This window comes from Allobosea sp. 10L422, from assembly GCF_056395345.1.
Genome location: NZ_JBFTJI010000003.1, coordinates 1 through 54,839 on the forward strand (window position 1 = coordinate 1; position 54,839 = coordinate 54,839).

General features: G+C 64.7%; 55 protein-coding genes and 1 tRNA gene (1 of these 56 running past the window's edge). 28 read left to right on the plus strand and 28 right to left on the minus strand.

The features are described from left to right. The 3 genes from AC1DEZ_RS08225 to AC1DEZ_RS08235 form a co-directional block, all read right to left on the minus strand. The coding region (locus AC1DEZ_RS08225) for a hypothetical protein (RefSeq protein ID WP_476779362.1) at window positions 1-254 on the minus strand (254 nt) is incomplete at its 3' end. Window positions 255-312: 58 nt separating this feature from the next. Beyond that, window positions 313-954 (minus strand): NrsF family protein, encoded by a 642-nt coding sequence (locus AC1DEZ_RS08230; RefSeq protein ID WP_476779363.1) that lies wholly within the window; start codon window positions 952-954, stop codon window positions 313-315. Window positions 955-1,029: 75 nt separating this feature from the next. Further along, window positions 1,030-1,614, minus strand: coding sequence for a sigma-70 family RNA polymerase sigma factor (locus AC1DEZ_RS08235; RefSeq protein ID WP_476779364.1), 585 nt, complete (start codon window positions 1,612-1,614; stop codon window positions 1,030-1,032). A gap of 157 nt (window positions 1,615-1,771) precedes the next feature. On the opposite strand from AC1DEZ_RS08235, the gene AC1DEZ_RS08240 reads away from it, so the two are divergent. The 6 genes from AC1DEZ_RS08240 to AC1DEZ_RS08265 all read left to right on the plus strand — a co-directional run bounded on the left by AC1DEZ_RS08240 (window position 1,772) and on the right by AC1DEZ_RS08265 (window position 8,055). Continuing rightward, the gene (locus AC1DEZ_RS08240; RefSeq protein WP_476779365.1) at window positions 1,772-2,662 is read left to right on the plus strand and encodes a CE1 family esterase; all 891 of its coding nucleotides are present in this window, start codon (window positions 1,772-1,774) and stop codon (window positions 2,660-2,662) included. A 71-nt stretch (window positions 2,663-2,733) separates the two neighbouring features. Further along, a complete protein-coding gene (locus tag AC1DEZ_RS08245) occupies window positions 2,734-4,380 on the plus strand; it encodes a thiamine pyrophosphate-binding protein (protein ID WP_476779366.1) in 1,647 nt (548 codons plus the stop codon). Then, entirely contained in the window at window positions 4,380-5,576 is a 1,197-nt protein-coding gene (locus tag AC1DEZ_RS08250) for an OpgC family protein (protein ID WP_476779367.1), read from the plus strand. Before AC1DEZ_RS08245 ends, AC1DEZ_RS08250 begins: the two co-directional genes overlap by 1 nt. A 71-nt stretch (window positions 5,577-5,647) precedes the next feature. Beyond that, window positions 5,648-7,045 carry a tetratricopeptide repeat protein gene (locus AC1DEZ_RS08255; RefSeq protein WP_476779368.1) on the plus strand — a complete coding sequence of 466 codons (1,398 nt, stop codon included), beginning with the start codon at window positions 5,648-5,650 and terminating at the stop codon, window positions 7,043-7,045. 21 nt (window positions 7,046-7,066) lie between these two features. Then, window positions 7,067-7,558, plus strand: a complete 492-nt coding sequence (locus tag AC1DEZ_RS08260; RefSeq protein WP_476779369.1) for a hypothetical protein — start codon at window positions 7,067-7,069, stop codon at window positions 7,556-7,558. Then, window positions 7,558-8,055, plus strand: a complete 498-nt coding sequence (locus AC1DEZ_RS08265; RefSeq protein WP_476779660.1) for a YHS domain-containing (seleno)protein — start codon at window positions 7,558-7,560, stop codon at window positions 8,053-8,055. Before AC1DEZ_RS08260 ends, AC1DEZ_RS08265 begins: the two co-directional genes overlap by 1 nt. Window positions 8,056-8,150: 95 nt before the next feature. Here the strand turns inward: AC1DEZ_RS08265 and AC1DEZ_RS08270 are convergent, their stop codons facing one another. Next, a complete protein-coding gene (locus AC1DEZ_RS08270) occupies window positions 8,151-8,339 on the minus strand; it encodes a hypothetical protein (protein ID WP_476779370.1) in 189 nt (62 codons plus the stop codon). Window positions 8,340-8,592: 253 nt separating this feature from the next. On the opposite strand from AC1DEZ_RS08270, the gene AC1DEZ_RS08275 reads away from it, so the two are divergent. From AC1DEZ_RS08275 to AC1DEZ_RS08310, 8 genes are all read left to right on the plus strand, one after another. After that, window positions 8,593-11,130 (plus strand): arylsulfatase, encoded by a 2,538-nt coding sequence (locus AC1DEZ_RS08275; protein ID WP_476779371.1) that lies wholly within the window; start codon window positions 8,593-8,595, stop codon window positions 11,128-11,130. A gap of 720 nt (window positions 11,131-11,850) precedes the next feature. Beyond that, window positions 11,851-13,146 (plus strand): tyrosine-type recombinase/integrase, encoded by a 1,296-nt coding sequence (locus AC1DEZ_RS08280; protein WP_476779372.1) that lies wholly within the window; start codon window positions 11,851-11,853, stop codon window positions 13,144-13,146. A 767-nt stretch (window positions 13,147-13,913) separates the two neighbouring features. Beyond that, window positions 13,914-14,126: a helix-turn-helix transcriptional regulator gene (locus AC1DEZ_RS08285; protein WP_476779373.1), complete on the plus strand. Its 213-nt coding sequence runs from the start codon at window positions 13,914-13,916 to the stop codon at window positions 14,124-14,126. A gap of 85 nt (window positions 14,127-14,211) precedes the next feature. After that, on the plus strand, window positions 14,212-14,778 hold the full coding sequence (locus tag AC1DEZ_RS08290) for a bifunctional DNA primase/polymerase (RefSeq protein ID WP_476779374.1): 567 nt from the start codon (window positions 14,212-14,214) through the stop codon (window positions 14,776-14,778). A gap of 29 nt (window positions 14,779-14,807) precedes the next feature. Further along, the gene (locus AC1DEZ_RS08295; RefSeq protein WP_476779375.1) at window positions 14,808-16,739 is read left to right on the plus strand and encodes a DUF3987 domain-containing protein; all 1,932 of its coding nucleotides are present in this window, start codon (window positions 14,808-14,810) and stop codon (window positions 16,737-16,739) included. Between the two features lie 214 nt (window positions 16,740-16,953). Continuing rightward, a complete protein-coding gene (locus tag AC1DEZ_RS08300; RefSeq protein WP_476779376.1) occupies window positions 16,954-17,637 on the plus strand; it encodes a hypothetical protein in 684 nt (227 codons plus the stop codon). Continuing rightward, window positions 17,634-17,963: a hypothetical protein gene (locus tag AC1DEZ_RS08305; RefSeq protein ID WP_476779377.1), complete on the plus strand. Its 330-nt coding sequence runs from the start codon at window positions 17,634-17,636 to the stop codon at window positions 17,961-17,963. The genes AC1DEZ_RS08300 and AC1DEZ_RS08305 overlap by 4 nt, the downstream gene beginning before the upstream one ends. Before the next feature lie 168 nt (window positions 17,964-18,131). Beyond that, window positions 18,132-18,614: a hypothetical protein gene (locus AC1DEZ_RS08310; RefSeq protein WP_476779378.1), complete on the plus strand. Its 483-nt coding sequence runs from the start codon at window positions 18,132-18,134 to the stop codon at window positions 18,612-18,614. Between the two features lie 6 nt (window positions 18,615-18,620). Here AC1DEZ_RS08310 and AC1DEZ_RS08315 read toward each other — a convergent pair whose 3' ends face one another. The 8 genes from AC1DEZ_RS08315 to AC1DEZ_RS08350 form a co-directional block, all read right to left on the minus strand. Further along, the gene (locus tag AC1DEZ_RS08315) at window positions 18,621-19,013 is read right to left on the minus strand and encodes a hypothetical protein (RefSeq protein ID WP_476779379.1); all 393 of its coding nucleotides are present in this window, start codon (window positions 19,011-19,013) and stop codon (window positions 18,621-18,623) included. A 244-nt stretch (window positions 19,014-19,257) separates the two neighbouring features. Then, window positions 19,258-20,421 (minus strand): Fic family protein, encoded by a 1,164-nt coding sequence (locus AC1DEZ_RS08320; protein WP_476779380.1) that lies wholly within the window; start codon window positions 20,419-20,421, stop codon window positions 19,258-19,260. A 349-nt stretch (window positions 20,422-20,770) separates the two neighbouring features. Next, window positions 20,771-21,526 (minus strand): SOS response-associated peptidase, encoded by a 756-nt coding sequence (locus tag AC1DEZ_RS08325; protein WP_476779381.1) that lies wholly within the window; start codon window positions 21,524-21,526, stop codon window positions 20,771-20,773. Between the two features lie 10 nt (window positions 21,527-21,536). Then, complete coding sequence (locus AC1DEZ_RS08330) at window positions 21,537-21,902, minus strand: hypothetical protein (RefSeq protein ID WP_476779382.1); 366 nt, start codon at window positions 21,900-21,902, stop codon at window positions 21,537-21,539. Window positions 21,903-22,218: 316 nt separating this feature from the next. Beyond that, window positions 22,219-22,446 (minus strand): hypothetical protein, encoded by a 228-nt coding sequence (locus AC1DEZ_RS08335; protein ID WP_476779383.1) that lies wholly within the window; start codon window positions 22,444-22,446, stop codon window positions 22,219-22,221. Between the two features lie 462 nt (window positions 22,447-22,908). Continuing rightward, a complete protein-coding gene (locus tag AC1DEZ_RS08340; protein ID WP_476779384.1) occupies window positions 22,909-23,043 on the minus strand; it encodes a hypothetical protein in 135 nt (44 codons plus the stop codon). A gap of 61 nt (window positions 23,044-23,104) precedes the next feature. Next, window positions 23,105-24,145 carry a non-homologous end-joining DNA ligase gene (gene ligD, locus AC1DEZ_RS08345; RefSeq protein WP_476779385.1) on the minus strand — a complete coding sequence of 347 codons (1,041 nt, stop codon included), beginning with the start codon at window positions 24,143-24,145 and terminating at the stop codon, window positions 23,105-23,107. A gap of 57 nt (window positions 24,146-24,202) precedes the next feature. Next, entirely contained in the window at window positions 24,203-24,424 is a 222-nt protein-coding gene (locus tag AC1DEZ_RS08350) for a hypothetical protein (protein ID WP_476779386.1), read from the minus strand. 145 nt (window positions 24,425-24,569) lie between these two features. Here AC1DEZ_RS08350 and AC1DEZ_RS08355 point away from each other — a divergent pair, with 145 nt between their 5' ends. Further along, window positions 24,570-24,803 (plus strand): hypothetical protein, encoded by a 234-nt coding sequence (locus tag AC1DEZ_RS08355; protein WP_476779387.1) that lies wholly within the window; start codon window positions 24,570-24,572, stop codon window positions 24,801-24,803. 142 nt (window positions 24,804-24,945) lie between these two features. Here the strand turns inward: AC1DEZ_RS08355 and AC1DEZ_RS08360 are convergent, their stop codons facing one another. Further along, on the minus strand, window positions 24,946-25,236 hold the full coding sequence (locus AC1DEZ_RS08360) for a hypothetical protein (RefSeq protein ID WP_476779388.1): 291 nt from the start codon (window positions 25,234-25,236) through the stop codon (window positions 24,946-24,948). Continuing rightward, complete coding sequence (locus tag AC1DEZ_RS08365; protein WP_476779389.1) at window positions 25,233-29,006, minus strand: hypothetical protein; 3,774 nt, start codon at window positions 29,004-29,006, stop codon at window positions 25,233-25,235. Before AC1DEZ_RS08365 ends, AC1DEZ_RS08360 begins: the two co-directional genes overlap by 4 nt. Before the next feature lie 279 nt (window positions 29,007-29,285). Here AC1DEZ_RS08365 and AC1DEZ_RS08370 point away from each other — a divergent pair, with 279 nt between their 5' ends. Both AC1DEZ_RS08370 and AC1DEZ_RS08375 read left to right on the plus strand, forming a co-directional pair. Next, window positions 29,286-29,972, plus strand: coding sequence for a hypothetical protein (locus AC1DEZ_RS08370; protein WP_476779390.1), 687 nt, complete (start codon window positions 29,286-29,288; stop codon window positions 29,970-29,972). 448 nt (window positions 29,973-30,420) lie between these two features. Further along, a complete protein-coding gene (locus AC1DEZ_RS08375) occupies window positions 30,421-30,777 on the plus strand; it encodes a hypothetical protein (protein ID WP_476779391.1) in 357 nt (118 codons plus the stop codon). Between the two features lie 165 nt (window positions 30,778-30,942). On the opposite strand, the gene AC1DEZ_RS08380 is transcribed toward AC1DEZ_RS08375, so the two are convergent. From AC1DEZ_RS08380 to AC1DEZ_RS08390, 3 genes are all read right to left on the minus strand, one after another. Continuing rightward, window positions 30,943-31,019 (minus strand) — tRNA-Arg (locus AC1DEZ_RS08380). Window positions 31,020-31,156: 137 nt separating this feature from the next. Next, window positions 31,157-31,531 carry a phosphoribosyl-ATP diphosphatase gene (hisE, locus tag AC1DEZ_RS08385; RefSeq protein ID WP_476779392.1) on the minus strand — a complete coding sequence of 125 codons (375 nt, stop codon included), beginning with the start codon at window positions 31,529-31,531 and terminating at the stop codon, window positions 31,157-31,159. Between the two features lie 131 nt (window positions 31,532-31,662). Then, window positions 31,663-31,869: a hypothetical protein gene (locus tag AC1DEZ_RS08390; protein ID WP_441511850.1), complete on the minus strand. Its 207-nt coding sequence runs from the start codon at window positions 31,867-31,869 to the stop codon at window positions 31,663-31,665. 305 nt (window positions 31,870-32,174) lie between these two features. On the opposite strand from AC1DEZ_RS08390, the gene ykgO reads away from it, so the two are divergent. Together ykgO and AC1DEZ_RS08400 are read left to right on the plus strand one after the other, a co-directional pair. Continuing rightward, window positions 32,175-32,300, plus strand: a complete 126-nt coding sequence (gene ykgO / locus AC1DEZ_RS08395; RefSeq protein ID WP_038363015.1) for a type B 50S ribosomal protein L36 — start codon at window positions 32,175-32,177, stop codon at window positions 32,298-32,300. Window positions 32,301-32,487: 187 nt separating this feature from the next. Beyond that, a complete protein-coding gene (locus AC1DEZ_RS08400) occupies window positions 32,488-33,138 on the plus strand; it encodes a tetratricopeptide repeat protein (RefSeq protein WP_476779393.1) in 651 nt (216 codons plus the stop codon). Between the two features lie 32 nt (window positions 33,139-33,170). Here AC1DEZ_RS08400 and pyk read toward each other — a convergent pair whose 3' ends face one another. The 3 genes from pyk to AC1DEZ_RS08415 all read right to left on the minus strand — a co-directional run bounded on the left by pyk (window position 33,171) and on the right by AC1DEZ_RS08415 (window position 36,485). Next, window positions 33,171-34,610: a pyruvate kinase gene (gene pyk, locus AC1DEZ_RS08405; protein ID WP_441511848.1), complete on the minus strand. Its 1,440-nt coding sequence runs from the start codon at window positions 34,608-34,610 to the stop codon at window positions 33,171-33,173. A 124-nt stretch (window positions 34,611-34,734) separates the two neighbouring features. Beyond that, on the minus strand, window positions 34,735-35,160 hold the full coding sequence (locus tag AC1DEZ_RS08410) for a DUF1036 domain-containing protein (RefSeq protein ID WP_476779661.1): 426 nt from the start codon (window positions 35,158-35,160) through the stop codon (window positions 34,735-34,737). Window positions 35,161-35,180: 20 nt separating this feature from the next. Continuing rightward, on the minus strand, window positions 35,181-36,485 hold the full coding sequence (locus AC1DEZ_RS08415) for a glycerate kinase type-2 family protein (protein WP_476779394.1): 1,305 nt from the start codon (window positions 36,483-36,485) through the stop codon (window positions 35,181-35,183). A gap of 238 nt (window positions 36,486-36,723) precedes the next feature. Between AC1DEZ_RS08415 and AC1DEZ_RS08420 the strand changes: the two genes are divergently transcribed. Continuing rightward, window positions 36,724-36,966: a DUF2312 domain-containing protein gene (locus AC1DEZ_RS08420; protein WP_038363023.1), complete on the plus strand. Its 243-nt coding sequence runs from the start codon at window positions 36,724-36,726 to the stop codon at window positions 36,964-36,966. Between the two features lie 34 nt (window positions 36,967-37,000). Here AC1DEZ_RS08420 and AC1DEZ_RS08425 read toward each other — a convergent pair whose 3' ends face one another. Then, the gene (locus AC1DEZ_RS08425) at window positions 37,001-37,720 is read right to left on the minus strand and encodes a ribonuclease activity regulator RraA (protein WP_476779395.1); all 720 of its coding nucleotides are present in this window, start codon (window positions 37,718-37,720) and stop codon (window positions 37,001-37,003) included. A 202-nt stretch (window positions 37,721-37,922) separates the two neighbouring features. Between AC1DEZ_RS08425 and AC1DEZ_RS08430 the strand changes: the two genes are divergently transcribed. The 3 genes from AC1DEZ_RS08430 (at window position 37,923) to AC1DEZ_RS08440 (ending at window position 41,603) form a co-directional block, all read left to right on the plus strand. Then, window positions 37,923-38,606 carry a FadR/GntR family transcriptional regulator gene (locus AC1DEZ_RS08430; protein ID WP_476779396.1) on the plus strand — a complete coding sequence of 228 codons (684 nt, stop codon included), beginning with the start codon at window positions 37,923-37,925 and terminating at the stop codon, window positions 38,604-38,606. Between the two features lie 260 nt (window positions 38,607-38,866). Continuing rightward, the gene (locus AC1DEZ_RS08435; RefSeq protein ID WP_476779662.1) at window positions 38,867-39,832 is read left to right on the plus strand and encodes an ABC transporter substrate-binding protein; all 966 of its coding nucleotides are present in this window, start codon (window positions 38,867-38,869) and stop codon (window positions 39,830-39,832) included. Window positions 39,833-39,866: 34 nt separating this feature from the next. After that, window positions 39,867-41,603, plus strand: coding sequence for a cache domain-containing protein (locus AC1DEZ_RS08440; protein WP_476779397.1), 1,737 nt, complete (start codon window positions 39,867-39,869; stop codon window positions 41,601-41,603). 6 nt (window positions 41,604-41,609) lie between these two features. Here the strand turns inward: AC1DEZ_RS08440 and AC1DEZ_RS08445 are convergent, their stop codons facing one another. Then, window positions 41,610-42,314 (minus strand): Crp/Fnr family transcriptional regulator, encoded by a 705-nt coding sequence (locus AC1DEZ_RS08445; protein WP_441511843.1) that lies wholly within the window; start codon window positions 42,312-42,314, stop codon window positions 41,610-41,612. Between the two features lie 156 nt (window positions 42,315-42,470). Here AC1DEZ_RS08445 and AC1DEZ_RS08450 point away from each other — a divergent pair, with 156 nt between their 5' ends. From AC1DEZ_RS08450 to AC1DEZ_RS08465, 4 genes are all read left to right on the plus strand, one after another. Then, the gene (locus AC1DEZ_RS08450) at window positions 42,471-42,719 is read left to right on the plus strand and encodes a hypothetical protein (RefSeq protein WP_476779398.1); all 249 of its coding nucleotides are present in this window, start codon (window positions 42,471-42,473) and stop codon (window positions 42,717-42,719) included. A gap of 250 nt (window positions 42,720-42,969) precedes the next feature. Further along, complete coding sequence (locus AC1DEZ_RS08455; RefSeq protein ID WP_476779399.1) at window positions 42,970-44,724, plus strand: adenylate/guanylate cyclase domain-containing protein; 1,755 nt, start codon at window positions 42,970-42,972, stop codon at window positions 44,722-44,724. Window positions 44,725-44,774: 50 nt separating this feature from the next. Further along, window positions 44,775-45,779, plus strand: a complete 1,005-nt coding sequence (locus AC1DEZ_RS08460; RefSeq protein WP_476779400.1) for a phosphatase PAP2 family protein — start codon at window positions 44,775-44,777, stop codon at window positions 45,777-45,779. A 10-nt stretch (window positions 45,780-45,789) separates the two neighbouring features. Further along, window positions 45,790-46,785, plus strand: coding sequence for a G1 family glutamic endopeptidase (locus AC1DEZ_RS08465; protein WP_476779401.1), 996 nt, complete (start codon window positions 45,790-45,792; stop codon window positions 46,783-46,785). Window positions 46,786-46,823: 38 nt separating this feature from the next. Here the strand turns inward: AC1DEZ_RS08465 and AC1DEZ_RS08470 are convergent, their stop codons facing one another. Beyond that, complete coding sequence (locus AC1DEZ_RS08470) at window positions 46,824-47,777, minus strand: carbohydrate kinase family protein (RefSeq protein ID WP_476779402.1); 954 nt, start codon at window positions 47,775-47,777, stop codon at window positions 46,824-46,826. A 397-nt stretch (window positions 47,778-48,174) separates the two neighbouring features. Between AC1DEZ_RS08470 and AC1DEZ_RS08475 the strand changes: the two genes are divergently transcribed. Beyond that, window positions 48,175-49,011 carry an alpha/beta fold hydrolase gene (locus AC1DEZ_RS08475; RefSeq protein ID WP_476779403.1) on the plus strand — a complete coding sequence of 279 codons (837 nt, stop codon included), beginning with the start codon at window positions 48,175-48,177 and terminating at the stop codon, window positions 49,009-49,011. 65 nt (window positions 49,012-49,076) lie between these two features. On the opposite strand, the gene AC1DEZ_RS08480 is transcribed toward AC1DEZ_RS08475, so the two are convergent. The 5 genes from AC1DEZ_RS08480 to AC1DEZ_RS08500 all read right to left on the minus strand — a co-directional run. Further along, window positions 49,077-50,855, minus strand: coding sequence for an ABC transporter ATP-binding protein/permease (locus tag AC1DEZ_RS08480; RefSeq protein ID WP_476779404.1), 1,779 nt, complete (start codon window positions 50,853-50,855; stop codon window positions 49,077-49,079). Window positions 50,856-51,359: 504 nt separating this feature from the next. Next, window positions 51,360-52,049 carry an ankyrin repeat domain-containing protein gene (locus AC1DEZ_RS08485; protein WP_476779405.1) on the minus strand — a complete coding sequence of 230 codons (690 nt, stop codon included), beginning with the start codon at window positions 52,047-52,049 and terminating at the stop codon, window positions 51,360-51,362. 74 nt (window positions 52,050-52,123) lie between these two features. Beyond that, window positions 52,124-52,615 (minus strand): GlcG/HbpS family heme-binding protein, encoded by a 492-nt coding sequence (locus AC1DEZ_RS08490; RefSeq protein ID WP_476779406.1) that lies wholly within the window; start codon window positions 52,613-52,615, stop codon window positions 52,124-52,126. A gap of 155 nt (window positions 52,616-52,770) precedes the next feature. Beyond that, window positions 52,771-53,376 carry a response regulator transcription factor gene (locus AC1DEZ_RS08495; protein ID WP_476779407.1) on the minus strand — a complete coding sequence of 202 codons (606 nt, stop codon included), beginning with the start codon at window positions 53,374-53,376 and terminating at the stop codon, window positions 52,771-52,773. Next, window positions 53,373-54,839, minus strand: partial view of a sensor histidine kinase gene (locus AC1DEZ_RS08500; protein ID WP_476779408.1) — the 3' portion only. It continues 87 nt past the right edge of the window; the window shows 1,467 of its 1,554 coding nt (coding positions 88-1,554); the start codon falls outside the window, past its right edge; its stop codon occupies window positions 53,373-53,375. Before AC1DEZ_RS08500 ends, AC1DEZ_RS08495 begins: the two co-directional genes overlap by 4 nt.

Here is a 54,839-nt window from a genome sequence, read left to right on the forward strand (position 1 = left end):
CTCTTTCTGTCTTCAATTTTCAAACAGCAGGGCTTCAACAAAACCGACAGAACCTCACCCGGCGAACCGGCCTCAGCCCCAGCGTCCTTAGGAAGCGCAGAAGAGGCGCCGCTCAGCGGCGGCGCCGTCTCGATGGGTGGCTTATAGGCGGAACTCGTTTTGCCTGTCAACACGTCTCGATCACGATTCTCGGATTTCTGCTTCTGCGCACATGACGGGCGCTCGCCGCAGCCCGGCCGCTGCAGGGTTTTCACCCGGCCCGGGCTGCCGGCACCCGAGATCGACCCTCCGGATAGAGCGGTGAATGGCGGCTCACCAACGCAGCAATCTGGGGAAAGTCAGCGCTCCGAGACCCGTCACCGCCGCGATCGCGATCGTATACCACGTCGCCAGGAACGGGGCGGCGTCGTCCGGGCAATGCAGACTATAGGCGATGGTGGCGAGACCGGCCGAAGCCAGGCCGGCGCAGGCTCCGGTCAGCGCGCCATCCACAGGCGCTCCACGGCGCGCCAATCCGAACAGCACGATGAGCGGCACGAGCGCATAGAGCGGAACTGCGATGAGGCAGGCGCGCCAGTAGCGCCCGAAGATCAGCGCGCTCCATTGCTCGGCGGGCGCCTGCGCCAATGTGCACAGGGCGAAGGCAATCGTGAGCAGAATCGGCAGGGCGATCAGCGGCAGATCCCGGCCTGGCCTCAGGCCGGGGCGAAGGCTGCGCTGAAACAGCGCGAGCGCAATGCTCGCGACGCTGGCGCCGAGTAACACCTTGGCGATCACGGGACCCGTGAGCCAAGCGCGGGCGAAATCCGGCCGCAAGCCGAGCGTGAGCACGACAAGCAGGGCCGTGGCCGCCAGCGCCGCCACCCCTCCGAGCCAGACGGCGCGGCGCAGCCAGGCCGTATCCACCGGCCGGTGGCTCGCGGTCATCAGTGAAATCAGGTCGTCGGTCTGCATGTCATTCCGTTCCGCTCGGACAGAAGTTCGCCCCGGGCCACCGAAAGGTTACGTGCTTGCGGCATTGCGAGGAGATCACCCCGGCCTCTCCCCCCGCCGCGAGAGAAACCTGGCCATCGCCTGCAGGCCGCGATGGATCGCGACCTTGGCGGCGGTCTCGGTCATGCACGCCGCGCGCGCTGCCTCGGCCACCGTCGCGCCCTGGAGCTTGACCCGGTCGATCAGGCCGCGCGTGCGCTCCGGCAGCGCCGCCATGGCGCGATCGAGATCGAGCCGCGCTTCCGAGGCGGCGCTGTCGGGCGGGCCGGCAAGCTGATGAGCCTCGTCGTCGAGTGGCAGGTTGCCCGCATGGCGCCCCGTTCGGCGCAGATGGTCGACGAGCTTGTATCGGGCGATGGCATGCGCCCAGGCCGTCACCGGGCTCGCCGGATCATAGGTGTGCTGCGAGAGATGGAGTGCCAGCAAGGTCTCCTGCAGCACGTCCTCGGCCTCGCTGGCCTCCGCGCGCCCGGCACGGGCCAACATCTGGTGCAGATAGCTGCGCAGCCGCGCGCTGATCGTATCGAGGAAGAGGCGGTAGGCGGCAGTGTCGCCGGCAAGGGCGGCGAGGAAAACGGGCCGGAGCTGTTTTTCGAGTTCGTCGAGCGACAAGGCTGCCACGTCTTCCCGGGAGGCCGCGAGGTCCGACCGGCTTATTCCGTCGCATGCGGATGAACGCCTCACAAGGCCGTGACCGGCCGATGAAGTGGCTCAGGCGGCCCGATACGCTCGCATCTCGGTCGGAGCGCGGACGTCCGGCATGCGCGGGAAATCCGAGATGACGCCTTCAATTCGTCTGGCCTTGCCCATCGTCTTCACGCTTCTGGCCGGCTCGTCCCCCGGGCCGCAGCCGCTTGATGGCCAGCGCGGCGGGGATGCCTGCCCGGCGGCCGACGGCTGCCAGGTGGCGAGCGGCCATTACCGTATCGTCCTGCCGCCCGGCAGCGAGACGCCGCCCACCGGTGCCATCATGTATTTCCATGGCTATCAGGGCTCGGCGGAGGAGACGATCGCCGATCCCGGCCTCGTCGCGGTCGCGCAGCGGCTCGGCGTCGCGCTGATTGCACCGGACGGCGCAGGCCGCTCCTGGTCGTATCCCGGCTCGCCCGCGCATAACCGCGACGAATTCGCCTTCGTCAGGCAGGTTCTCGACGATGCGGTGCCGCGCTTCGGCATCGATCCCCATCGCATCATGGCGAGCGGCTTCTCGCAAGGCGGCTCGATGGTCTGGTACCTCGCCTGCTGGATGCCCACGCGCTTTTCAGCCTTCGCCCCGATCGCCGGCGCCTTCTGGGAACCGCTCCCCGCGAGCTGCGAAAGCCCGCGACCGGCATTGATCCATATCCACGGCACGAGCGATGCCACCGTGCCTATGGCCGGGCGCGCGCTGCGGCAGGGCTACAGGCAGGGCGATCTCTTCAAGAGCCTCGCCATCCTCGCGCCGGCCGGCTGTACGGCAGCATGGCCTGATGCCGCCCGTGCCGGTGCCACCGGAAGCGCCCTCGCCTGCCTGCTTGCGAGCGGCTGCGGCGGCTCGGCACGGCTCGAACTCTGCCTGCATGGCGGCGGCCATATCGCCGATGCGGCCTGGGTCGAGCGGGCCTGGCGCCTGACGATGCCAGCGGGGCGAGCGCCCCTCGCCTCCGGCTCCAGGCTCACGTCTCCGTGATCATGTAACCAAGACGCTCCTCTGCGCGATCTCTCTTGCAGCGCCGCCAAGGCGCCGAGCCGGAGACGACCATGCGCCCTGTAGGGATATCGACCGCGCCGGGGGGAATTGTCCCGAGCGAATTCGTAACGGGCGCCGATCTCCTGGCCGGCCGGCTGGCCGCGGCCGGCGCGACCCACGCCTTCGGCATTCCCGGCGGCGAGGTGCTGGCTCTGGTCGACGCGCTCGAACGCGCCGGCATCCATTTCATGCTCGCCCGGCACGAGAACGCTGCCGGCTTCATGGCCGAGGCGCTCTGGCATGCGACCGGCGCCCTACCCGTTTTGGTGGCGACGCTTGGGCCCGGCGTCGCCAATGCGGTCAACGTCGTCGCCAACGCGCAGCAGGACCGGGTCCCCCTGATCTTCGTGACCGGCTGCGTCGATCAGGCGCTCGCTGAGAGCTATACCCATCAGGTTTTCGACCATCAGGCCGTGCTGCGTCCACTGGTCAAGGCAAGCTTCCGCGCCGCGCCCGGAACCGAGGATCTGGTTGCGGCAAAGGCCGTCGCCCTCGCCCGGCGCGGCCGGCCGGGACCGGTCCACATCGATCTGCCGATCGCGGTGGCGGAGGCCCGCACGCCGCTACGCAGTGCGCCGGCCATACCACCTGTCACGCCCGTGATCCCCGCCGATCTCCGGCCCGCGCTAGAGCTGATCGCTGGAGCGCAACGACCGTTGGTCATCGCCGGTCTCGACCTCGTCATCCAGAACGGCGCAGCCGCGCTCGACCGCTTCCTGACCCGCACCGGAGCGCCGCTGCTCACCACCTACAAAGCCAAGGGGCTGGTGCCGGAGGATGACGCGCGCGTCATCGGCGGCATCGGCCTCTCGCCCAAGGCCGATGCGATCGTCCGCCCCTTGATTGAAGCCGCCGATCTGATCGTGCTCGCCGGCTACGATCCGATCGAAATGCGCCAGGGCTGGCGCCAGCCYTGGCCAACCGACAAGCAGGTCGTCGATATCGTGGCCGAGCCCGTTCAGCACGGCATGCATCACTCCAGTCTGCTACTCGAAGGCGATGTCGGCGCGATCCTGACGCGGCTGACCGAGGGGCTCGAAGCGAAGACCGCCTGGCCGGGCGGCGAGCCGGCCACCATCCGACAGGCCTTCCGGACCGCCTTTGCCGCACCCGCCGACTGGTGTCCGCACGCCGTCTTCGAAACGCTGCGCCGCATCGCACCGGACGGAACGGTTGCGACCGCCGATTCCGGCGCGCACCGTATCCTTCTCAGCCAGATCTGGAGCTGCGACGGGCCGCGCCGCCTGCTGCAGTCGAGCGGGCTCTGTACAATGGGCTGCGCCCTGCCGCTGGCGACGGGCGCCGGACTCGGCACCGGTCGCCCGACCCTCTGCTTCGTCGGCGACGCCGGCCTCGAAATGGTCCTGGGCGAGTTGGCGACGCTGCGCGATCTCGGCCTGTCCGTGGTCGTCGTCGCACTTGTCGACCAGGCGCTCGGGCTGATCGCGCTGAAGCAGCGCCAGCTCGGCCTGCCGCGGGCCGGGGTCGATATCGGCGCAACCGATTTCGCCGCCGTCGCGCGGGCAATGGGCGGTCACGGCGCAACGATCGAAGATCGCGAAACCCTCGCGCGCGAAGCCGAAGCCGCGTTCCGGCGCGAGGGCTTCACGCTGCTCGCCTGCCGGATCGATGCCGAGAGCTATGAGGGGGCCTTCTGATGTCCGCGCTGGCTCCCATGGCAAAGAAGCGACCGCGCGACGAGCGGCTCGATTTCTTCCGCGGCCTGACGATGTTGATCATCTTCGTCGCGCATCTGCCGGCGAACAGCTGGAACGCCTGGATTCCCGCGCGATTCGGCTTCTCCTCGGGCGCCGAGCTCTTCGTCTTCTGCTCCGGCGTCGCCAGCGCACTCGCTTTCGGCAGCGTCTTCAAACGGCGCGGTCTGTGGCTGGGCACCGCGCGCATCGCCTTCCGGATCTGGCAGGTCTATTGGGCGCAGATCGGCCTGATCCTGTTTCTGATCGCGCTTGCGGCGGCCCTGGATCGCATTTTCGGCCTGGCCGTGCTGGCGCAGCAATTTCCCCAATTGCTCGGCGATCCCGCGCGTGCGCTTCTTGGCCTCGCGACGCTGACCTGGCAGCCGGATTATCTCGACATCCTGCCGATGTATCTCGTCATCCTGGCGCTCGTGCCGATGATGATGCTCGCACACCGCCTCCACGCCACCCTGCCGTTCCTGCTCACCGCAGCGCTCTATGCGGCGGTCTGGTCCACAGGCTTCAACCTTCCCGGCAATCCCTGGAGCGGCGCCGGCTGGTTCCTCAATCCCTTCGCCTGGCAGCTCATCTTCTTCATCGGCTTCTTCATCGCCATGAAATGGCTGCCCTTGCCGCCGCTCGGCGATCGACGGCTGATGATCGCGGCGGCGCTCTTCATCCTGCTTTCGGTGCCGCTTTCCTTCTGGGGCATCCTCGAGCATTGGCCGCTGGCGCAGGCAGCCCGCGACCTCCTCATCCCCGCCAGCGAAAAGACCGACCTGCACATTCTGCGCGTGATGCATTTCCTGGCGCTCGCCTATCTCCTGCTCAGCCTCGTCGAGCCCTGGCGCGAGCGGCTCGACAGCGGCATGGGCCGTCTCCTCATCCTGATCGGCCGGCAGTCGCTGGCCTGCTTCCTGGCGAGCGTCGTCCTGGCGCGGCTCCTCGGCGTCGTCGCCGATACGGCCGGCCGCAGCGAACCCCTGGTGGCGCTGCTCAATCTCGCCGGCTTCGCGCTCATTCTCGCCACCGCGCTCACGGTCGGCTGGTTCAAAAGCGCGCCCTGGGCCGGCCCGGCAGCGAGCTTCGCTCCGGCGCCAACGAGCACCTCTGCCGCCGGCGCCGCGCCGACAACACGGGTCCGTGAAGCGAGTTGAACGCCGTTTGATCGGCGCGCTGCGAACTCCCTGAAGAACGCCCCTCGCGGGGCGCCGCAATGGAGCAGCCCATGTCCTACACCACGCATCACGACCTCTCCGGCGACCCCATCAGCGTCGCCAGCGACGCCGCTCGTGCCGCCTGGAACGATACCCTCGAAGCGCTCATGGCCCATGCCGCCTCGACGCCCGAGCATCTCGCCCGGACCCTGGCGGCCGACCCCGATTTCGCACTCGCCCACGCCGCCAAAGGGTTGATGCTGCTCTCGCTGGCCCGCGCCGAGCTGGTGCCTCCGGCACGTGACTGCCTCGCAAGAGCGCAGGCGGCGACACGCCTGCGCCCGGCGACGCGGCGCGAGATGATGGTCGTCGAGGCGCTGGCGCTCTGGCTCGGTGACGCCCCGCGCCAGGCCGCAGAGCTGTTGGAGTCGATCCTCCATGCCCACCCGCTCGATGTGCTGGCACTCAAGCTCTCGCACGGGCTGCGCTTCATGCTGGGCGATCAGGCGCAGATGCTCGCGAGCCTGCGCCTGGTCGCGCCGGGCTTCAGCGAAACCCATCCGCTCGCAGGCTTCGTCCATGGCTGCCACGCCTTCGCGCTTGAGGAGCAAGGCTTCTACGCCGAGGCCGAGCGCGCCGGCCGCCGCGCCGTCGCCTTGAGCCCCCGCGATGCCTGGGGCCGCCACGCCGTAGCCCATGTCCTGGAGATGACCGGGCGTGTCGACGAGGGCATCGCCTGGCTCGGTGACGGACACAGCGTCGCTCATGCCAATAATCTGCGCTTCCATATCTTCTGGCATCTCGCCCTGTTCCGGCTGGAGCGCGGCGAAAGCGGCGAGGTGTTGCGGCTATATGACGAGCAGATCCGGGCCGAGCCGACAGACGATTACCGCGACATCGCCAACGGCGCCTCGCTGCTGGCACGGCTCGAATATGCCGGCATCGATGTCGGAGATCGCTGGGAGGAGCTGGCGGCGAAGGCCGAAGGACGTGTCCATGACGGGCGCCTCGTCTTCGCCGATCTGCATTATGCGCTTTCGCTGCTCGGCGCCGGCCGCGCCGACGGAGCCGAGGCGATCGCCCGCAGTCTGATCGAGGATGCAAAAGCCCATCCCAGCGGCGAACGGCGCGATGCGGCGCGCAACGGCGCCCTTGCCGCCTTCGGGCTGATCGCCTTCCATGAGGGTGATTATGAAGAGGCCGCTCGCCTGCTCGCCAGCGCCCGGCGCGGGCTCACCGCCATCGGCGGCAGCCATGCCCAGCGTGACCTGTTCGAGCAGGCCTATGCCGAGAGCCTGATCCGCGCCGGCCAGCATGACCGTGCCGCCGATGTCCTCGACGAAAGGCTGGCGCGACGGGGCGGCGCGAACCGCTTCGCCACGCGGCGGCTGGCGCAGCTGCGCAGCCGTGGCGTCGGACGCCTGGCCGTGCTCGCCGTCGCCTCCACACCCCTCGCAATCGCCCATTGAACACAAGAAAGGACGACAGCCATGACAACCGCAGCCATGACCCACGGCTTCGCATTGCCCTCGACCCGCACCGTGATCAACCTCGCCCTCGGCGGATTCGCCGGCCTCGGTTTCTGGGAATTGTTCTCGGCCGTGCCCACCGCCTGGCTCGCCGAATTTCCGCTGGAGCCGCCGGAGCTGGTGAAGTCACTGTTCTACCACCAGCTCGGCCTGACGATCTCGACCCCGACCGCCAAGCTGCTGCACTTCACGACCGGATTCCTGTTCTATCCGCTGGGCTACTGGGTGCTGACACGCCGGGTGAAGAGCTTCGGCATGCCGGCAGACGGCTGGATCTGGGGCGTGATCACCTATTTTATCGCGCTCGCCTTCTTCGCGCCGCTGGCCGGGCAGCATTTCCTGCTGAACGACGTGCCGCGCCTCTCCTTCATGAGCCTCGTCGGCCACGCGATCTACGGTTACCTTGCGGCCTATGTCTTCGAGGCGCTCGAGGCTCGGGAGAGCAGGGCGTGATGGAAGAATTCCTGTTGAGCAGGCGCGGCCTGCTCATCCTTGCCACAGGCTCGGTTGGCCTGCCGACCCGAGCGCTGGCTGCCGAACCAGATCGAACCAAGACAACGCCCGTCAACACATTGGGGTCGGACGAGGCCTTCGCGATCCGCGGCTACGATCCGGTGGCCTATTTTCGCGAGGGCGCGCCTCGACTGGGCCTCGCCGAGCATGCCCTGATCCGGGACGAGGCAGTCTGGCGCTTCGCCAGCGCCGAGAACAAGGCGCTGTTCAAAGACGATCCGCAGCGCTATCTGCCGGCCTATGGCGGCTTCTGCGCCTATGGCACGTCGCGCGGCTATCTCGTCAAAATCGAGCCGGAGGCCTGGTCGATCGTCGGCGGCCGACTCTTCCTGAACTACGACCTCGACACGCGTAGCACCTGGCTCTCCGACACCGAGGCTTACATCACGCGCGCCGACAGGTTGTGGCCGGGGCTTTCGGACCGCGACATCCGCTGAGTTGCGCAGGGCTGCAGAACGCAGCCCCCGCCGGGTGCAATACGAGGTATCCGGCGGGGCATTTTTTTGACGCCTTGCGCCGACAAGAATTCAGCTCAGGCGCTCCGCGCCGTCTGATCGAAGAGGATCTTCTTGCCTTCCTCCGTCACCGCGGGCCGCGACGAAAGGGACCCGCCCTTCGCATAGGCGGCGATCGTCGCCTCGGCGAAGGGCGGGGCCGAGCGGTATAGCTTGCCGTTTGCCCGGATCGCGACCGCGCCGGGGAGCAGGATTATGTTCGGCACGCCCAAGAAAGAGGCGGAGACGGGCTCGTCCGGGTATTCTCGACAAAGGCGCCGGGGATGCCGAAACCAAAGATGGGCCCGGTACGGACCAGTGCGGTTTTCGAAGAGAAAGACAGCGACCGCCGTTTGTCTTTCAATTCGGTTTCCCCTGGGATAACTTAGCGTATTGGCCGGCGGCGTTACGCGTCCGTGAAGAGTTCGCAAGCAGTCAATTCAAATTTTCTCGAACCAGCTGCGTTTCAGGAGGCGATCGATGACTTGTCTCTCGAATTGGCATGGCGGATCCGTCTCGCGTGGGTTGCTCACATCGCTCTTGTTGCTACCATTGAGTGTATTGAGCGCCCATGGACAGCAGGCCACGGGGGTGCCGGGTTCGCCCAGCGCCACGACGACGATCGACGGAAAGCAACTCCCGCCCCCCGACCCGAAGTTCGGCGGCGTGATCAAGGACGACGCGCTGCAGTCGAAGCCATGGTGGGCGCCGCGCGTGGTCCCGCCCAAGAACGCGCCAAACGTGCTTCTGATCATCACGGACGACGCCGGCTTCGGCGTGCCGAGCACCTTCGGCGGCGTCATCCCGACCCCGACCATGGACCGGATCGCGAATGAGGGCCTGCGCTACAACCGCGTCTTCTCCACTGCGTTGTGCTCGCCGACCCGTGCTGCGCTTATCACCGGGCGCAATCATCATTCGGTCGGTTTCGGCGTGATCTCCGAGCAGTCAACCGGCTTCCCCGGCTACAACAGCATCATCGGCAGAGACAAAACGACGGTGGGCCGGACCCTGCTCGACAACGGCTACGCCACGTCGTGGTTCGGCAAGGATCACAACACGCCCGCCTTCGCGGCAAGCCAGGCCGGTCCGTTCGACCAATGGCCGACCGGGATGGGCTTCGAATATTTTTACGGTTTCGTTGGCGGCGACGCGAACCAGTGGGCGCCAAATCTCTTCCGCAACACGACGCAGATCTACCCCTTCCAGGGGAAGCCGCCCGGTACTTGGAACCTTGTCACCGCGATGGCCGACGACGCCATCGACTGGATGACGCGATTGCACCAGACCGATCCGTCGAAGCCCCTCTTCATCAAATACGCGCCTGGCGCCACGCATGCGCCGCACCATCCAACCAAGGAGTGGGTGGACAAGATCAGCGCGATGCACCTGTTCGATGACGGCTACGAGAAGCTGCGCGAGCGCATCCTGGAGAACCAGAAACGGCTTGGCGTGGTCCCGAAGGACACGAAGCTGGCGCCTTGGCCGGCAGAGATGCTGAAGCCCTGGAACCAGTTGAGCGCCGACGAGAAGAAGCTCTTCATCCGCCAGGTCGAGGTTTTCGCCGCCTACGCTGCCTATAGCGACCATGAGATTGGCCGCGTGATCCAGCACTTCCAGGATCTTGGCCGGCTCGATAATACGCTGGTCATCTACATCAACGGCGACAACGGCACCAGCGCCGAGGGCGGACCGCTCGGCACGCCAAATGAAGTGGCGTTTTTCAACGGCCTCAATGAATTGCCCGTCGATGTGCAGATGAAGTTTTACGACGTCTGGGGCACCGAGCAGACGTACAACCACATGTCGGCCGGCTGGTCGTGGGCATTTGACACGCCGTTCGACTGGTTCAAGCAGAATGCCTCCAGGCTGGGGGGCATCAACCAGAACATGGTGGTGTCATGGCCGGCGCGCATCAAGGACAAGGGCGCACTGCGCCAACAGTTTGTCCACGTAATCGACGTCGTGCCGACGATCCTCGAGGCCGCCGGCATCCGTGCGCCCGCAATGGTCGATGGCATCAAGCAGGCACCGATCGAGGGGACAAGCTTCGCCTACACCTTCGACGCGGCAAGCGCGAAGGCCGCCTCGCGCCACAAGACCCAGTATTTCGAGATGTTCGGGCAATGGGCGCTGTATGACGAGGGTTGGATGCTTTCCACCAAGGTCAACCGCGCGCCGTGGCAGGCTTTCGGCCCGGCGAACCCGGATCCGCTCAACAATCAGGTCTTCCAGCTGTACAATCTGAACAAGGATTTCAGCCAAACCGACGACATCGCGGCGCAGAACGCGCAGAAGGTGAAGGAGATGCGGCAAAAATTCCTCGCGGAGGCCAGGAAGTACCAGGTCTTCCCGCTTGATGCGTCGGTCGCAGCCCGCATCGTCGCGCCGCGACCGAATATCAGCGCCGGCCGCACCGAGTTCGTCTACACGCGGCCGATGACGGGACTGCCGCAGGGCGACTCTCCGTCGCTCCTCAACACCTCCTACACGATCACCGCCGACATCGACGTGCCGCAGGGCGGCGCCGAAGGGATGATCCTGACCTCGGGAGGCCGTTTCGGCGGCTATGGCTTCTACCTGCTGCAGGGCAAGCCGGTTTTCCTGTGGAACATGGTCGACCTGGAGCGGATCAAATGGGAAGGGCCGGACGCGTTGTCGCCCGGCCGGCACACGGTCGAGTTCGACTTCAAATACGACGGCATCGGTGACGGTACGCTCGCGTTCAACAATTTCAGCGGTCTCGGCCAGCCCGGCACCGGCACGCTCAAGGTCGACGGCAAGGAGGTCGCAGCGAAGCGAATGCCGAAGACGCTGCCGATGATCCTGCAGTGGGACGAAAGCTTCGACATCGGCTCCGACACGCTCACCGGCGTCAACGATGCCGACTACAAGCCCCCGTTCCCGCTGACGGCCAACCTCAACAAGCTGACGATCAAGGTGGACCGCCCGCAACTTACACCCGCGGACATCAAGAAGCTCCAGGCTGGGATGCAGGAGAAGGCCACGGCCGATTGATCTCACGGCGGCCGGGCACCCGGGGTGTGCCCTCAAAGCAAAGCCCGCGTCCCAGGGTCGCTCGGGCGAAAGGAGCCTTGACCGCTATCGCGATAGGCGAAGGTCGACGACCCGCACTCGTTAATGTCGAAACGGGACCGACTGCGCATCAAGAGGGGAGGTCTGCTTTCGCGAAGACCCGGTTTCTGCTTCGCCCGGCAGGATGCGGCAAGTGACACGGCGGACGTCCACCAAGGCGGTCGTTTTGGTTTGGCAAGAACTCAGGGGCGCGCTGCGCCATTGGGCTAGTCCGCTATCGCGGCAAGGGAGTCGACGAGAGGCCAAGCGCACAACCCGCCAGCGTCGTTCAGCACCATCGGTGCCCTTAATCATGAAGTAGCGGTTGGGCCCGCGGCGCCGTTCTGCGTTGGCAAGAAGACCAGCCGCGACTAACCTGCCTAGCTAATGGGCGCACTATCTCTGACTGAGAGCCGGATTATATGCGACCAGTCGCACCAATGGCGACTTACAAGAAAAATGGCGCGCCCGAAAGGATTCGAACCTCTGACCCTCAGATTCGTAGTTTCAGGGCGTTAGTTTCCGCGGATAGTCTCAGAGCGCCGCCAGCTTACCAAGCCATTGTGAGCCCTACGTTTACGCCCTATCATGTTTCCGCTAGCGCTCTGTAGCATGGCGAGTGCGTGGCGACCCGGTGGCGACCCTCCCGCGAAGGAGCGCAATATGACATCTGTCAAACTGACAAAACGCGTGGTTGACGCCGCCGAACCACGGGTGGCTCGTTACGTCGTTTTCGACAGCGAGATTCGAGGCTTTGGCCTGCGCGTTTTCCCTTCGGGAAGCAAATCCTGGATCTTCGAGTATCGAGCAGGAGAAGGCGGCCGCCGCGCTGCAAAGAAGCGTATGACGATCGGGGCGGCTCACGAGTTCACGCCTGACGAAGCCCGAAAGATCGCCGACAAGCTGCGGGCACGCGCGAAGGTGGGTGAAGACCCCGCCAAGGCCAAGAGCGACCACCGGACTGCGCTAACGGTCGCAGAAGTGTCGGCGATATTCCTGCGCGACCACGTTGCGGCCAAGCGCAAAGGCCGGACTGAAGCGCATTACGCGGATATCTTGAACCGTATTGTCGTGCCTGCGATCGGCAGTTTGAAGGCGAAGGATGTGACACGGGCGGATATCGCTCGGCTTCACCTTTCTTGGAAGCGCACGAAGTTCCAGGCCAATCGTATGCTGGCGGTGGTCGGCTCGATGTTCAGTTTTGCCTCGAGCACCGGGCTGGTACCTCAAGGGACAAATCCAGTTCAGGGTGTCGAGAAATATCCGGAGCATCGGCGGGAGCGCTTCCTATCGTCGGTCGAGCTCGCTCGCCTAGGCGATGCTATTCGAGAGGCAGAGACTACAGGCATCCCCTGGCAGGTGGATCCGGAGAAGCTGGGGAAGCATCTTCCAAAGGGCCAGCGTGCGACCGTTATTGGCGAGCACGCCGCAGCGGCAATCCGACTCCTCCTTTTCACCGGTGCCCGGCTGCGGGAAGTCCTTCACCTTCAATGGCAGCATGTTGATGCTGAGCGCGGGCTCTTGCTGCTGCCCGATTCCAAAACCGGCCAGAAGGCTGTCGTTTTGAACGCTCCCGCAATGGCTGTGCTGACAAATCTCAAGCCCGTCGGACGATATGTCATCGCCGGGGAGAGCGCGGGGGCTGAAGATGAAAAGCCGCGATCGGATTTGAAGCGTCCATGGACGGCAGTATCTAAGCGGGCAGGGCTGACCGGCGTCCGCATCCACGACATCCGCCACACCTTCGCATCATTCGGAGCGGGCGGAGGGCTTGGCCTCCCGATAATTGGGAAACTGCTAGGTCACGTTGAAGCCCGGACAACACAGCGCTACGCCCATCTGGACAATGACCCTTTGCGGCGTGCGGCCAATTCCATTGGCGCTTCTGTCGCGAGTGCGCTCGGCGAGAGCGACCTTGGCGCGGAAATCGTAGCGTTTCCTCGACGGGCTGTGCCGTGAGCGGCTCCCGCGACATCGCTCGACGAGCTTGGTGGACGCGCAATCAAGGCCTTGCTTGGATAATGCATCGCACCGAAGTCGCCGTTGGGAAAGATGGCCCATTCGCTGCCGAGCACGAAAGTAATGCGCTTCCTCCTATCAGCCCAGCAGCCTTGGCGGCGCTCACTGAAGCACTTGATCGCCCATACCCGCGATATGGACGGTTCGTCGTTGACCCGGTTGACGCGGTGGCAGCACTCGACGCGGAAATCGCATGCGGACATGTCCGCGAAAGCCCGCACGGCGAACTTCGCAGCGCCGACATTCGGGCGCTCTGGCCCAATGCGGGTCCAGGCAATGCGCATAAACGTCATCTGGAACAAGAGCACGTTGACAGGCTGGCTAGGGCAATTCGACAGACACCAAAGCCACAGGGGCTGAACCCGCGAATTGATCTGCTTCAGGCTCTAGCCATTGGCATTGGGTCCGAAGACCGTGAGATGATTGTGAGACGCCTCTTCACCGAGGGGCGCGACATAGCCATCGGATCGATCGCGCTTAGCTGCTGTAATTGCTCAATGGACAGCCGACCGAATTGCCGCGCCTCCGATCTGTGCATTTCTGCGGGCGAGGCGGACCGACAGAGAGCTAACGTTGACACCTGGTTCAAAAGGGGTCGCCCGCGGATGCGGTGAGCCTGCCAATTAAACCCCGCAATTTCCGGCGGTCTCCCGGTGTCTCCTTTGAATGCGCGCTGTCTCCCGGCGCCCGTTCACAGGAGAGCGACATTGAATACCAACTCCGATTATATCGACACCCGCTCGGCCGCCGCATTTGTGTCGATGGGTGAAAGCACGCTCGAGAAGCTTCGTCTGACGGGCGGTGGCCCCAGCTACTGCAAAGTCGGCCGGCGCGTTCTCTATGAGGTAGCGGATCTGCGCGCTTGGCTCGCGGCCAGTAAGCGCCGATCGACTTCCGATCACGCACTCGAGGCCGCCTGAACCGCCCCCGTCACATGCCCGCGCCGGAGCAAAAATGCCCGGCGCCGCCAGCACGCGGACACCGGGCAAAATTTAGGCTTTGCAGATGAATAATAAACCAGATTTGCCCTCATCGGCAACAATAATCCCGTATCGCAAAAGCTTTTTGTCGAGCGGAAGCGATCTGAATGCCATCGCAGTGGCGCTTTATGAGCAAGCGTTGCTGTTGGCTTCGTGGGGATTACCAGTGTTTCCCCTCAAGTTCGGAGCGAAGACACCTGCCTTACAAAATTTCAGTTCAAGGGCGAGCTGCTGCCCTGATGCGATCAGGAACATGTGGTTCCCGCCTATGGAGAACAGCCCCGCGCCGTTCAACATTGGTATTGCGACAGGCAATGGCCTTTTCGTCGTGGATATCGATGACAAGAACGGCAAGCGGGGGAGCGATTCTTGGGCCGCGTTAGAACGGCAGCACGATGCTTCACCACCAACTTTCACCGTGAGAACCCCTTCGGGAGGCCGTCATCTCTATTTCAGGGCTGATCCAGACCTTTGGATCCCGAATTCGGCAGGCAAACTTGGCGTCGGCATCGATATCCGCGGAGAGGGTGGCTACGTTGTAGGGCCCGGATCTGTTCTCGATGGCAGGCAGTATGTTCGGGAGCTGAACTGATGGTTCCTCGAGAAGCGTCGGCGCCCCGCATGCCCGCCTTGCGATCCGATTGGCTATTGCCTTTGGTGACCGGCATCAGGCCGCGTAAAGCCGACGCCATCGAGATGCTCGATGGCGTCGACGAGGACAACGCCAGGGTCCGCGCGATCGCATGGCTGCTCAACCACGCCGAGCTCTCAATCGAAGGTGATGGCGGCGACGACACGGCTTATCGCGTCGCGGCCAGGGTGATGGACTTCGGGCTTTCGCCGGATGATGCGCTCGGCCTCATGCTCGAGCACTGGAACGATCGCTGCGAGCCGCCATGGGAAACCGAACAACTCGAGACCATCGTCAACAACGCGGCGCAATACCGCCAGAAGCCGATTGGGGCCGAAAGCGCGGATGTCGAGTTTGAGGACGTCAGCGCAGAGGTTGCGCAGGCAGAAACCGGGGCGAACTCAGGCCACGAGTGGAGGCAACCGCAGAACCTCTGGGAGGACGCGTCCAAGTCCGGTGCTCCGCCGGATATGCACGACGACCTTTACCCGCCCTCGGTCCAAGGCTGGGTGGACGACGAAGCCGAGCGAAAGGGTGTTTTCCGGGGAGCTGTCTCGACTATGGCACTGGTGATGTTCGCCGGCAGCATCTCCGCGCGGTACCAAGTGCAGGTCCGGCAGAAAGATACCGGCTTCAAGAACCGGCCCACGGTATGGGCGATGGCCGTAGGTGGCCCTGGCTCAGGCAAGAGCCCGAGTCAAAGCGCGGCGATGGAGCCGCTCAAGAAGGTCGAACGCGAGCGCCTCCGCAGGTTTCGCGACGAGATGCGAATCTACAGCGCCGCGCAGAAAGCGGAGAAGGGCAAAGCGTCTTCGGTCAGCGTCGACGACCCGGCCAAGCCCCGCAACCGGTGTCGTGTGCTGCAGGATGCGACCGCGGAGGCCGTCGTTGGCCGCGAGGCGCAGAGCGGCCACGGAGTGACGATCGCGCTCGACGAGCTCGACAGCTTCTTCGGCAGCTTTGACGCTTACCGGAGCGGAAAGAGTAGCAAGGACGCTCCGTTTTATCTCGCAGGCAAGAACGGCGAGCCCTGGGAGGTCAGCCGCGTCTCGCGCGACGCCGTCAGCACCGATCTCCACGCTGTCAACATCTTGGGTGGGATCCAACCAAGTGTCGCCCACAAGGTTGCCGGCGCTATGGGCGGCAACGGTATGCTGCAGCGTTTTCTCATCTGTCACATGGGGAAGTCACGTAGGGCGCCAGACCGTGCGCCCGACGAGCGGCTGGCGGCGGTGGTGGATAAGGCCGTGCGGACGCTGTCAGAGCTTGAGCCGGACAGCACGTCGGCCTTCAAGATGCACCCCGATGCAGACCTATACCGCGGGCGGATAGTCGATTTTGTCGAAGAGCATATAGCTCAGGGTGACTTGCCGATCGGGCTCCGTGGCTGGCTGGACAAGATGGAAGGCGAGTGGGCGCGCATCGCCCTCATCCTTCATCTGGTCGAGTGGGCCGCGAGCAGCGAGGCGCTGTTCGACGACGCTCCCCACGTAATCTCGCCCGAAACGGCGCAGCGCGCCGAACGCTTCCTGCTTGGCTACCAGTGGGAGCAGCAGCGCTTCTTCTACGAGCGCGTTATCGGAGACAGCGCAGCGCCTTCGGACGCGGCGCGCAAGATCGCCGACCACATCCTGGCGCACGAGCGGCGCGAGATCGCCAATCGCGACATTATCCAGGGCGTCAGATCGATTGAGGATCGCTTCGAACGCGCCGCTGCAATGGTGGTGCTCGAGCGCGCCGGATGGGTGCGGCCGATTCCGCCTCTCAAGGGCGGGGGTGCAATTCGATGGACCATCAACCCCGCAGTCCACGAGCTTTTCTCTGCGCGCGCCGTCGAGGAGGCGCAGCGCAAGTTCGCCGCTCGCAGCGCCATCATTGAGACGGGCGCCGAACGGCGCGCGGCAGCGATGACGGGGGCGTAGCCATGGGGATGCGGGAAATGTTGCAAATGTTGCTTGCGCGCGCGGGGAAGACCGAGCGAGCCCGAATATTCAAATCAGAGGGAAAAACAGAAAATAATAAAAAGGGGAAAAATGCCTTCGTGTGCTCCATTTTTTTCATCGCGCGCACGCAAGCAACATTTGCAACATTTAGTCGGACGCTACCCGTGGCCTCGCGACTGGGGGGATCGCGCCGATGACGTTTCGCGTCGAAGCAAATCTTCGGCTGTCTGGCATGCGGCCGATGTCGAAGGCGGCCCCTGTGAAGTCGCCAATGAGCGACGCAGTTCGTATCGGCACGGAACGATTCGCGATCGGAGACGCTTTCCTGTCGCTAGGGCAGCAGTTCTCCTGCGAAGGGTGGCGTCGCGCCGACACCCCTCTGCATTTTTCCGTCAGGGAGTACGAGTTGCAGACGCACTGCTGCGATTGCAGGAACGGCTTCAGCCAGTACGCGACTCGAGCGCAGATCCGACGTGATAAACTTCGCAGGCGCTGCGACGATTGCAAGAGACCCGGCAGCATTACCAGGCCGGTACGAGCGTGGCGGGTGGCTATGGCTCCGCAGTGGGCAGAAGAAGCCCGCCAGAAGGCCGCTCAGGTGCGCCAGAAGGCCGCTCAGGTGCGCCAGGAGGCGGAGACTGCAGGGCGTCGCAAGCTCATCGAACTGCGCCTCCGCCGCATCCAGAAGCTCGCCGAGGCGACCGGGCGGCCTGTGCCTCCGAACATCTGCCTTGGCGATCTTCTGCGGGCCGAGCAGCGACACATTAAGAAGACATGGGTGGCCTACCAGCGCACGGCCAAGATGCTCGGCGTCCCTGTTGCGGAGGTGGCGAAGATGTATGCTGCGCGGAGCGTCAAGGGGGAGTCAAAATCTTGAAAATCGTGGTGCTCGCCTTGTTGGCTCTCGCCGTGCTCGGTGCTCCTGGTGCGATCGTTCTATTGAATTATCTCGGAGACGCCGATTTCCGTAGAGGCGTCAATTTGGAGCGAATGGCGACAGCCTGCGTGGGCCGCTACGCAATCGATATTGTGACGGTCTCATATGGCGCCCCGATCCGTGATGTTTGCGAATGCGCGCTCATTGAGATTGCGCGTTCGGGATATGCCGATCAGGTCATGCCAATTGCTCGTCTGGATCGCGCAGGTGGCTTGGGCGTCATGATTGGAAGCTGCCGGGATCGGCTGAAGCAGGTTCCCGCATAGGTCCATCCGGGTGGCGGATGCGTTTTAGGCCCCCAGCCCGGCTAGGCCCCAAAATTGCCCGTTTCGACGCCTGAAGACGATCCGAACCACGGGTAGTTCTAGCAAAATTGTTTCGGACCCGTTATGATTTAACCTGGTGGTTAAGTGTCTTGATCGGAGTTCCTAAAAATGCCTCGTCCCCCGAGCCGAACCGGCCTCGACGATGCGACGCAGCGCGAGCTCTGTTGGTGGATTGCGAAGGGCTGCAGTCCCGAGGAGGCTTCGAAGCGAGCAGGCCTGCCCAACTCGGTTCGGACTTATAATTTCGCCAAGACGCAGGAGTTTTCACTCGTCCTTCGGCAGTCGCTGTCGAAGTATCTGGCCGATGACCTGGCGCCCAAAGCCATCAAGGTTCTGAGCGAGATCATGCTCGACGAGAAGGTCGCCGGCCGCGTCCGCGTGGATGCCGCCAAGGCCGTGCTTGATCGTGCCGGTTTCTCGTCCGCGGCCAAGCCGTCGGGGCCGGACGACCGGCTGTTGAGCCAGTACACCATCGAGGAGCTCGAGCGCCTCGTCGTCACGCTTGAGGAGAAGCGCGCGCTAGAGGAGGGGAGGCAGATCGACGGCGAGGCGGTCGAGGTAGACAGCGAGGATCTCGACCCGTTGGCATGAGGCCGGTCAGCCGAAGATCCTGTTGAGGAAACGTTGATCGGCGATAGAGGCCTGCATGCGCTGCAGCCTAAACGCCATGAACTGCTCAGCGGCCGCGGTTCCGAGGGCCTGCTCGACGTCGCGGAAAGCCTCCTGCTCCCGATCCAGCGCGCGTTTCACGAACCAGCCCGTGATGGACTGTTGCGCCTGCACGATGGCGAGGGCGGCGCCGAATGCCATAAAGACCGTCGCCCAAGCGATGAAGGTTCGATCGGTCTCGCGGAGCTTGCCATTGAAGCCGGCGAGCCAGGCGAAGAACTCGTTATCCCAGGCAATCTCATAGGCGATGGCCACGCCGCCGCCGAAGATGGCAATGGCGACGAAGAGTGTCACAAGCGTGAGCAACTGGCCGCCAGTCATAGCTCTCTCCCAATGAGGTCCGTAGCGATTCTGACCTGCCGCAGCGTAGTGCGCAACGCTTTTAGATTAGAATGCTTTGCGCCCGCTGCTACCAACTCAGATGATTGTCTCGCTCGAGGCGCAGCTCCAGTGCCGCATGTTGATCGACACCGTTGCGATTGACGGGAAGGCCCTGGCCGATACCTGGCGCGTGACGGGGATCACGCGGAATGGCTGAGGCTAAATTCGAACCTGCGTCACTTGTTTATCGGAGGCCAGAGAACAAATTCACATAAGGCTGATACAAGAAAACGCGATTTCGAGACTGTCCGGTTATCTCTGTAAGAATTCCGGCATTCACCATTCTGTCGATGGTAGAATTTGCATTTGGAAAGCTTACATTCATGAGGTCTTTAGCGTCGTTCACAGTTACAGTCGGCCTCTTATATAAATGCTCAAGCAGGCGACTTGCTCTCCCCGCTGACGCGCCGAAATTTTCTATTATTTCTGATCGGTGCTCTTCTCGTAGCAATACGATTTCACGTGCAGTCTCAGTCGCTTGCTTAGCTACGTTGGCAACGCCGCGAAGGAAAAACTTAAGCCAATTTTCCCAATCGCCTTTGTCGCGCGTCGCTTGAAGTCGCTCGTAATACTCTGACCGGTTTTGTTTGAAAAAATGCGAAAGATACAAAACAGGCTTGTGCAGTAATCCCCGGTGGCAGAGGTAAAACGTAATCAGGAGACGTCCTACACGGCCGTTGCCGTCAAGGAAGGGGTGTATGGTCTCAAATTGCGCATGAGCGAGTCCAATACGAATTAGCGGTGGGACATGGTCGTCTGCGTGAAGGAATTTTTCCAAATTACTGAGCACTTCCGCGACTTCCTGTGGCGGAGGTGGAACGAAAACTGCCGTATTAAGAGTGCTGCCTTGCGGACCAATCCAGTTTTGACTCCGGCGAAGCTCGCCGGGCGTGAGCTTCGACCCTCGAACATCCTTCAGTAGCCGCTCGTGAATTTCTTGGATTAGCCTAACGGACAGAGGGAGTGTCTCAAGGCGCGATAACCCGTAATTCATAGCCCTCACATAATTCAGGACTTCATCTACATCCTTCGGCGCTTGCGCATCAAACACGTCGGCTTCTGCCTTTAGCAGATCGTTTATCGAGGCCTGCGTTCCCTCGATTTCGCTCGATAGCACCGCCTCTTTTCGCACATACATGAAGACGAAAAGATCCGGATTGGGTAAGGTTTGGATGGATCCTTCCAAGCGGCCCAGTTCCCGCACAGCCTCCGAGTGCAATGCTTGCATCTCTAGGTCGAAGACAATTTCGGGATCGGGTGGCAGTGGGCGGGGGATAAAGGCGCGATATCCCGTGGATTGCTTGACGTAGCGCCCGGAACGGCCGGCTGGAATTTCGGTATCAGACATTAATTTATAGCCCCATATTATCGTTCCCTGATAACATGACTCCTATTTTATGGCCATATTTATGGCACTCGATAATATGGAATTTCGGAAGGCCCTTCGCGATTTTAATATCGGATTTTGTAGAGCCGCATATTACGCGCCGCTGTTAACAAGCACGACGTCCGCAGCTCTTATTAAAATCGGAACGCGGGCCACCAGCGTTGAACCCAAGTGAGAAGACCGGCGTTCGCAAATTGGACCGCGCGCGAATGCACCAAGCTTGAACGAAATCCCCGTCCGTGCGATTGAATGGCGTTCGTTGAGGTCTGCGCGCCCGCCAAGAGGCTTTCCTCTTCGCTGGTTCACGCTATCAGATGAGCAGGCCTTGCGCCGGCCGTTCCGCCTCGCCATTTTCGCCGTCCTTCTTTACGCTGCGGGCGACGATGTTGAGCGATCCGTCAGGTAGCGGGCGCTGCAGAACCTTGGCCTGCTCCCAGGGCGCCGTCATCCAGGCCTCGCACTCTTCGGGCGTCGTAAGGATCACCGGCATCGCCTTCGGGTGGATCGCGCCGACCTCGGCATTTGGATCGGTCGTCAGGAAGGCATAAAGGTCGATCGTCTCCTCGCCCGTTTTCACCTTGCGCACTGACGTCCATTGCGGTGCCCAAATGCCCGCGAAGAATGCCGTCGGCCTTTCCTCACCGAACGCGAACCAGATATCGCCGCCGGCGTCCCGGTTGAACTCGCTGAAGCTGTTGAACGGCACCAGGCATCGGCTCTCGACGCCGAGCCACCGCTTCCAGTGCGAGCTCGAGGTGTTGCGGACGTTCGTCGTGCCGCCGTCAGGCTCCATGCGGAGCATCAGATCGAAGTCGACCTCCTTGCCCTTCGCCCGCAGCTTGTCGGCGCGCTTCGTGGCGGCGTCCAGGAGCGCTTTCTTCGACGACGGCATGCCCCATCGCGTCATGGCCAGGCGCGGGCCGCCGGCGTCGGTGCGAACGATCGGCGCGGCATAGTCAGGGAAGATCCCCGGCAGCGGCGGCACGTTCACGCCGGCATCGTCGAAGTTGGCGAACAGCTTCCTGATCGCTTCTACGTTCCGGGTGTGGCTGTAGAGATTGCACATGCCCTGGAGCCTATGCGGGTTCGTCGGGGGCGTACAGCCGGAGCTCTGTCCATTCGCCTTCGAGTTCTGGCCACCGCGCGGCCAATGCCTGGTCGGCGGCGCTGTGTGCCTCTCCCTTGACCATCAGGATGTCGAACCATTCAGTCGGCCCAGGCTCAGGGAACCCGGCGATGTCCCAACCCTCGACCTCCCATTCGGCGGTAGCTACGAGGTTGGGCGTCACGCCAGCCGCGGTGAAAGTTGCGGTCGCAGCCGCAACAGCGACGGCCGCCTGCTCCTCGCTGAGCGGAAAACGCTCCATGGTCCCGCGATCAATCCGAAGAACCGACACGACGACGTCGGGGCTGTCGGCTTGGCTCTGCTGGTAGCTGGTCATCCTTGCCTCCCTCGATCAGGTTAAGCCCGATCATCGACGGCGGCAGATCGGGTGGGTCCGGCCTCCGCAGGTCGGGGCAATAGCCGCCGCATCGCATCCCGTATTTCTGCGGCTTGCGGGCTGGATTCCAGGGGCGCCACTCGCAGCCCTCCATGAAGGCGACGACGATCGACCCGATCGTGATCCGGCTGCCGTGCTTCGCCGCGATGTCGGCAAGCTTGTAATCGCCGCCGCGTCTGCACCATGGACATCGCAGGCGCACGACCACCCACGGATAGTCCCGCACAGGCGTCCCTTCGTCTGGCGGCTTCATGGCTCATTCGGGCTCGCGAATAGGCCGCGCTCCCTCCGAAAACCGACCGCGCAGGTAGCCACGCGAGACAGAGCGATCGGCGTCGGCCAGGAGCACGATAAAGTCGTGCGCTAGCGCCCGCAGCGCCGCGGTTTCCGAGCCGTGTTCCTCCATCACATCGGCGACCAGAGCCGTAACTTCCGCGTCGAGCGTGGTGTCTTCTATGTGCTGATCGGCTGGCTGGGCTGACATGGCTTGCATCCTCGACATGAGAACATTATGAGAACAAACCAGATCAGGGAGTCAAGCCATCTCGATGTCCTGCACGCCACGGCGCGATCCCGGAGGAGTTCGAGGAGCCGACCCGGGGCGCTATGACGATCAACCTCACCCTTCGACGCACCTATAACGACCATCCTCGGCCGGAGGACGACGACAAGTTCTGGTCGATCGAATGCGATGGCTATTGCGTCGGCTCCCTCGTGTTGCATCAGGGGCGCTCGGAGGCCCCCCCCCCCCCCGGACTGGCATTGGAATTTCCACATGCACCCTGGGCGTGCATGGCAATGGATCAAGGCAGGCGACGCCCGATAGCGGCCGCGCCCAGAGCCATGATGCAGCGCTGCCCGATATTCGCCAAGCCATGGAGCGCTATCTCGCGTTCATCGGCCCGGAGGGCTGGGCGACGCATGTCGAGCACATGAGGCGAATTGGCTAGTAGTCCCGAAACGCAAAGCGCGCGAGCTTGAGGCCCCCGAAAACAAGACCAGCTGAAATCAGACCAGTGACGAAGTCGACAGCCAGCCACCCGGCCAGCCCGATGGCGATCGCAAAACCGATATTCAGCATTGCGCCCCGCTGATCTCATCTGCCGCGCGCCGAACATAAGCTCTGAGCTAGAGCGCCACAACTAGCTCTGGATCTCGTAGACGCTCGCCTCGTCGGCATCCTCGCGCAGACCCTTGTAGGACGCGTGCCGGAGCTTCCCGTCGTCGGTCCAACCGCGCAGCGCGATCTCGGCGACGAGATCGGGCTTGATCCAGCGATAGCCCTTCTTGTGCACAGGCATGGGCAGCGCTGGCTTCTCGATGATGAGCTTGTCCATCTGCTTCCCGAGCGCTGTCCCGCTCGCGACGGTGAAGCCGGTCCCGACGCCGCCTACATAGACCATCTGATTTCCCTTGCGCGCCGCCAGCAGGAGCCGGCCGATGCCACCCAGCGCGATCGCGGACGGCTCATAGCCGATTATGGCGAAGCTCTCCGACTGGATGCACTTGATCTTCAGCCAGTCGCCGCCCCGGCCCGATCGGTAGGGGGCTGAGCGTCGCTTCGCGATGATACCCTCGAGGCCCATCTCGCAGGCGAGCTTCAGAAAGGGCGCACCGTCAGCGTTGATCTCTTCGCTCAATTCGATGGAGCCGTGCCGCTGCTCCGCGAGGACGTCAGCCAGCATCTCCCGGCGTTCGCTCAGAGGCTGTTCACGCAGGTCATGGCCGTTGAGGTAGAGCAGATCGAAGGCGTAGAGCCTGGCCTCTGAAGCGAAACGCTTGCCGCCTCGGCCACCCAAGGCTTTTTGCAGCGCGCCGAAATCCGAGGCGCCGCGCTCGCCGAGCACCACGGCCTCGCCATCGAGGATCGCACTGTCGACGTCGAGCTCGATCGCGTCATGTGCGATCGTCGGAAAGCGCGAGGTCCAGTCATGGCCGCCGCGGGTGATGATCCGGACACGCTTGCCGGCGATGTGGATCGCCAACCGATATCCGTCCCATTTGACTTCGAAGGCCCAGTCGTCGCCGGACGGCGGTTTGCCCTGCAGCTTCGCCAGGCAGGGCTCAACGCGATCCGGCATCGGATCGGCGAAGAGATCGCGCTCGGCCTTGCGCCGGCGCGCCACCGGGCCCTTGACGACCTCCGCCGCAGGCCCGGCTCTGAGAACCCGACGCGCACACATCGACGCAACTCCACGACGCAACGAGTCGCGAACGGGCGGCGCAACGAATCGTTCCGATCAGGCTGCGACGTCGCGGTCTAGGTGAAACAGGACATTCTTCGTCAGGTCTTCTTCATCGAGCGCCAGGGGTGCGAACCCAGCCACCATATAGGCAATACGCTCGCGCTCTTTGTCTCGGTCATGCTCTGGCACCGAGTCTTTGATCTCGTTCCATACTGCTTCCAACGCGGCATAGGCCCGAGCGAGATCTGCTGGGTCATTCAAGGACGAAAATGGCATTGCTCCTTCCTCCAAAGCCGTTTCGCGCAGGATGATTTAGGAGCAACCTTTCAAGCTTCAAGAGGAGAAATCTGTTGCGAAAGCCCGGGAACGTCATGGCCCGCCGGAGGTTGAATCGTCATCAATCTGATGAGTGAGGGGCGCCATGGTTGCGTTGCAGGGTCCCACCGATCGCCAACCGCCGCGCAATCGCCGCGAGCTCTACCGCGAGCAGTGCCAGGACGAGGACGGCAATCGCTTCACCGTCATTGTCTGGCAGAACAAACCCGGCCTCTCGACTGTCTCCTATTCGTTCGAAGACGGCACGCCGTTGCACTACGAGGACGAGTGCTATTTCGCGACGCCGTCGGGGAAGATGCTAACGCGTTGCGAGGACTAAGCCCGAAACGAAAAGGCCCCGCCAGCCGGAGCTGACGGGGCCGAGTAGAATTCCGAGGTGTCTCGTCGAAGGAACGCGGGGTTGCCCGCGTTAGTTCCGCCTTAACAAAACGGGACGCGTTGATAGGTCTGTCCCCCCATCTTCAAGCCAGCATGAATGCAGATCCAGCCGGCTTGTCCGCGAAACCCATAAGCTCCGACGTGAGGGCCGCAATCTCCTCGATCTGCGTCGCCACTAGATCGAACGGCGGCGGCTCGCCACGAAGCTCGAACTCGGACTGTACATCGTCGACTGAATCATCGCGGCGCGGGAATGTCGACACCCACGCGCTGTAGCCGACGACGAAGAGCAGGGACAGGGCTTCCGCTGACTTCGATTTGAAGCGCCTACCGCGAGCGACATATGCCCGCTGGCGATCGTTGGCTGCGGTCATGGTCTGTCCTCAGCTTCGTTGGTCTGGCGAGCCGCCTCTTCCCAGTTCAGGATCTTGCGCATCTTGGAAGCCCACAGTGCCGGGTTTTCGGGGAGCTCCTTCGAGAGCAGGTGACGCGCGACCGCCGGATCGACCTGGCTGCGTGCCACCAGGTTGATGACCTCGTTGTCGCGGCCCTGCAGGAGCGTGCCGAGCCCAACCTTGATGTTTCGGGCGGTATTGCCGCCGCGGAAGCCGCCCTGGACGGTGCGCAAGCCGAGTTCGAGCACGCGCATCGCGGCCGCCATGTTGCTGGCCGTCGGCGAGCCGGACGTGCCTTGCACGGTGGCGAGAAACTCCCGCGGCTCGAGCACGCGACGAGCGCGCTGCAGCGCCTGCATGGCCGACGGGTCGTCCTTCCACGCCGCGGCGATGACGCGGTCGAGGTCGGGATCCTTCTCGAGCCCGACGAGCTTGGCGTACGAAGGCGGAAGACCGCCATCGCTCGTTGCCTGTCGGTTCGTATTGGTGACGCGATCGGCCAGATAATCAGCCAGCGCGCGACGCAGGCTGTCGGTGCCGCCAGGCACCTTCTCGATGCGCTTGGCGAGGTCTGCCATCTGTGCCGGCGGGTTCCGGCTCCCGATGATGGCCTGCACACCTTTGCGGCCGCTGGTGCCCATGACTGTCGCCAGCGCGCTGTCGGCGATCTCGGCGTCGGTCAGCTTGAGCCGTCCCTTCACGGCCTCGACCGCCTGCGTGAAGCCGTCTTCCAGCCCTTTGCCCGCGCGGGCGTTGGCGATCATGTGGTCGAACTGCACCCTGCTCTCGGGAGCGGCGGCCAGAACGGGGCCGTACTCGTCGATGAACTTGCCGAGCCGCTTCGGGCTGACCTTGCCGTTCTCGACTATCTTCTGTGCGGCGAGCCCGACCAGGAAATCCCGACGCGCCTGCACGATCGTCATCGGATCGGTGGAGGTCTCCATTACGCGATTGAGCGACTGCATGCCCTGGATGCCGCCCTGCGCCGGCGGCTTGATGAAGCGGCTCGCGGTCTGTTCGGGCGGTGTCAACGTGCGGCCGGTCAGGTCGCCGCGCTCCTTGCGCATGTCGCGATAGAGCTCGACGACCGGATCGCCAGGGCCAGGGGTGCGATATCGCGCATTGAACTCGTCGCCGAGCTCGAGGCCCTTGGCCAGGCGCTCGGCTTGTGGAGTTCCGCCGGCCTCGGCATAGCCGCGAAGACCACTGTTGAGAGCGGCGCGCAGGCCATCCACGGCCTCCTTCTGAGGGATCGCGGCCGAGTTGCCGTTGCCGATCGCCTTCGCATAGGTCTCCGACAACTGCGACAGTACGGGTCGCAAATCGTTGATCTCGGCGAGGCTCATATCCGCGATGCCGCGCGTCTCCGTGCGGGTGATCGGTGCGCCAGTGGCGTCGAGGATGGGGCTTTCCACGGTGACATCATGCGGCCGCCGGCCTGCGAGGTCTGACGCGCCGGGAACACGCTTGCGGAAGGCGTCAGGCAAATTCACGCCGGCTGCCAGAGCTCGATCCGCAGCATCATAAATGGGCGTGGCGTCGAGCCGGACGTCGTTGGTGGGGTCGATGGTCGAGCTGCGAAGCGCATCAGCGCGCTCGGCGCGCAGGTTCCGCATATCACCGGTGATGGCGGCGTCGAGCGACTGGCTGGCCATCGTCTGACGGGTCGCGGCGCCATCGGCCAGGGCTGTGCCCTCGGCGATCCGCTGAGAGCTGACGGAGTCACGTGAAGCCTCCGCCCTTGCGAGATCGGCTTCGACGGGACGGCGCATCTCGGACGCAACTTCGCCAGCCGCCTTCGGAAACTGGTTCGGATCGGCGCCTTCCGGCCCCATGCCGCGAATATTCTGGCCAGCATATGTGTTGATCGCGCGATCACGCTCGAAGATCGGCGTCGCGGCGGGAGTGGACGTATTCCGAACCCCGCGCTCGACGCGCGCCAGCCCGGCATTCTCCGAAATCTGGCCAGTCGTCGGAACGGGTGCCCCGATCGCGGCGAACTCGTCGGCGTTCCGGCCGATTGTGTCGGCTGCCTCGCGAGCAGCGACAGGACCTCCCGCCTCCGCCTGCAGGAACTTCGCCGCATCGCGCGACGTGGCCTTGCTGACATAGGAGCCGTCGGCGTTGAAGGGGATACGGCTATCCGGACGCGCCGAGGTGGCCCAGGCATAGGTCGCCTTCGGGCCGACCGTGAGCGCATCGCTCAGCGTGGCGCCTCCAACGCCACCGGCAAGCCCCGCGAGCAGCGACGTGATGGGGCCGCGGGAATCCTCCGGCAGCATGGTGTCCGCGGCAGCGAGCCCGGTCCCTGTGCCGACGCCCGCGGCTGTGTCGCGAAGGATGGCCCTGCCGGCGTTCTTGCCTTCATACGCTTCTAGCAGCGCATCGGCGATGCGGGGCTTGTCAGATGGCACACGCGCCGCCGCAACACTGCGAAGGCCGAGGCCCTGCAGCAGGCCTGCGAGTCCGAAGCGCGTGGACTGATAGGCTGTCTTGGCGCGGGCATCCATCTTGTCGTAGTCGAGCGGCTCGGCGCCAACCGCCGAGGCGACTTCGGATGCTCGGTTGGCAATCCAGTCGCCTCCGCCCATCGGCTCGGTGATCGATGGCAATGCGCTCTTGTCGGGTTTGCCAGTGACGGCACCCTTGATGAAGCCGGGGATGTTCAGTGTTGCCCGAGCTGCGTTGTTGAGGGCCGTCGCCAAGTCTACGGGCAAACCGGCGATGTCCGCCGCCGCGCGAGCTGCACCCTGGATCGTGGCTTCCAGGGGCGCATAGCCGCGCTGATCGAGCGGGACGCTGGACTGCCCACGCGGGCCGTGGCCGAGCGCTTCGTACTTGGCGTCTTGCTCACGGGCTTCCGCTGCGCGCCGGGTGGAGTTCTGCCAGAACGGATCGGTGGCGCGCTGCTGTGGCGTCGGCGGCGGAGCGAAGTTCGGCAGCTGAAATGCGGCGAGGGGCGCCGAAGGGCGCGCAGGGGATACGGGCGCTCCCGGCTTGGGCGCAGCCCGCAGCGCTTCCGCAGTCGTTCCTTCTTCGGCGATGTACCGGTCCATCTCCTGTTCGGAGGCGCCCTGATCCATCATCCGCTGGATGTTGCGCTTGATCTTGGCGAAGTCGGGCGCGGGGGACGGGCCGCCATACTCGCGGCGCATCGCGGCAGCCATGGCATCATCAGTCATGCCCGCGGGGAATTCGACCATGTCGCCGTTGGGCGCCTGGATGCGCTGGACGCCGGTGCTCGGAGAACTGGCCGGCGCGGACAGGATCGCTGTGATCTCCTCGTCGGTAGCGTCGGCAGGAACCTGGATGCGTCGACCCTCGAATTCGATGAGGCGCTCGGGCTTCGCTGCCGCATTGGGCGCAAAGGGATCGTGGTCGACGGGAGTATATGTTGGGCCGTTCGCTGGAGCAGCGATGCCTCGCCGCTTATCGTAGAATTTCTGGACGCCGTGAATCAGCGCTTCTTCGTCCGGTGCCACGAAGATGGTCTTCGCGCCATCGGGACCAGTGACTTGGTACTTGCCGAGGCGGGATTTCGAGGGAACGCCGCCCTGAGTGGCCACTGGCGCGCCGCCAAAGAGCAACTCGCCGGCCTCCAGGACGGCGGCGTCGTCCCCGTCATCGGCGCTGACGTAGTGGCGAGCGCCGTCCGGTCCTGTCAGCTCGTAGAGACCAAACTTCCGTGGCGGCTGGCCGGCGGGCGGAAAGGCTTGCGACTGCGGAGGATTTGATAGGGGCTGCGTCATCGATCTCGCCTGCACAATCAGGTCTGGCGCGGCGAGACCAGTCAGGGAACGCCCACTGGTTATAGGATAACATTTCTAGAAAACGGATCAATATCCTATCGGGCGCCGTTTGGGGAAAGGAGAGGCGGCAGACAAAATGCTGCGCCTTGTCGCCTTCAACCAAGCTAGTATTGCAGTATAAATCTACAAAGGAGACAATACTTTCCTGGAACGCCGTATTGACTCAGAAAATTGCCGGTGGGATTTGAAAGGCAGCCGCTACCGATTTAGGGCTTCGCCATGAATCCAGAAAAAGCCAAAAAGATTTCAACACTAACAACCAACGGCAGAAGGTGGTGGATCATACGATTTTATGACAAAAGGGTTTTGCAATTCGTATTTATAGATCTGAAAACTAGGGATTATGCCGTCGCGCAGCATCTTTATAAGTGGTGGCTCTTTGAGAAATTGGAGGGCGCAACCATCTCTGCGCCGAGGCCTGTTATGGGTATGTCGGTACACAGAGCCATTTTCGACTTCATATTTGCTCCAGATATCACAGATAATAAAAATCTGGAAGATGTGTCGGTGATACATAAGCAGCTTGTTAGAGGCTTCGGCCACAAGTCAATTCAGCAAATAAACGAGGAAGACTGCCGTATATATGCTGAACTTCGTCGATCAGAGCTAATATGCCATGACATCAAAGAAATTGCTCTTCGAGAAATTCATAGAAGGATAAGAAGGGAGCTCAAACAGCTTCGCAGCATTGCCCGATACGCGAGACGGTGGCAGCGGATCACCGCGAACGATATGCCGGATATCCAACTGAACCGCATTCCCACCCATATGAATTACCGCGAGATGATGGGGCCGATCCGAACAACGGGAAGAAACAGGGCCAATAGGCTTGGAGCGTGGGCGTCCGTCCAGGAGATGATGTTTCGCTATCGGGTCCAGCATTACAAAGCGCCAAAAGGGAGCTAGCCACGCACCGGGTTTTCAGAAATCCAAAAATTTGCCGAGCGGCCTTCGGGCGTCGCGGAGAATATGGGCCGCCCCCTCCCCAGGGGGTGGCTTCGCATTTACGAGGCGGCGGGTTGAGCGGGATCGCCAGGCAGCTTGTAGCGCACGCCTGCGCCTCCTCCATTCTCAGGGATGAATTCTAGACCGGCCGCCTCAAGCGCCTGGCCTAGCCGCTCCCACGTGTCCGGATAACCTTTCGAGTGGCCATTCTCGAAACGGGTGATGGTCATAGCCGACAAGCCTGACATTTCCGCGAGATCGCGAACGCCAATTTGTAGGGCGGCGCGGGCCATGCGGCATTGGGCTGGAGAGATTTTCATTCTTACCTGTTGACAGGGTAAACATGTTGAAGCATGTTTACAGGGTAATCAGGTTGTCTGATTATCGCAACCCCTAGGGACATCCAGTCATGACCGCTCAGCTCGCCATCGCTACCTTCGCTCCCGTCGCCAACATGACCGCTTCGGTGCTCTCCCTGGCCGAAAACCAGCTTCTCGAGCTTGATTACGCGCTTGATGAGGCGACCAGCGAGGAAACGGACGCGATTCTCGATGAGCATTCGGCGCTGGTGGAAAAGGCTCTGGCGATGCCGGCAGAATCCGCGGACGATCGCGCAAAGCAGGTCCGCATGCTCCTGAACCACGTCATGCCGGCGAAGTGGCTCGGCGCTGATGAGGATCTGGATTGGGATATTGCGATGGCCCGGCGCCTGCTCCTCAAGTTCGCCGGCCTTGATCCGATGATCGATCCGACCTCAGGCGAGTGAAGATCGCAAAGTAGCTGAAAAGGGCCGGTCCTTCTGGGCCGGCCTTGTTCGTTCCGAGAGAGGTCATTTCTAGCGCGGTGGCGACCCGGTGGCGACCTGGCAGCAGGCATGCAAAAGGCCGCTTTCGCGGCCTCAGAGAATACAGCGTATTCTCAAGCAGTTAGATGGCGCGCCCGAAAGGATTCGAACCTCTGACCCTCAGATTCGTAGTCTGATGCTCTATCCAGCTGAGCTACGGGCGCGTCTCAGAGCGTCAAGACGCTAGTGCGTCTGGCCTGATGAAGGCGGAGATAAAGGCTTCGTTTCGTCTTGGCAACCCTCAAAATAACCGGAGGCCCGAAATCGTCGCTGGCTGTGGATAGTCGGCGATTCCGCATCATCAGGGCAGCGGTGCAATCGCGGTGGAACGCTGTCGCGGTGCCTTCCTGCGCTGCCCGTCGCCGCGCTTGGGCAGCTTCTCGGCCATGCCGTACAAGCGCTCCCGGCGATCCAGCTCTTCCCATATATCAGCCGGCTCTATGCCGAGGGCGGTCCAGAGCACCGTCAGATTGTAGATCAGGTCGGCGCTCTCGAGGATGGCGGCCGGGCGGTTGCCCTGCAGCGCCTCCAGGCTCAGCTCGACGGCCTCTTCCGCAACCTTCTTGGCCATCTTGGGCAGGCCGTCGGCAAAAAGCTTCGCCGTGCGCGAGGTTGCAGGATCGCGAAGGCGAGAATCCAGGACGGCGGCATGGAGGCGGCGCAGCGAATCGGACATCCACGCAGCATTCGGCTGCCAGATGAGAGTTTGATGACAGTCAGCCGGGCGCTCCAAAGCCCGGCGAAGCGGCATGCTGCCCTGCACCCCAACAGGCACAGGACAGGATGCCACGGGACGCCGCTGTGCCGTCAATAAGAGGCGCGGCGAACCGCACGCGAGACGGACGGACCGGTGACCGCGCCGGCCGCACCGCCCACCACAGCTCCGACCGGACCGGCAACGATCGCTCCGGTGCCGGCACCGACGGCCGCGCCGCCGATACGCTGCTCGACGGTGTTGCCGCAGGCGCCGAGCGTCAGAGCGGCCGCGAAGAGAGTGAGGATCGATAGGCGCATGTTCAGGTCCTTGGATCGGGCGGCCGGGTGATTCCCGGCCTAACTGCCGTCAAGGCAGACACAGTCGGGCTTTTGCATGGCCAAGCGCTTCCGGGACCGTGTTCGCACTTGCGGTCCGCCGAAAAATCCGTATACAGCCGGCATCGCATCAGTCGCACCATTGCCATGGGCGGCGAGGGCTCCCATGCATCGGCCCGAAAACTGGAACCCGGTTTTCGGGATAGCCGATGCTGACAGAACCCGCGTCGCAGGCTGAAGGTTTTTGACCGGCGCGTCCGCGAGGACGGGTCGATGGAGTTGAGACAATGAAGATTCGCAATTCGCTGAAGTCGCTTCGCGCGCGTCATCGCGACAACCAGCTGGTTCGCCGCAAGGGCCGCGTCTACATCATCAACAAGGTCCAGAAGCGCTTCAAGGCGCGCCAGGGCTGAGCGTCTGCGCGACCTAGATCGCCGCGCGTCCTATTGGACGCGATAACGGCGATCTACCCTTTTGTTATCGCGCAGAACCTGACCGGACCTTGCAAAGCGGGGCGCCAGCCGGCGCACCCGCTTTTTGCGTTGCGTGCTCGCCTCCGCGTGATTTGACCTGCGGTGCCCGGCGGCTACACTCCCCGGCATGAAGCGCTTTCCCTCGCCTTCCGTCCTTGCTCTGGGGCTGGCCTTGACGGGTGCCCTCGGCGCAAACGCAGTCGTTGCTCAAACGGCCGGATCGCCGCGGCCGGGCGCAGTCGCGCCGTCCGATAAGGCCGAAAACCCCGTCACGCCTCCCATCCCGCAACGCAGTCCGGCTGCGACGCTCGATCGGCTGTTCGAACGGCTTCACGACGCTTCGACACAGGAAGAGGCCGAGGGCGTCGCCCGGCTGATCCAGCGCCGCTGGGCCCGGTCCGGCTCCGATACGGCCGATCTCCTGATGAGTCGCGCGCAGCAGGCCCTGCAGGACAAGCAGACGGAACTCGCGATCGAACTGCTCGACCGCGTCATCGCTCTGCAGCCCAACTGGGCCGAGGCCTGGAACCAGCGCGCCAACGCGCTCTATCTCGCCGGCGATTCGATCCGCTCGATGATCGATATCGGCGAGACGCTGAAGCGCGAGCCGCGCCACTACGGCGCAATGATGGGGCTGGGGATGATCCTTCGCCAGCAGGGAGACGACAAGGGCGCCATGATCGCCTTCCGCAAGGCGCTGGCGCTCTATCCGCAGTTCGATGCCGTGAAGAAGGCGGTGGACTCGCTGAAGAGCGAGGTCGACGGGCGCGACGCCTGACGCTTGGCGTGGCCGCCCTCTCCCCGCCCGGCTCAAGCCTTGGCAACGTGCTCCTGCGCGATGAAGGCGATGCGGACCATATTGGTCGCGCCCGGCGTGCCGAAGGGGACGCCGGCGACGACGATGATCCGATCGCCCAGCTTGGCATAGTGCTCGCGCACCGCGAATTTGCAGGCGCGGAAGGCCATATCGTCGGCGTCGCTGGCATCCTTCGTGACGATGGCGTGCACGCCCCAGACCAGAGTCAGGCGGCGCGCCGTGGCGCGGTTCGGCGTCAGTGCAATCACGGTTGAATTCGGGCGCTCCCGGGCGATGCGGAAGGCGGTGGAGCCGGATGAGGTCCAGGCGCAGACCGCCTTGAGATGCAGCGTCTCCGCGATCTCGTGGGCGGCCTTGGCGATGGCATCCGCGCCGGTGGCCTCGGGCTCGGTGCGCTGCGCCTCCAGGATCGAGCGGTAGACAGTCTCGCCTTCGACCTCTTCGGCGATGCGGTTCATCATCGTCACGGCCTCGACCGGATATTGGCCGGCGGCGCTCTCGGCCGAGAGCATTACGGCGTCGGCGCCCTCAAAGACCGCGGTCGCGACGTCCGAGACCTCGGCGCGGGTCGGCACCGGGCTGGTGATCATGCTCTCCAGCATCTGCGTCGCGACGACCACAGGCTTGCCCTTGCGCCGCGCCATGCGGATCATGCGCTTCTGCGTGCCCGGCACCTTCTCCAGCGGCATCTCGACGCCGAGATCGCCGCGCGCCACCATGATCGCGTCGGAGGCATCGATGATCTCCTCCAGCCGCAGCACGGCCTGAGGTTTTTCGATCTTGGCCAGCGCGAGCGCCCGGCCACGCACGATCTTGCGCAGTTCCGCCATGTCTTCGGGACGCTGCACGAAGGAAAGCGCGATCCAGTCGACGCCGACCTCGGCCGCGACCTCGGCATCGGCGCGGTCCTTCTCGGTCATAGCCGATACGGCAATGGTGGTATCGGGCAGGCTGACGCCCTTGCGCGATGACAGGCGCCCGCCGACCGTGACGCGCGTGACCGCCTCCTTTTCCGAGGCACTCTCCACGACGAGCCGCAGCTTGCCGTCATCGAGGATGAGGTTATGGCCGGGCTCCAGCGCGCTCAGGATCTCGGGATGGGGCAGGTGGACGCGCTTGGCATCACCGGGCGCAGCGTCTGAGTCGAGAGTGAAGATCGCCCCTTTTTCCAGCATCGCGCCGCCATCGCCGCCGAACTGACCGACGCGCAGCTTTGGACCCTGGAGATCGGCAAGGATGCCGACCGGGCGCCGGAACTTGGTTTCCAGTCCGCGCAGCATCGCAATCTTCTCGGCCAGCGTCTCGCGCTGGGTGTGGCTCATATTGATGCGGAAGACGTCGACGCCGGCCTCGAACAGYTTGGCGCACATCTCCTCGGTCGACGATGCCGGCCCCAGGGTGGCGATGATCTTGATCCGGCGTTCACGCTTCATTGTCAGTCCCCATGAAGCCGGCCCGCTTTCGGTTCCGGCCTGTCAGCACCTTCGTTCCGCCCAGCGGCCGGTAAGCACCCGCCCCGATCGTTGCCGTCGCGACGGCCCTGTTCCGGTATTCCGGTCAGGGCCGCGGCGGCGCAGCCCCGCCGGTATCGGTGAGCTGGATGGTCCAGCTCTTCTGCTCGCCGGTATCGACCTCGAAGAAGCCGGCGCGATCATAGCCGCGCGCCAGGCAGTCCTCGATGCCACGAATCGTGAATTCCTTATTGCGGACGCACATGACCGATTTTCCGGTCCATTCCCCGCCCTTATCGTAATCCACCGCGTGGACGTAATAGAAGCGCGCCGCAAGCGTGCCGCGCAACAGGGTCTCGCAGCCGCGCGGGCTGATGTTCCACCAGCCCTCGGTGGTCCAGCCCTGCGCGTCGCGGTAGCCGATGGCGACGCCGATCCGGCTCGACGTGGTGTTGCACATGCGCAGATCCGCCTTCGCCGGCAGGGCGCCCGCGATGGAGGCCGCAACGCAGCAGGCGGCCAGAAGGCCCAGTCGCTGAGGTCCAGGAAATCTCACGGCTCGATCAGGATCACGCGGCAGTCGTTGACATTGGTCAGGGTCGGCCCCGGCTGCAGCAAATCGCCCAGCGCTTCGAAGAAGCCGGTCGAATCGTTTTCCGCGAGGGATCGGGCGGGATCAAGGCCGATCTCGGCGGCGCGGGCCAAAGTTTGGGGATCGATCAGCGCACCCGCCGGGTCTGTCGGCTCGCCGCCGCCACCATCGGTGCCGTCGGTGTCGCCGGCCAGCGCGACGATGCCGGGCTCGCCCATCAGCGCGATCGCCAGCGCCAGCGCATATTCCTGGCTCGGGCCACCCCGGCCGGAGCCGCGCAGCGTCACAGTGAGCTCGCCGCCGGAGAGGATCGCAGCCCGCCTGCCCTCGCGCTTCAGGCGGCGTGCAAGTGCGGCATGATCCGCCGCGACCTCGCGCGCCTCGCCTTCCAGATCGGGGCCGAGATCGTGCACCTCATAGCCTGCGGCTTCGGCGGCGGCGCGGGCGGCGGCCAGCGCATCGGCCGGGCGAGCAATGATGCGAAATTCGCTGTTGGCGAAGGCCGGGTGACCAGGCTTCGGTGTCTCGTTTGCGGGGTCGTCGAGCAGGGCGCGCGCTGCCGGCGGCAGATCGAGCCCGTAGCGCGCGATGATGGCGCGGGCCTCGGCCGTGGTCGAAGGATCGGCGACGGTCGGGCCCGACGCGATAGCCGTCGGCTCGTCGCCCGGTACATCTGAGATCGCGAGCGTCAGCAGCTTCGCCGGAGCGGCTGCCAGCGCGAGCCGGCCGCCCTTGATGCGAGACAGGCGCTTGCGAACGATGTTCATCTCGCCGATCGGCGCACCAGAACGCAGCAGGGCCTTGTTGACCGCCTGCTTCTCCGCCAGTGCCAGCGAACCCGCCGGTGCGACCCAATTGGCAGAGCCGCCGCCCGAAAGCAGGACGAGGACGAGATCGTCAGCGGTCGCGGAAGCAGCCAATGCCAGCGCGCACTCGGCGGCGTCGATGCTGCCCTGGTCCGGCACGGGGTGGCCGGCGGCGACCATCGGAATCTGTCGGGTCGAAGCGGTGTAGCCGTGTCGGGCGACGGCATGGCCGAGCAACCGTTCGGGCGGAAAGCCGCCATCGAGATAGTGCGCCTCCGCAAGCGCGGTCATGCTGCCCGCGGCCTTCCCAGCGGCGAGGAGGATCAGGCGGCCGGTCGCCGGGGCGGTTGGGAGATGCTGCGGCAGGCATCCGGACGGGTGAGCCCGCGATACCGCGGCGTCGTAGATCTTCCGCGCCGTCTCGCGCAGCTTCGCTGTCTCGGTTGCAGGACTGTGCACGTTGCCCATTTCCACCCGGCGCGGCCGTTGATCGCGGCAGTTCTCTCGATCCTTCTTAGGTCGCGCGAAGGTCGGCGTCATCTGCCTTATGGCGATTAAGTCATACTTTTCTCGGGTGCTTCGCCTGATGGAATTGCGGCATCACAGCTGTTGAGGGCCGGGCGTTTGCGGCTTGACGCCCTGCCCCAATCCGGGCGAACGCTGCCCGCCGAATTTTCATACCCCGGAAGGATATCAGATGGACGATCCGGTTCAGGGCGATCAGCTCAAGAGCATCGTCGAGCGCATCGAGCGGCTCGAGGAAGAGAAGAAGACGATCGCCGACGACATCAAGGAGGTCTATGCCGAAGCCAAGGGCAACGGCTACGACGTCAAGGTGCTCCGCAAGGTCGTGGCTCTGCGCAAGCGCGACCTCGAGGAGCGCAAGGAGGAAGAGGCGATCCTCGACCTCTATCTGCAGGCGGTCGGCGAGACGGTCTGAGCCGGGTTACGCTTCGGGCTGCAGCGGGAGACCTTCATCGGCTCCTGGCCTTGCGCCACGTGGCGAAGTCGATCCTGGTCTGCTCCTCGGTCGCGGGGTAGAGGCCGAGGATCGAGCGGCCCTTCATCACCTCTTCAGTGACGAAGTCCTCGAAGGCGGTCATCTCGACCGCCTCTTCCGCCACCTCATCGGCGAGATCGGCGGGGATGACCACGACGCCCTCGCCATCGCCGAGGACGACGTCGCCCGGCCAGACGGCGACATCGCCACAGCCGATCGGCACGTTGATATCGACAGCCTGGTGCAGCGTCAGGTTGGTCGGCGCCGCAGGCCGGTTGTGATACGCCGGGAAGGGCAACTGCGCGATCTCCGGGGAATCGCGGAAACCGCCATCGGTGACGACACCGGCAACCCCCCGCTTCATCAGCCGCGAGACGAGGATGCCGCCCGCGGAAGCCGCGCGCGGATCCTTGCGGCTGTCGATCACCATTACCGCATCGGGCGGACAGTCCTCGACCGCCTTGCGCTGCGGATGCGCCCGGTCCTGGAACACCGAGAGCGGGTTCAGATCCTCGCGCGCCGGGATATAGCGCAGCGTGAAGGCCTCGCCGACCATCGTACCCGTATCCTGGCTCAACGGCCGGACATCCTGAATGAACTGGTTGCGGAAGCCGCGCTTGAAGAGCGCCGTGCAGACCGTGGCGACGGAGACGGTGCGGAGCTTCTCGCGCGTTTCCGGCTTGAGCTTGGGCATCGGTTCATTCCCGAAGAGATGCGCCGCCCACTCGCAGCATCGACCTGCGAGTCCAAAGCGGTACGGCGCCGGTTGCAGCACACTTCAATGAAACGCCTATAATTTGTAAAATAAGTTGTAAAGTAGCATTCTCGGAATGCAAGCCGACTCTTGCGCGGCGACATGCGCTTGACGCGATCAGGACTAACCCACGGCGGAGACAATGAGCACCGGCAAACTCGGCGACCGCGTCTACGAATATATCCTGAGTCAGATCATCACCGGGGAGTTCGCGGTCGCGGCGCGGCTGCCCTCCGAGAGCGAGCTTGCCGAGCGCCTGGCAGTCTCCCGCCCCATCGTGCGCGAAGCGCTGGGCCGGTTGCGCGAGGACGGTCTGGTCGAATCGCGGCGCGGGTCGGGCTCCTATGTCCTGCGCAGGCCGGCGCCCGATGTCCGCAGCTTCGCGCCGATCAGCAGCATCGCCGACATCCAGCGCTGTTTCGTCTTCCGGATTGCCGTGGAGGGGGAAATCGCCGCGCTGGCAGCGAAGATGCGCGACGAAGACGGCCTTCTGAAACTGCGCCATGCCTTCATCGCGCTGGAGATCGTCAGCGAACAGCGCCGGCTCGGCGTCGAGGAAGACATCGCCTTTCACCGCGCCGTTGCCGAAACCGCCGGCAACCATTTCTTCGTGACGACGCTCAACGCCCTGCATGACCAGATCGCCACCGGGATCAATCTGAACCGCAACCTCTCGCTGATCCAGCCACGGCCGCGCCTCCTGAGCGTCCAGCGCGAGCACAAGGCGATCCTCGATGCGATCGAGCTGGGGGACGAGGCCGCCGCGCGCCGGGCCATGCAGCTCCATCTCGAAAACGCGCGCAGGCGCGTTTTCGACGGCAGCTGAACGGGAGATTGGCTCCGGCGGCCCCGCTGCGACGATGCAATATCCGCCGAACGTCATCTGCCTCTGGGGTCGCTGAGAAAGCTGCCGGGCCTGGCACGGCTTCCCGGCTTCGGGTGCCCCAACGCGACTATGCCTGTGCCGCGTGACTGCGGTAGTATCCCGCCGCTCAAGATGAATGGACGATGTCGGCAGGAGAGAGTGCCTTGCGCTTCTTGCCCTTCGCTTTGGCCGGTCTCGGCGACCGTATCAACCGGCGCCGGATGCTCGTGCTCGCCGGCGGCGCGGCGGCATGGGCCAGCGCCGCCCGCCCGCAGCAACCCGCAATGCCCTTGCTGGGCTATCTCGGCTCGGAAACCCCGGAGCGCTACGCCAGCCGCCTTGCCGCCTTCCGTGCCGGGCTGGCCGAAACCGGATTTGCCGAAGGGCACAATGTCGCAATCGATTTCCGCTGGGCGGAAGGCCAGTATCAGCGCCTGCCGGCGCTCGCGAAAGATCTGGTCGGTCGCCGGGCGAGCGTGATCGTCGCGCCCGGCGGTGCCGAGGTCGCGCTCGCTGCGAAATCGGCGACCACGACCATTCCGGTCGTGTTCGAGCTCGGTGGAGATCCCGTAGCCCTTGGGCTTGTGGACAGCCTCTCCCGGCCGAGCGGCAACCTGACCGGCGTGTCCAGCCTGAGCGTCGAAGTTTCGCGCAAGCGCCTGGAGTTCATGGCGGAGCTGCTGCCGAACGCCAGGCTCTTCGCCATCGCCGTCAACCCGGCCAGCCCGACCTCGAACTCGCAATTGGCGAACCTCAACAGTGCCGCAAGCAGCCTGGGGCTCGCCTTGCACCCGCTGACGGCGAGCACGGAACAGGAATTCGGCGCGCTCTTCGCCGGCGCGGCTCAGGCCGGCGCGGGCGGGCTCGTCTTCACCTCCGACCCCTATTTCGCCTATCGCAGCCCGCAGCTCGCCGCGCTCGCCGCCGCCCACGGGACGCCCGCGATCACGCAATCCCGCGACTTTCCCGTCGCGGGCGGGCTGATGAGCTATGGCGGCGATTTCGAGCAGTCGCACCGTCACACCGGGATCTATGCCGGCCGTATCCTGAAAGGAATGAAACCTTCGGAACTGCCGGTCCAGCGCGTTACCAAGGTCGAGATGTTCATCAACCTCAAGGCTGCGAATGCCCTGGGCCTGTCGGTCCCACCTTCGCTTCTGAGCAGCGCCGACTTCGTGATCGAATAACCCCGGCCGGTGAACCGCCGAGCGAGCCAACGCGATGTCCAACAAGCCAGCGGCGCCTCGCATATCGTTATTCTGGAAGTATTTCCTCGCCCTGTTTGCCGCCGTCGTGGTGCCGCTGCTCTTTGCCGGCAGCGTCGAAGCATGGTTCGGATATCGCGACCAGCGCACCGGGCTGAACAATATGCTCGACGCCGAGGCCAGGGGCGCCGCGGCCAAAATTCAGGATTTCATCGAAGGGATTCGCGATCAGCTCGGATGGGCGGTGCTGCTGCCCTGGCCGGAGAGCGCAGATGAGAAGCGCAGGCTCGACGCCTTTCTCGTGCTACGCCAGGTGCCGGCCATCGAAAGTCTCAGCCTGGTCGACGCAGCCGGCCGGGAAAGGCTGTTCCTGTCTCGCATCGGCCTGAACAGAATCGAGAGCGGCAGAGACCAGTCCGGGGAGCCGGCCGTTGCGGGTGCGCGCTCGCATCGTACCTGGTTCGGCCCCGTCACGTTTCAGCGCGGCTCGGAACCCTTCATGACCATCGCAGTCGCCGGAAACCGTCCAAGCGCCGGCGTGGCCATGGCCGAAGTCAACCTCAAGCTCATCTGGGACGTGATCTCGGCGATACAGGTGGGGCGTACGGGCGAAGCCTTCGTGCTCGACCGGCCGGGGCGCCTCATCGCCCACCCCGATATCAGCCTGGTCCTGCGCGCCGATGAAGCCGCGACGAAGCCATTGCGGGACCTGCGGGCCTCGATCCTGACCCGCCCGGGGGAAGCGATCGCTGGCCGGGACGTGACGGGAGGCAAGGTGCTCGCTGCGACGGCGCCGATCTCCGGCGTGGACTGGAGCGTCATCGTCAAGCAACCCGTCGTCGAGGCCTTCGGCCCGATCTACGCCGCCCTGTGGCGCACGATCGCCCTGCTCATTGCCGGTGCGGGCCTTGCCGCCATGCTCGCCTACTGGCTCTCCCGACGCATGGTCGAACCCATCATGTTGCTGGAGGAGGGCGTCGGCCGCATTGGCGCCGGACATTTCGAGCACAGGATTCACCTTGAGACGGGCGATGAGTTCGAACGGCTGGCGACCCGTTTCAACGAGATGGCGAGCGAGCTGGCGGTCTCGCAGGAGCGCTCGGAGCGCATCAACCGGCTGAAGCGCTTTCTCGCCCCGCAAGTGGCGGAACTCGTCGAACGGACCGGCGACGATCACTTGCTCGACGGGCGGCGCGTCGACGTGGTCGTCGCCTTCTGCGATCTGCGGGGATTCACCGCCTTCTCGGCGCGTGCCGAGCCCGAGACCGTCATCGGCATGCTCGGAGACTATTATTCCGCCCTGGAAACGGTGGTCGCCACCCACGGGGCCACGCTGACGAACTTCTCCGGCGATGGCGCGATGGTGCTGTTCAATGCGCCCGTGCCCTGTGATGACCCCGCACTGGGCGCTCTGGAAATGGCCAGGGACATGCAAATCGGGGTGCACGAGCTGCTGGCCAGCCGGCACAGCCTCGACCATCGCCTCGGATTCGGCGTTGGCCTTGCGATGGGCCCGGCGACCGTCGGCCGGATCGGCTCGGAAGGCCGCCTCGACTACACCGCGATCGGCAATGTCGTGAACCTCGCCTCGCGCCTGTGTTCGATCGCGGATGATTTCGAGGTTCTTTGCGACCGGGCAGCGGCCCAATCGGTAGGTTCGCGCCTGCCCCTTGTCGCGCTGGAGGCGCGGGTCCTGAAAGGATATGATCGGCCGGTCGCGATCTATTCCCTCGTCGTCGCCGGAAAAGCGTAGAGCCGCTCAGGCGCTGCCGGGGCTCGGCTTGGGCGCCGCGACCTTCGCGAGCCTGCGAAACGCCTCGATATCGAGGATCGTCAGACGTTCGCGCCCGAGCTCGATGACGCCCATCCGCTTCCAGCTCTGAAGCTGGCGGTTCACAGTCTCGCGCGTGATGCCGCTGAGCGATGCCAGTTCGTCCTGCGTCGCATGCACCTCCGTTCCGTAGTCGATCGCGAGCGTGAGGATGCGCCGGGCCAGCCTCATTGCCGCCGGCAGGAAGGTCGTCTCCTCCATGCGCTGCAGGACGTCCCGCAGCCGCGCGCAGAGAAGCTCGATGAATTGCAACGAAAGCGCAGTGTCGGTCGCGAGCAGCTTTAGAAAATCCCGGCGGGGCAGGAAGAACATCTCGGTATTTTCCATCGCGACCGCATCAGCCGTTCGCGAGCGGCCGTCGAGAAGTGCGATTTCCCCGAAGATGTCGCCGCCTCCGAGCAGGTTGACCGTCATCTGCTGCCCCAGATCATTCGTCGTGCCGATGCGGATGAGGCCACGCCGGATGGCATAGAGGCCATCGCCCGGATCGCCTTTCAGGAACAGCACCTCGCGCGCTGCGAGATGCCGTGGGCGGCAGACGAGTGCGATCTCTTCCAGCGTTCCCGGGAGCAAACCTGCGAAGAACGGGTTCACCGCCAGGAGGCTCACGATACGAAGAGGCCCGTCATTCATCTGGCGCCTCCGACATTCGGTTTTCCGGCGCAGCCTGATCCTGTGTGATCCAGCGCACAGAATCGGCGTGCCGATCGGTAGAGAACTCCGTCGCGACAGGCCGCCACGGCCGCATCCCGCGACCTCGGTGAGAGCCCGACCGAACGGAGCTCAATCGTGCACGACGCTCTGCACCTCTCTCATGCAGTCTCAAGCCTAGCAGTTCCGGCCTCGCTGCGCGACGGCGCGGCAGCAGCATCGCCGACGAGCCCGTCAGCGCGCGCCGCCGCAGGCCTGCTTCGCTGGCTGAACCCGGCCCATATCCTGTGGCGCCACGAGGCGGACCCGGCCCCCCTCGACGAACACACCTTGAGCGACATCGGGCTGTCGCGGATGGAGATGCTCTATACCGCTTCGAAGAAATAGTCGCAGGCGGACAGCCTTGCCAGCCGGCTCCGGCTGCCCCAACAGCAGGAGCTCCAGCCCGGAGACCAGATCGCGATCGTTCTGCATTGGCGGACAACCGCCGCGTTTTCGCTTCATGACCCAGACATCGGTCGGGCGACGCTTGCGGTGGACCTCGCACCACTCTCATGCCAGCATCGACAAGGCTTGATCCATCATGGTGAACCCGGCCCCTGCGGGGTCGGTTTCGGGTGTGAGAGCGTCAGCGAAGATGCAACGTCGCCTGGCCGCCATTCTCTCAGCCGACGTGGTCGGCTACATGCGCCTGAGCGAGGCGGCGGAGGAGCCGACGCATCATCGGCTGATGAGCCTGCGCGTCGGTCTGATCGATCCTTGCGTGCGCGAGCATGACGGACAGATCGTCAAGAACACCGGCGACGGATTTCTCGCCACGTTCGATAGCGCGTCCACGGCGACCCACTGCGCCCTGTCGCTCCAGCAGGCGCTCGCGGCAGCCACTACCGATCAGCCCATCTCCCTGCGGATCGCATTTCGGATGGGCATCCATCTAGCCGACGTCATTTTCGAGAATGACGATATTTTCGGAGATGGCGTCAATGTCGCCGCCCGGCTGCAATCCTATGCGGAACAAGGTGGCGTCATCGTTTCGGAAGCTGTTTTCGAGCAGCTCGACATGGCGGAGAGGGTGCTCGGCTCCGATATGGGGGAGATCTTCCTGCGCAATCACGAGCGCCCGGTGCGCGTCTTCGCCCTCCGCTCCGAGCCTGGGCCGGCTCCAGCCCGCAAGATCGGCGAAAGCCACGCCGGCGCCGATGCGCGGGCCTCCATCGCCGTTCTGCCGTTCCGCATGAACGGCACCCGATTGCTCAAGGTCTCCATCGCCGATGGCGTCGTGGACTCGATCATCCAGTCGCTGTCGGGGCTCAAGGAACTGTTCGTCATCTCGCGCGGATCGACGCTGGAATTCGGCCGGCAGCGGGCCGACCCGGTCTCTGTGGGGCGCAAGCTCGGCGTCCGCTATGTCATGGACGGCACCGTCTCGCTGTCTCACAGTCGCGTCCGCATCAGCACCGAACTCATCGCCAACGAGAACGGCGCGGTGGTCAGCGCCGATCACTACGACGGCAAGGTCAGCGAGCTGTTCGACCTCCAGGACCGCATCGCGCTGAAGCTCGTCAGAACCGTGGCGCCCCATGTCCGGGAGCGCGAGCTGCGGCGCGCCCTGCGTCAGCACCCGCAGAACATGACCGCCTACGACCTGCTGCTCCAGGCGCTCGACCTGCTCTACAAGATGGATTCCGACAGCTTTGCCCGGGCGCGCGGTCTGCTGCAGCAGGCGATGGCACTCGACCCGTCCTACGCTCCCCCCTTCACCTACACTGCGCTGTGGCATGTCTTCCGCGTCGGCGAACTCGGCTCGCCCGATCCCGATGGCGACGCGCAGGCGGCGGTCGACCGGGCGCGGGCCGCCATCGAGCGCGACGGCAACGACCCGCTCGCACTTGCGATCTACGGGCACGTCCAGGCCTTCTTCCTGCGCGATGCCGTTACGGCGCAACGCTTTCTCGACCAGGCGATCGAGGCCGGGCCAAGCGTGGCGATGGCCTGGACAATGAGCAGCGCCGCGCGCGGCTTCGTCGGCGACGGCTCGCTGGCGGTCCAGCACGGCGAGACCGGGCAGCGCCTCGCCCCCGCAGATCCCTATCGCTTCTGGCACGAGGGCATCCTGGCCCAGGCGCACTATATCAACCGCCACTATGATCAGGCGGTCGGCTGGGCGCGCAGTGCTGTTGCGCATAATCCTTCAATCCGCTTTACTTTGCGTACGCTTGCCGCCAGCCTGGTCGCAGCAGGACGACACCGGGAGGCAGCGAGCGTCGCCGATCGCCTTCTCTTGCTCCAGCCCGATTTTAGACTGACGCCTTACGCGCCGCGCTGCCCGTTCGCCCCACCTATTCTGGAGACGTGGATCGGGCACTTACGGAAGGCAGGACTGCCTGACTGAGCCGAAGCCTAACGAGTTTGCCGCAACAGCAACCGTGCGGGGTTCATGCGATGACCGGCAATACAGGCAATACAGGCAATACCGGCAACACCGGCAATACCGGAAACTCCGGCATCAGCGGCGACGACGGAAACTGGTTCGTACCCGACCGGGCCGATTTTCCGTTCTCGATGGAGTCGACCACGGCGGCTGGTGGACGGATCCGGGATCTGCAGAAATCGGTGCATATCCGCCTCGACCCGGCATCTGGGCCTTACAAGAAGATCCTTTTCATGAACGCTGCCGTCGGCGGCGAACCGGCGACATTTGCGGACCGCCATTGGGCGGCGCGCTGGTATGCCTTCCGGGGGCTGACGGAGTTCGCCGCGACGAACTGGAACACCAACCAGTTGAACGACACGCTGGCGGACATCCTGATCGGCCTTAACGGCAAGGAGGGGGCTGAAACCAGGCAGGCGCGCGAGATCAAGAACCTGCTTGCCGCCGCGCGCGACGAGCGCGCGTCGGCCCTGGGCGAAATACTCGTGCAGGATGGCGAGTTCATCTCCACCTTCATGGCGGCGCTGGCGATGACGCCGGCCTCCCATCCGCAGACCTTCCGGGTCCTGCACATCGCCAGCCTGGTCGCGTCTTTCAGTGCCCTCTACTACAAGCAGGTCTTCCAGCGCCCGCGCCCATCCTGGGAATGCCCCGCGCTGATGCCGCCGATCCCCGTACCCGGCCATTCATCCTATCCCAGCGGCCATGCCACCCAGGCGCATCTCATGGCAGCCTGCATGGCGCACATGCTGAAGATCGTGACTCCGGCACTGCCCCAGGCTGACCGGACAGCCCTGACGGAAACGCTCATGGCGCTCGCACGGCGTGTGGCGCGCAACCGCGAGATCGCCGGACTGCATTTTCCAAGCGATTCCGAAGCCGGCGCCGCAATCGCCTCCGCGGCCTTCGCGAAACTGTCGGAGCACAGCGACACCGGGCAGAGCGCGGATCATTACACGCTCAAAACATTCGGCGAGACCGTGACGAAGGCCGCCGCCGAATGGAAACCAGAGTGAGGAGGCGGCAATGGCCGACCCGCCTAACGGCGCCATCGCGCCCTATCCTTTGCCACCGGAGACCTTCGATCCCGCGGATGCGAGCGACAGGGAATTGCGGCGCTATGGCCTGCCGACCCCTGCGGAATTCAGGGCCAATCCGGCGGCGGCAGCATTTCGCCGGGCCTTCCTGCGCCGGCGCCCCAACGCTCCGCCCTTGCGGTTTCTCAGCGCGTCCAAGGCCGCCAACGTGGCCCCGCGGCTGCAAATTCTGCGCTTTGCCGCTCAAGCCGCCAGGCCGGTGCAGAAGAGCATGAACTGGTCCGGCGGCTATGTGACACCCCGTGACGGCCGCAGCTTCGTCTCCGTGATGGCGAACTGGACTGTGCCTGAGGTCTCCGCACCGCCCGGCGGAACCGCCCCGGAATACCAGAGTTCGACATGGATCGGGCTCGACGGGCAGAGGCTCTATGCGGATTCCTCTCTCCCTCAGATCGGCACGCGGCAGCGCTGGCTCACGGAACCTGTCCCTCATGCCGAGTATTCGAGCTGGTTCCAATTGTGGGCGCGGGGGCTGGATCTCCCGATTCAGGAGCTCGCACTGCCCGTCGATCCCCGTGACAAGATCAGCGCGATCATCACGGTGCGCGACGAGGCAACGGTGCGTTGTAATCTAAAGAACGTCAGCAAGGGCATCATCCTGCAGGCCTTCGACGCCTCGGTGCCGGCGGGCCTGCGCATCAGCGGCGCCACCGCCGAGTGGATCATGGAACGGCCAAGTCCGATGGGGTCGGATGGGTGGGAGCCCTATGCCTTTCCCATCTACCGGTCCTTCGCCTTTACCGGTTGCGTGGCCGAATCTGCCGAGCCGGAGAGGCCCGATCTGTGGCAGCACGACCTCGAAAGCGCGCGTCTGATCCGGATGTCCGAAATCCATCGGAATCCGACGAGCGTACGAACCATCTCAACCGCCAGTCGCGTCCTGGGGCCGCCGCAGCGCCTCGAACTGACCCGCGTCCTGCCCTGAGCGGGAATGGCGCTCGCCTGCGCGGCCGACGATGGCAGCTACGCCGGCGTCGACAGCAACGCCTCCACCTCCGCGGCGGTCGGCAAGACCGCGCCCCGGCGTGCGACCGAGAGCGCCGCCGCGGCGCTGGCATAGACCAGCAATTCGCGAACGGATGCGATATCGAGTTCAGCCAGCGCCGACGGGTGCAATCGGCCGGTTTGGGCGAGCCGCGCCAGCAGCGCCGCATGGAAGGCATCCCCGGCGCCAACCGTATCGCAAACCGTGACAGGCCGTCCGGGCACCGAGATCCGCCCGGCAGACGAGAAGGCCGTCGCGCCTCGCTCTCCCTCGGTGATGACCACCAGTTGCGCGCCGAGATCGAGCCAATAGGCGGCGGCCTCAGTGATCGTAACTTGCCCGTCCCAGCCGATCCGCACATCTTCCTCGCTGGCCTTGATCAGGTTCGCGGCGCGGTAGAAGCGCTCGGCCGCCATATGCCAGCCCGCCAGCCCGCCGAGCGCCGTCGGTCGCAAATTGGGGTCGACGCTGATGAACCGCCTGTCCTTCTCGCGCTCGGCCAGCGCGGCGAGGCTCGGCCCCACCGGCTCGGCCGCCATGGTGTAGGACCCGAAAGCCAGCGCCTCGACGGTGCCGGGCAGTTCGGAAGGCAGATCGGATGGCAGGAGAGAGCGGTCCGCGGCGCCCTCGCCATGGAAGCTGTAGCGGGGTTGGCCATTGCCGTCGGTGGCGATGACGGAGAGCGTGCTGAGCCGGTCCGTCCGTACCAGATAGCCGCAATCGACCCCTTCCCGGGCCAGCATCTCGGCCAGCAGCGAGCCGAACGCATCGCGCGAAACGCCTCCGAGAAACCCCGCTTCGATGCCGAGCCGGGCGAGGCCGATCGCGACATTGAACGGCGAACCACCGGGAACCGCTCGCGCCGGCATCTCGCCGCGATCCGGCGCACCGACGAACAGGTCGATCAGCGCCTCGCCACAGACCAGAATCATGATGTCTCCTCAAACGCGACCTGCCGCAATCTACAGCACCTTCAAGGGCGGGAAGCAGAAAGTCGACGCCATCAGCCAGACGGCACTTTCGTCTCTCTTGACGACCGCCCCCGATTGCGGCGCTGATGATCGGGTCATTCGCACACGCCTTCACGCGCTGCGCCGGAACCCCGCGGGGGGCATGGCACAGCCAGCTTTGACGCATCTCTGCCAAGTCGAGACGATAAACCACAAAAAGCCGGGCAGTCGGACAAGACGGCCCCATAATGCCGTTGCAGAGTGCAGCCTGCCGTGCGCTGCCTTCCGGCAACGGGCATCGCGACGAAATTTCGACGGAACCGATGGATTTGGCGCCGTCGCCGCAAAGACCATGTTTGGCACACCAAAGGAGACTGAAATGCCATTCGTCACAACCAAGGACGGGGTCGAGATCTTCTATAAGGATTGGGGACCGAAAGACGCCCAGGTCATCATGTTCCACCATGGCTGGCCGCTCTCTTCGGATGATTGGGACGGGCAGATGCTCTTCTTCCTGTCAAAGGGCTATCGCGTCGTCGCCCATGACCGCCGCGGCCATGGCCGCTCCGCCCAGGTCTGGGACGGGCACGACATGGATCATTATGCAGCGGATGCCTCGGCGGTCGCGCAGCATCTCGATCTCAGGAACGCGGTCCATATCGGCCACTCCACCGGCGGTGGCGAGGTTGCTCGCTATGTCGCCAGGCATGGCGAGCCGCAGGACCGCGTCGCCAAGGCGGTGCTGGTCAGCGCGGTGCCGCCTTTGATGGTCAAGACCGACAAGAACCCGGGCGGCCTGCCCATCGAGGTCTTCGACAGCTTCCGCAAGGCGCTCGCCGACAACCGGGCGCAATTCTTCCTCGACGTCCCGACAGGCCCCTTCTACGGCTTCAATCGGCCGGGTGCGAAAATCGACCAGGGCGTCATCCGGAACTGGTGGCGGCAGGGCATGGAGGGCGGTGCCAAGGCCCATTACGACGGCATCAAGGCCTTCTCCGAGACCGATCAGACGGAAGATCTCGAGGCGATCGGCGTGCCCACCCTCGTCCTGCATGGCGAGGACGACCAGATCGTGCCGATCGGCGCCGCCGCGCGCGAGTCGATCAAGCACCTGAAGAACGGCAAGCTGAAGACCTATCCAGGCTTCGGCCACGGCATGCTCACCGTGAATGCCGACGAGCTCAACGCCGACCTGCTCGCCTTCGTGCAAAGCTGACATCGCCCCCTGCGGCTGGCCAATCCCGGCCGGCCGCAGGCTCGGAAGCGCAAGCCTCGCCCACCTCAGTCTGCAGTATCTTCATTGGCCTCCCGGCGCCCCCGGAAAAGGCGCCACAGCGACCGCCCGATCGGCTTGGACGTCAGATGGGCTCCGGCCGGGCGGCGTTCGAGCGTGATCTTCTGCTCGTGATAGTCTTCGAGCCCCGGGCGGTGTCCGACGCTGATGAGCGTCGCGTCGGCCAGTTCGCTGTCGAACAGCCCCAGCAGCGCTTCCTGGCTCGCCTCGTCGAGCGCGGACGTCGCCTCATCCATCACGATGATGTCCGGCTTCTGGATCAGCAGGCGTGCGAAGGCGACCCGCTGGCGCTCTCCTCCGGAGAGAATGCGGTCCCAATCATCCTCCGCGTCGAGCCTCCTGGACAGATAGCCCAGGCCACAGCGCTGCAGCGCTCCGATCATCGTCTCCTCGTCGACGGGCCGCTCCGAAGCCGGGTAGAGCAAGATCGAACGCAGCGTTCCCCGCGGCAGATACGGCTTTTGGGGAACGAAAGCGATCGATTGCCCCGCGGGCACGCGGATCGAGCCTGATCCCCAGGGCCAGAGCCCGGCCAATGCCCGGATGAGCGTGCTCTTGCCGGAGCCGCTCTCCCCTGCAATCAGAACCTTCGCACCGCGCTCGATGGCAACAGTCGCATCCGCGACGACGACGCGGCCATTGCTGTGCGCGAGCGACAAATTCTGGATATGGATCGCCTCGTCCTCGCTCTCCCCGAGTTCGATCCGCGTATCCGCCTCCATGATCGTGCCGATATCGAGCGCCTGCAGTTCCTCGACCAGCTCGTCGACGCGCCTCACGGAGGCGAACCACTCCGCCAGCCTGACGAAGTTGTCGACGAACCAGATCAGCGCGGCCTGCACGGCGCTGAAGGCGGCCACGACCTGCACCACCGCGCCGAGGGTGACACCGCCGGCCAGATACTTGGGCGCGATAAGCAGGAGCGGCACGATCGGGAACAAGGCCCCGTTCGTATTCAGGACCAGCGCGATGATGCCTTGCTGGCGGATGATCCGGAGCCAGGCGGCGACGACGCGTCCGTAATCCTCCCCCACCGCGCTCAGTTCATCGGCATCGCCGCGGATGAGTGCGATACTCTCGGCGTTCTCGCGCAGCCGCGTCATCTCGGCCCTGAACTGGGCTTCCATCTCGTTCTTGTGCGAGACGAGGCCCACCAGCGGCCGCCCGGTCAGATAGGCTGCGAGCGACGCGATGGCGGCGTAGAGCACTGCGGCGACGGCCATATAGCTCGGGATGACGATCGTGACGGTTCCCAGCGTCACCTCGGCCGAGCCCGCGACCTGCCAGAGGATCGCTGCGAAAGTCGCCGCCGTGATGAAGGCGCTGATCAGCCCGATCGCCAGCTCGACCAGCGGCTCGATCGCGAGGCGGGCATCCTCCGCGATTCGATATTCGGGTGCGGTCAGCCTCTTGGTCAGGAAGCCGAGGCGATAATAGCGCTGGTCCGCGATCCACCAGCCCGCGACGCGCCGGGTGAGGTTCTCGCGCCAGCGCGTCTGCAGCAGCATGCGGCAGACCACCAACCCGGACACCGACAGGGCCGTGGCCACGACCAAAGGGGGCAGCCACCCTGTCGCCGCCCATACGCCCGTGACGTCCCGCTTCTCGAGCGCGTCGAAGAACAGGCGGTTCCATTTGTTGATGCCGACTGCGCTCGCCGTTTGCGCGGCAACGAAGAACAATACGGCGGCCGTCAGCCGCCAGGCCCGCCAGCGCGTATCCTGGTCGCGCCAGTAGCGCAGGGCCACCCGAAAGAACTGGCGCATGCGTGAACGTTGAGGGACAGGCGGAGCATCGGTCATCTGCTGTCCCGCCACGCGGATAATCTGGCGCACAATTCTGGGCCGCAGGGTTGGCCAGCGTGCCGCTCAAGCCCAATGCGCAAAGGGCTCATCCTTGCAGCGGCGAAGGCGAGTTCCGCTCGGCATCAGGAAACTCTCGTTATCGACACGCGCGAGGGATGTTCCGTCGAGGAGGGTGAACCGCGCGAGTCCGTCGGTGTCAGACCACACCGCGACGACATATCTGTTCCCGTCGGTATCCTGGCATCGTTCATATCGCGCCGGATTCATGCGGACATCCGAACGGCGCAATTCCATCGCTCTCGAGGGCATGTCTCACCTCTCCCACTGCCTGCTTCAACGGGAAGCCGCAGGCGGGGTTCCATCCTGGCGCGTCGGATTGCCGGTCGGTCTGGGAAACGAGAATGAGCATTGGCGGCCGCTAAACCCTGCGCTGGAGCGCAATCGGGGTCTGCGAGCGGCGCGTATTCAGCGCCTCTGCGCGCTTTCCAGCACTGCGGCCATCGCCCGATCGCCGCGCGCCCGGGCGTGCTGCAGCGGCGTGATGCCCTGCCCGTCCGCGATAGAGCGATCCGCGCCCGCGGCAAGCAGAGCGCGTGCCGTCTCGACGTGACGGGGGCCGCCATCGCCCAGCACTACCGCCTCCATCAGGGCGGTCCAGCCGAGATTGTTGACATGGTCGAGCGGCGCCCCGGCCTTGATCAGCTCGCGCACCACCTCGTCATGGCCGAGATGTGCGGCTGCGATCAGCGCCGTGCCGTCATAGCGGCTCGTGATCAGCTTGGCCGAAGCGCCGGATGCCAGCAGCGCCCTGACCATCGGCACGTCGTCACGCACCGCCGCGATCGTCAGCGCATCGTAACGCTGCTCGTCGAGCAGTCCCGGCTTGGCACCGACGGCGATCAGGAGACGCGAAGCCTCGGCCCGCCCCTGGAATGCCGCGACATGCAGAGGCGTGCGGCCATTGCCGTCGCGCGCATCGAGGTCACCCCCCGCCGCGGCCACCCGGCGGATGGTCGTGGCATCGCCCGCCGCAGCCGCCGCGTGCAAGCCGCGATAGGCGGCAAGTTCGGCCGGGCTCGGCGGCGTCTGCGCCGTCGCTTCACCGGACCCGATGGCGGCCAGAAGCGCCAGCGCGCCCAGCAACATCCTCGACATGGCGACGTTCCCCAATGGCGGGCAGGCGGCCGGCGCAGCGGCCACCTGCTTCACAATGACTGCGATCGGCCAATTCAGCGCAGCTTCGCCTGCACCTTCTCGATCCCGGCCTTGGCGCAATCCTCGTCCAGATTGGCGCCCGGGGCGCCGCCGACGCCGACCGCGCCGATCACCTCGTCGCCGACCTTGACCGGCAAGCCGCCACCGAGCAGCAGGAAGCCCTCGATCGAGGCGACATGGCGCGCCGCCCGGTTCTTCTCCGCGCCCTCGGCCATCGCCAGGGTGCCATTGCCAGCGGAAGCCGAGGTGTAGGCCTTGTCGCGGCTGGCAGCGACGGTGTGCGGACCGGCCCGGTCGGCGCGCAGCATGGCAAGGGGCACGCCGGCCCGGTCGACCACCGTGGCGGCAATGTAGAAGTTCTTGGTGGCGCAGGCCTCGACGGCGGCCTGCGCGATCTCCTGCGCGATGGCGAGCGGCATGTTGCGCTGCTGCAAAACCTGGGCGCCGGCGACGGCCGGAACGAGAGCGAGTGTGGCAGCAGCGGCGGCGAAAGCGGTCTTGAACATGGTCTCTCCGATGCGGGGCGTGGCGAGCCTGAGCTCGACGGGGCCACGCTACCGAACCGCGAAGCGAAAAAAGATCGGTACGGCGCCGGAGACCTCTCAGTAATCCTACGGAGCAAGGCGGCAATGACAGCCGCGAGAGCGAAGTTGTCGGAGCCCTACCCTTCAAGGGCGATACGAACCATCTCCGCAACCGAGCCGGCGCCGAGCTTCTCGGCAATATTGGCGCGATGGGTCTCGACCGTGCGCGGCGAAACGGCGAGCGCGCGAGCGATTTCCTTGGTCGAAAGCCCTTCGGCGATGAGATCGAGGATCTCCCGCTCGCGCTGGGTCAGCTTGGCCAGCTGTGCTTCCCGCCCGGCGCGGGCGGCGTGAACCCTGCTGCGTTCGTCGAGCTGCGCGAAGCCCGCCTCGATCGCCTCGAGCAGCACCTGCTCGTCGATCGGCTTTGTCAGGAAGTCGACGGCTCCGGCCTTGAAGGCGCGGCGACAGGCGGCGACATCGCCATGGCCGGTGACGATGACAATCGGCATGCGCTCTGCTTCGCTCGCCATGCGCTCCAGAAGTTGCAGGCCGGATGTCCCGGGCATGCGGATATCGGCGATGATGCAGCCATCCTGCCGCAGGTTCGGGCGCTCCAGGAAGGCCTGGACGCCGGCGAAGGGCTGCGCCGCGAAGCCCATGGTCCGCAGCAGCAGCGTGAGCGCATCGCGGACATCGTCGTCGTCGTCAATCAGATAGACCGTACGGGCAGCGGGCTTCATTCAGCCGCGATCCCCTGTTCCAGAGCCAGGAGCGGCAAGCGAACCGTGAACACGGCGCCCCGGCCGGCCTCGCTGCGCGCAGCGATGCGCCCGCCGGCCGACTGGACCAAACGCTCGCAGAGCGGCAGGCCGAGCCCCATGCCGCCGCTCTTGGTGGTGAAGAACGGCTCGAACAGCCGTGCCAGATCGGCCTCCGCGATGCCCGGGCCAGTATCGCTCACGGCGATCTCGACATCGCCTCCGACGAGCCGGGTCGAGAGCGTGATCTCGCGTCGTCCTCCGGCCTCGCCTGCTATCGCCTCCGCCGCGTTACGGACGAGATTGTGAACCACCTGCTCGATCGCGACCCGATCGACCCGCGCCGGCAGCGGCGAGGGGCCGAGTTCAAGGTTGAGGCCGATCCCGCGCTCCTGCAGGTCGCGCTGCGTCAGGGCAACGACATTGCGGACGATGCAGTTGAGGTCGTTCGGTTGGGGCTGCGGCTCGCGGCGCGTCACATAGGCCCGCAGCCGCTCCAGGATTTCGCCGGCCCTCAAGGCGTGCCGCACATTCGCATCGAGCACGCCGATCAGCGCGTCCGGTTGCCCCGCCGCGGAGCGCATGAGCCGCAGGCCGGCCTGGCTCTGGCTGAGGATCGCCGTCAGCGGCTGCGTGATCTCATGAGCGATGCCGGACGCCATCTCGCCGACCGTGTTCACCCGCATCGCATGGGCGAGTCGCGCATCCTGCTGATGCAGGCGCATCGCTTCGCGCGCCCGCTGGCTGGCGCGCTTTTCGCGCAGAACCGCAAGCAGCAGCAGCACTGCGAGCCCGGAGGCCAGCGGCCAGCCGATCAGCAGGATCGGCGGCAGGATCTCGGCCACGGCCGGCCGCCGCTCCAGGGACAGGACCATGGGCTGCGAGCGGCTTCCCAACGCCCGCTCATAGGTGAGTTCGGGCAGACCCGTACCGGGCGGACGTTCACGTCCTTGGCTGACGATCCTGGCTCCGGAGCTATCGTGCAGCGCGAGCACGGTCTCCTCCGGCAAGCCGCCTTCCGGTTCGGCCATGCGTGTGGCGTCGATGACGAGCACCAGCGCCCGCGGCTCCGAGCCGTTGTCCGGGATGCGCTTGACGAGCGCATAGAAAGGCTTCCCTCCCCGGCTGGGCAGCGTCCCGGTGTGGCCCGGCGCAAGCTCCCGGATGCGCGCCGCAAGCGCGAGCGGATCGAAGTCCTTGAGATTCTCCGCAGCTTTCCCCTCGAGCCCGTCGGGGGGAGCTCCTGATCCTGCCAGCTCGACCGCCGCGATCCGCGGATAGAAGCGTTGCATCGCCTCCACGACGGCGCGCCACGTGCCGGAATCCGCGGTCGAACTCGCCAGCACCGCCGCGAGGCTGGTGAGATGCGCGTCATGCTGCTCGGCGCGCTGCGAGAGGACGCGATGCAGCGTCGCTCCCTCGCGGTGGAGCGCGTCGCTTGCCCG

What these genes read in the sequence shown, in the direction of transcription:
- AC1DEZ_RS08370 (WP_476779390.1), top strand. Translation starts at nt 29,286, where the DNA reads ATGAATCCAGAAAAAGCCAAAAAGATTTCAACACTAACAACCAACGGC.
- AC1DEZ_RS08440 (WP_476779397.1), top strand. Translation starts at nt 39,867, where the DNA reads ATGTCCAACAAGCCAGCGGCGCCTCGCATATCGTTATTCTGGAAGTAT.
- AC1DEZ_RS08470 (WP_476779402.1), bottom strand. Translation starts at nt 47,777, where the DNA reads ATGATTCTGGTCTGTGGCGAGGCGCTGATCGACCTGTTCGTCGGTGCG.
- AC1DEZ_RS08240 (WP_476779365.1), top strand. Translation starts at nt 1,772, where the DNA reads ATGACGCCTTCAATTCGTCTGGCCTTGCCCATCGTCTTCACGCTTCTG.
- AC1DEZ_RS08310 (WP_476779378.1), top strand. Translation starts at nt 18,132, where the DNA reads ATGCCTCGTCCCCCGAGCCGAACCGGCCTCGACGATGCGACGCAGCGC.
- AC1DEZ_RS08485 (WP_476779405.1), bottom strand. Translation starts at nt 52,049, where the DNA reads ATGTCGAGGATGTTGCTGGGCGCGCTGGCGCTTCTGGCCGCCATCGGG.
- AC1DEZ_RS08265 (WP_476779660.1), top strand. Translation starts at nt 7,558, where the DNA reads ATGGAAGAATTCCTGTTGAGCAGGCGCGGCCTGCTCATCCTTGCCACA.
- AC1DEZ_RS08315 (WP_476779379.1), bottom strand. Translation starts at nt 19,013, where the DNA reads ATGACTGGCGGCCAGTTGCTCACGCTTGTGACACTCTTCGTCGCCATT.
- AC1DEZ_RS08435 (WP_476779662.1), top strand. Translation starts at nt 38,867, where the DNA reads ATGCTCGTGCTCGCCGGCGGCGCGGCGGCATGGGCCAGCGCCGCCCGC.
- AC1DEZ_RS08420 (WP_038363023.1), top strand. Translation starts at nt 36,724, where the DNA reads ATGGACGATCCGGTTCAGGGCGATCAGCTCAAGAGCATCGTCGAGCGC.
- AC1DEZ_RS08295 (WP_476779375.1), top strand. Translation starts at nt 14,808, where the DNA reads ATGCCCGCCTTGCGATCCGATTGGCTATTGCCTTTGGTGACCGGCATC.
- AC1DEZ_RS08490 (WP_476779406.1), bottom strand. Translation starts at nt 52,615, where the DNA reads ATGTTCAAGACCGCTTTCGCCGCCGCTGCTGCCACACTCGCTCTCGTT.
- AC1DEZ_RS08300 (WP_476779376.1), top strand. Translation starts at nt 16,954, where the DNA reads ATGACGTTTCGCGTCGAAGCAAATCTTCGGCTGTCTGGCATGCGGCCG.
- AC1DEZ_RS08230 (WP_476779363.1), bottom strand. Translation starts at nt 954, where the DNA reads ATGCAGACCGACGACCTGATTTCACTGATGACCGCGAGCCACCGGCCG.
- ykgO (WP_038363015.1), top strand. Translation starts at nt 32,175, where the DNA reads ATGAAGATTCGCAATTCGCTGAAGTCGCTTCGCGCGCGTCATCGCGAC.
- AC1DEZ_RS08325 (WP_476779381.1), bottom strand. Translation starts at nt 21,526, where the DNA reads ATGTGCAATCTCTACAGCCACACCCGGAACGTAGAAGCGATCAGGAAG.
- AC1DEZ_RS08330 (WP_476779382.1), bottom strand. Translation starts at nt 21,902, where the DNA reads ATGACCAGCTACCAGCAGAGCCAAGCCGACAGCCCCGACGTCGTCGTG.
- AC1DEZ_RS08400 (WP_476779393.1), top strand. Translation starts at nt 32,488, where the DNA reads ATGAAGCGCTTTCCCTCGCCTTCCGTCCTTGCTCTGGGGCTGGCCTTG.
- AC1DEZ_RS08360 (WP_476779388.1), bottom strand. Translation starts at nt 25,236, where the DNA reads ATGACCGCAGCCAACGATCGCCAGCGGGCATATGTCGCTCGCGGTAGG.
- AC1DEZ_RS08480 (WP_476779404.1), bottom strand. Translation starts at nt 50,855, where the DNA reads ATGCGCCAGTTCTTTCGGGTGGCCCTGCGCTACTGGCGCGACCAGGAT.
- AC1DEZ_RS08250 (WP_476779367.1), top strand. Translation starts at nt 4,380, where the DNA reads ATGTCCGCGCTGGCTCCCATGGCAAAGAAGCGACCGCGCGACGAGCGG.
- AC1DEZ_RS08355 (WP_476779387.1), top strand. Translation starts at nt 24,570, where the DNA reads ATGGTTGCGTTGCAGGGTCCCACCGATCGCCAACCGCCGCGCAATCGC.
- AC1DEZ_RS08455 (WP_476779399.1), top strand. Translation starts at nt 42,970, where the DNA reads ATGCAACGTCGCCTGGCCGCCATTCTCTCAGCCGACGTGGTCGGCTAC.
- AC1DEZ_RS08390 (WP_441511850.1), bottom strand. Translation starts at nt 31,869, where the DNA reads ATGCGCCTATCGATCCTCACTCTCTTCGCGGCCGCTCTGACGCTCGGC.
- AC1DEZ_RS08255 (WP_476779368.1), top strand. Translation starts at nt 5,648, where the DNA reads ATGTCCTACACCACGCATCACGACCTCTCCGGCGACCCCATCAGCGTC.
- AC1DEZ_RS08260 (WP_476779369.1), top strand. Translation starts at nt 7,067, where the DNA reads ATGACAACCGCAGCCATGACCCACGGCTTCGCATTGCCCTCGACCCGC.
- AC1DEZ_RS08375 (WP_476779391.1), top strand. Translation starts at nt 30,421, where the DNA reads ATGACCGCTCAGCTCGCCATCGCTACCTTCGCTCCCGTCGCCAACATG.
- AC1DEZ_RS08290 (WP_476779374.1), top strand. Translation starts at nt 14,212, where the DNA reads ATGAATAATAAACCAGATTTGCCCTCATCGGCAACAATAATCCCGTAT.
- AC1DEZ_RS08445 (WP_441511843.1), bottom strand. Translation starts at nt 42,314, where the DNA reads ATGAATGACGGGCCTCTTCGTATCGTGAGCCTCCTGGCGGTGAACCCG.
- ligD (WP_476779385.1), bottom strand. Translation starts at nt 24,145, where the DNA reads ATGTGTGCGCGTCGGGTTCTCAGAGCCGGGCCTGCGGCGGAGGTCGTC.
- AC1DEZ_RS08275 (WP_476779371.1), top strand. Translation starts at nt 8,593, where the DNA reads ATGACTTGTCTCTCGAATTGGCATGGCGGATCCGTCTCGCGTGGGTTG.
- AC1DEZ_RS08460 (WP_476779400.1), top strand. Translation starts at nt 44,775, where the DNA reads ATGACCGGCAATACAGGCAATACAGGCAATACCGGCAACACCGGCAAT.
- AC1DEZ_RS08495 (WP_476779407.1), bottom strand. Translation starts at nt 53,376, where the DNA reads ATGAAGCCCGCTGCCCGTACGGTCTATCTGATTGACGACGACGACGAT.
- AC1DEZ_RS08430 (WP_476779396.1), top strand. Translation starts at nt 37,923, where the DNA reads ATGAGCACCGGCAAACTCGGCGACCGCGTCTACGAATATATCCTGAGT.
- AC1DEZ_RS08320 (WP_476779380.1), bottom strand. Translation starts at nt 20,421, where the DNA reads ATGTCTGATACCGAAATTCCAGCCGGCCGTTCCGGGCGCTACGTCAAG.
- AC1DEZ_RS08425 (WP_476779395.1), bottom strand. Translation starts at nt 37,720, where the DNA reads ATGCCCAAGCTCAAGCCGGAAACGCGCGAGAAGCTCCGCACCGTCTCC.
- AC1DEZ_RS08340 (WP_476779384.1), bottom strand. Translation starts at nt 23,043, where the DNA reads ATGCTGAATATCGGTTTTGCGATCGCCATCGGGCTGGCCGGGTGGCTG.
- AC1DEZ_RS08335 (WP_476779383.1), bottom strand. Translation starts at nt 22,446, where the DNA reads ATGTCAGCCCAGCCAGCCGATCAGCACATAGAAGACACCACGCTCGAC.
- AC1DEZ_RS08465 (WP_476779401.1), top strand. Translation starts at nt 45,790, where the DNA reads ATGGCCGACCCGCCTAACGGCGCCATCGCGCCCTATCCTTTGCCACCG.
- AC1DEZ_RS08365 (WP_476779389.1), bottom strand. Translation starts at nt 29,006, where the DNA reads ATGACGCAGCCCCTATCAAATCCTCCGCAGTCGCAAGCCTTTCCGCCC.
- hisE (WP_476779392.1), bottom strand. Translation starts at nt 31,531, where the DNA reads ATGTCCGATTCGCTGCGCCGCCTCCATGCCGCCGTCCTGGATTCTCGC.
- AC1DEZ_RS08280 (WP_476779372.1), top strand. Translation starts at nt 11,851, where the DNA reads ATGACATCTGTCAAACTGACAAAACGCGTGGTTGACGCCGCCGAACCA.
- AC1DEZ_RS08475 (WP_476779403.1), top strand. Translation starts at nt 48,175, where the DNA reads ATGCCATTCGTCACAACCAAGGACGGGGTCGAGATCTTCTATAAGGAT.
- AC1DEZ_RS08350 (WP_476779386.1), bottom strand. Translation starts at nt 24,424, where the DNA reads ATGCCATTTTCGTCCTTGAATGACCCAGCAGATCTCGCTCGGGCCTAT.